A 45510-nucleotide genomic window follows, 5' to 3' on the forward strand; every position below is an offset into this window, starting at 1 on the left:
GTCTACCTGGGGTTGATGCTGGGGGCGCAGTCGCAGGTGGCGGTTGCAGTGGGGCCGTTTGTCGAGGCCTTCCTGCTGCTGATCGTTGCCCCCATGATTCTGGCGGTGCTGACCACTTCCCTGTCCCGGCGCTCACCGGTCGTCAGTGCCTGGAACGATGCCTGGGCCTGGCTGCCCGTGCCGGCCATGGCGCTGGTGCTGATGGTGGTGATCGGTTCGCAGATCACCGCCGTGGTCCGCGATATCGGCCTGCTGGCGCCGGTGATCCCGGTGTATATCGGCTTCCTGTTGCTGGCCCCGCTGATGGGGGCGCTGGCTTCGCGCCTGTTCAAGCTATCGGCGCCCACGGCGCGGGCGGTCACCTTCAGCGCCTCCACGCGTAATTCCCTGGTGGTGCTGCCGCTGGCGCTGGCGTTACCCGAAGAGATCCGTGGGCTCGCTGCTGCCGCAGTGATCACGCAAACCCTGGTGGAATTGGTAGGGGAGCTACTCTATATCCGCCTGCTGCCGCTGCTGATCTGGCCCGCTCGTCGTTAGGCGGATGAATGTTTGATTCCGTTCAGGGCTTATTCAGGGTGGCGTTCGGCAACATGAGCCGGTTTACCCCACCTGACAGGCTGAATAATGGATCAACACAATCGCTTTCGAATGGAATCGCTGGGTATTTTCCTCATCGCCCTGCTGCTGTTCACCCTGGGCATCTGGGACCAGCAGCCACAGGGCTTCGACGGCCGCTGGGCCGTGTTCATGCAAGAGATGTTTCGCCACGGCGCGAGCCTGTTTCCTACCACCTACGGTGAGCCTTACCCGGACTATCCGGGCACCGCGACCTACCTCAGCTACCTCTTTGCCCGTTTATTCGGCGCGCCCAACGACCTGGCTAACGTGATGCCCACCGCCCTGGCGTCTGCCGGGGTCATGGCGCTGATCTACCGCTTGCTGGTGCCGTCGGGCCGGGCGTGGGCGCTGCTGACGGTGCTGCTCACCGCATTGACTGCCCAGTTGCTGGAGAAGTCGCGCTCGGTGTGCCTGGACCAGATGATCTCGTTGTTGTGCCTGGGGTGTTTCTACCTGCTGCATACCGGTGAGCGCCTGGGCTCGCGGCTGCGCCAATATGCGATCTTTCCGTTGTTCGTGGTGGCGTTTGCCATTCGCGGGCCGCTGGGGTTGATCGAGGTGTGCGGGGTGGCCTGTGTCTACTGGGCGCTGGGCACCGCTCGTACGCGGCAAGAGCGGATTGCGCTGCTGAAAAAGGTGATTGCCCACGGCGTGGTCGGTTTGATCCTGCTGGCCGGCTGTTGGTGGGCGCTGTTGAAACTGGCGCGGATCAGCGGGGGCGATGCTTTCGTCGATGATGTGCTGCGGATGCAATTCACCGGGCGCCTTGATGAAGCCGGTGAGGCGTTCTACTTCTATTTCAAGCTGAGCCTGTACCGCTATTTCCCGGTGGTGCCGCTGGCCCTGGCGACGATGATTGCCCTGCGCCACAAATGGTCGGCCCGCCACGACGATGCCGATGTGCAGTTGATGCTGCGCTTGGCCGCCTGCGGCCTGATGATTTTGCTGGGCTTGTCGGTGCCGCACTTCAAGCGCGCCTACTACATCGTGCCCATGGTCCCGATGTTTGCCGCGGTGGCCGCCTATGGCTTGCTCCAGGCCCAGGGCTGGTTGCTGGGCGTGCGGCGTGGCTATGAGTGGCTGGTGGCGGTCCTGCCGGTGCTGGGCATTGTCGTGGTGTTTGTCTGTCGGCATCTGTGGCACAAGCACGGCTACTGGCCGGACGTTTCAGTGCCGGCGCTGGTGGGTGTGCTGATCGTGCTGCAACTCGCAGCCGTGATTGCCTGGCGCCGTTTGCAGGGCAATCTCGGCCAGCGCCTGGTGGTGCTCAGCCTGATTGCGCTGGCCACCCAATGGCTGGTGCTGGTGAAGGTTGTGGAGCCGGCCAAGGATCTGCAATTCGACACCAGGAACTTCGTAAGCGCGGTGGAAAAGCTGCGTGCCGATAACCCCGGGACCCTGGTGTTCGTCGATCTGGCCAAGGACACCTGGGCGATTCGCTACATCATGAACCTGGATCACGACGAGCAGCCGCTGTTCATCGGGCGCAACCAACCCTTGCTGGTGGATACACTGCCGCGCCCCGCCTGGGTGATTGTGGAGCGCAAGCAAACCGCATTGCTCAGCGGCACGCCGCTGGAACACATGGCGCCGGTGTTCAATGGGCGGTTGAATGACAACCCGCTGCTGGTGTTCCTGGTGAAGTGACTCAGTCGCCTTGACATCCTTGTCGGTGGTGACGCCGACGAGAGTGGCGATCACTGGGGAATTAAGGATGGATCAATGGGGTCGGAATGAGGTGTTGATAACCGGCGCTTTGGATCGTCTTACTGTATGGTCGCCGCCTGGATGACCGGTTGGTCTGATTGGAGCGCTTTGCAGCCTGCCGCAAAACAGGCGCCTGCTAGGCTTGGGTACTTTCGTGGTGATGAGTTTGGGTGCGACATGGAAGCAGTAAAAATGGATTTTGAGTATGCCGGTGCCGAGAGCGTCGGTAGTGCCCACGTGATCGGCCGTTCCTGGCTTGGCGGCCTCAGCATCTGTTTTGACGGAGGCTGCAGCTACCCCTCGATGATCAGCGTGCTGGAGGCTGTGTTCAGGCGCTACGGACGCCTGGTGCGTTTTGGCGAGTCGCTCTCGGCGCAGGATTGGATTGCGCGCGTGGAGGAGAGTGGTTTTCACATCTCCGAGCAGGAGCGGGTTGCGGTGTTGACGTTGATGCGGGGCGGGGGCTGAAGGAGTCAAAAACGCCAGGCAACAAAAAACCCGCACCAGGCGGGTTTTTTGTGTGTTTCAGATGACGTTTGCACCACCTGAAACTAATTAGTGGTGCCCAGAGACGGAATCGAACCGCCGACACGGGGATTTTCAATCCCCTGCTCTACCGACTGAGCTATCTGGGCAACGGGGCGCATTAAACGGGTTTTTCAGGGGGTCGTCAAGCAAGTTTTCAAAAAATATTTAATTATTACCGTCGCTTACGGGCCAACCCCCAAATTTGATCAATTATTCAGCAGGTGGCACGTAGCCGTCGGCCTTGGCGTAATCCTCGCCGGAAAAGTACTTGTCCATCTCGCCCTGCAGGTATTTGCGGTCTTCGGCGTTCATCATGTTCAGGCGCTTTTCGTTGATCAACAGGGTCTGGTGCTTTTGCCAGTCAGCCCAGGCCTTGGCGGAGACGTTGTCGAAAATGTCCTGGCCCTTGGCGCCAGGGAACGGGGCGCGCTCCAGGGCGGGCAGTTCTTCGTGGTACTTGCGGCAGATGATGGTGCGGGTCATGACGGAACTCCTGCGTTCAATACTTCAGCCGCGCGCTTCAGCAGTTTTTTCACCGGGGCGGCAAGGCCCAGGCGCGGCGGGGTGGCGAGGTTATACCAGAGCCAGTCAGCCTCGGCCACGTGATGGGCAGACTCCTGGACCTGGACCAGCCAGGGTTCGATAGCCAGTTGGAAGTGGCTGAAGGTGTGGATCAGGCTCGGCAGCTCCTGGTGTTTGCCCAGCGTCAGCGAGTGCTGGTTGGCCAGGTGTTCCAGGTCGGCCAGGTCATCCAGCTCCGGCAGGCTCCACAAACCGCCCCACAGGCCCGTGGAGGGGCGACGGTAAAGCAGGATCGCGCCCTCGTCATTGGCCAGCAACGGCATCAGCGTGCGCTTCTGGGGCACGGTCTTGCGTGGCTTGGGGATCGGGTAGCGGGTTTCCAGGCCGAGCAGGTGCGCTTCGCAGCCCTTTTCCAGCGGGCACAGCAGGCAGCTGGGCTTGCTGCGGGTGCAGAGGGTGGCGCCCATGTCCATCATGGCCTGGGTGTAGGCGTTGACGCGGTCATGGGGCGTAAAGCGCTCTGCGGTGGCCCACAGCTGTTTGGCGACCTTCGGCTCGCCCGGGTAACCCTCTTGCGCGGTAAAGCGCGCCAGCACGCGTTTGACGTTGCCATCGAGGATCGGCGCTCGCAGGCCCATGCTCAGGCTGGCAATCGCTCCCGCGGTGGACAGGCCAATGCCGGGCAGTTCGGTGAGTTTTTCGACGTCACGGGGAAACTCGCCGCCATATTCGGCAACGACGATCTTCGCGGTCTTTTGCAGGTTGCGCGCCCGGGTGTAGTAACCCAGCCCGGTCCACAGGTGCAGCACTTCGTCTTCCGGCGCGGCAGCCAGGGCTTCGACCGTTGGCAAGGACGCCATGAACCGGTCGAAGTAGTTCAGCACGGTGCTGACCTGAGTCTGCTGCAACATGATCTCCGAGACCCACACCCGGTAAGGCGTGATGCCCTGTTGCCAGGGCAGGTCATGGCGACCGTGGCGGTCGTACCAGTCGAGCACCGCCGTTGAAAACTGCTCGTTTCTCATCGTTTGAACAGGCCTTTAAGCGCGTCTTTCAGCTGTGGATTGACCTTGTCGAGCTTCTGTTCAAGCTTCTCGCCGAGCTTGTTGCCTGCCGCCTTGATGGCGACCTGGCTCAAACCGTCCTTGTCCAGGCGGCAGGCCTTGGCGCCCAGTTCCAGCGGGCCACGGCAGCGCAGCGGGACTTCGATGTTCTGGAAGTTGGAGCCCACCTGGCAAGCCGGGTCCGGCACGTCGCGCTGGTCGCCTTCGACGATGATGCCGACGCGGTAGTCCATGCCCAGCACGCGCAGGTCGACGTCACCGTCGCCGTTGACGGTCAGGCCCGGGATGCGCACTTTCAGGTCGGGGTTGCTGGCCACGCCATTGCGGAAGGTCAGGTTGCCCTTGAGTTCCTGGAACGGGGTGTCCTTGCCGCGCTGGTCGCCGCTGAGGGTCTTGCGGTTGAGCAGGGCGATGCCGGTGCACAGCTGTTGCTCGATGTTGGCGTTGAGCAGCACGCCGTTGTTGATCGCGAAGCTGGCGGTACCGTTGAGGCTGTCGATCAGGGCTTTCTGGCTATTGCCGCGGCCGTTGAGGTTGCTGTCGAGGGTGAGCTGGCCCTTCACCGGCGGGTTCTGCCCCTGGGCTTGCAGGATGCGTTCGACCGGTACCTGCTTGATGCGGGTTTGCAGCGCCAGCAGCGGGATGTCCTGGCGCACGTCAAGGTTGCCGTTGGCCTGGAAGGTGCCGTTGTAGAGGCCGCCGCTCAAGGTATCGAGCTTGAGCTGGCCATCGAGGCCGGAGGCTTTCAGGGCGGCATTCTGGATCGGCAGCTTGCTCAGGGTCAGTTGGCCAAAGGACAGGTCGGCGTTTACGTCCAGGGTGCGCAGGCGGGTCAGCGGCAGCAGCTTGTCGGTACTCCACGCGGCTTTGGTCGGGGCGTCCGGCAACGGTGTGGTGCCACCGGCCGCCATGGCGCCGGCTTCGCTGTTCTGCACTTCAGCCTGGCGCGCGGCCGCAGCGCCCTTGGCGGCTTCGGACTTGGCCGGCAGGTAGTTGTCGGCGTTGAACGTATCGGCCTTGAGCTGCACCCGCAGGGATTGCCTGGCGAAATCATCCACGGCCACGCGACCGGTGAAGGTGCTGTCGTCGAGTTTCAGGTTGAGGTCTTCAAGCGCCAGGCTGGTCGGCGTGCCCTTGAGGCGGCTGACCAGTTCGACCTTGCTCAGGCTGCCGGCGGCCATCGGTGGCAGCGGGTTGCCGACGCTGTCGAGGAACTTGGCCAGGTCAAACTGGGCAATCGACAGGGCGCCGCTGAACTGTGGAGTCTTGTCCAGGTCGTTGACCTTCAGCTCGCCCAGGGCGCGCAGTTGGTTCAGCGACAGCTTCATGCCGGTCCATTCGGCGATATTCGCAGACTGGTCCACCAGCAATTGGCCCTGGGTCGAAAAGGTCACGGTCTTGCCTTGCAGCGGCTCGCCGGTGGCTTCACCAGTGACCTTCATGTCTTCGAACTGGTAGCGCTTGAGGGCGCGCTGAATGCGCAGGTTGCCATTGACCTCGGTCTTGACGCGCATCAGCGGCTGGTTGGTGCCGAAGAACGCGGTGAGTTTGACCGGGATGCTTGCACCTTCGTGCACGGCGCCGGCACTCAGCTGGATGCTTTCGGCGCTGAACTGCTTGCCGGTCTGCTCGTCGTTGTATTCGACGCGGGCGTTGTTGATGGTCAGGCTGTCGATGTCCAGGCGGATCGGCTGCGGCGGCTTTTCAGGCTTGGGCGGTGTGGCCGCTTCAGCCACGGCAGGCGTGGTGGCGACGGTAGCCGGGTCCGGCACATTCTTGCCGATGTCTTCCCAGTTGCCGTGGCCATGCACGTCTTTGTTCAGGCGCAGGTTCAGGCCTTCGACACGTACATCGCTCATCTGCACTTCACGGCGCAGCAGCGGCAGCACGCGCACCGACAGGCCGAGCATCTGCAGATCGGCAAACGGTTGGCTCGGATTGGTCAGGGTCGCAACGCTGGCCTCGTGCAATTCAAGACCGAGCCAGGGGAACAGGCTCCAGCCGATGTCGCCATTGAGCGTCAGCTCGATGTGGGCCTTGTCGCGGGCAATCTGGCGAATCTCGTCTTTGTAGTCGTTGGGATCGAAGAGATGGGTCAGGGCAAAGCCTAGAGCCACAATGATCAGCAACAGCCCGAGAAGTACCAGACCCAGGATTTTGCCGAACGCTTTCATGGGCGAGTCCTTGTATGTCGATTTTAAAATTTAGCCGAAGAGTATAACGCTCGTAGCCCTATGGCTGTTTAGGGATCGTTACATGGCGTCAAACAAATCAGATAACTCCAGAAAGGTGATATCAGTTTGGTTTTTCTGTCATCCACAGATGCTAATCTGCGCATGTTCGTCTGCCGTCTGCGACTAAACGTCGCGTTTAAAAGGAGCTTTACTCAACAAAACGGCCACGCCTTGCGTGTAAGGCCGAGGGAGAGAGCGCCCGACGGACACATACTAATAACTGGGGGAAACACCAATGAGCACTAGCACTGCGGCGGGTAATACTGCTGCACAGCCTGCGTTCCTGTCCAAGGAACGCATTATCGCCAAGCCCGGGTTCAACCGTTGGCTGGTACCACCGGCCGCCCTGGCGATCCACCTGTGTATCGGCATGGCCTACGGTTTTTCGGTGTTCTGGCTGCCGTTGTCCAAGGCGCTGGGGATCACCGCACCGGTCGCCTGCGCGCCGGACATGAGCTTCATCAGCCAGGTCTTCTCGTCACAATGCGACTGGCCCATCTCCATGCTGGGCTGGATCTACACCCTGTTCTTCATCTTCCTCGGCTGCTCTGCGGCGATCTGGGGCGGCTGGCTGGAACACGCCGGGCCACGCAAGGCTGGTGTCGTTTCGGCCCTGTGCTGGTGTGGCGGCCTGCTGATCTCCGCGCTGGGGATCTATACCCACCAGATCTGGCTGATGTGGATCGGCTCCGGGGTCATTGGTGGTATCGGCCTGGGCCTGGGCTATATCTCGCCGGTCTCGACCCTGATCAAGTGGTTCCCGGACAAGCGCGGCATGGCCACCGGCATGGCGATCATGGGCTTCGGCGGCGGCGCGATGGTGGGTGCCCCGCTGGCAGCCGCCTTGATGGGCCACTTTGCCTCGCCGACCAGCGTTGGCGTGTGGCAGAGCTTCGTGGTCATGGCCGTGATCTACTTCGTGTTCATGATCGGCGGCGCCTTGTCCTACCGTGTTCCGCCTACCGGCTGGAAGCCTGAGGGCTGGACTGCCCCGGCGAAAAAAGCCAGCAACGCGATGATCACCCACCGTCACGTGCACGTGAACGTGGCCTGGAAAACCCCGCAATTCCGCCTGGTGTGGCTGGTGCTGTGCCTGAACGTGTCTGCCGGCATCGGCATCCTCGGCATGGCTTCGCCGCTGCTGCAGGAAGTGTTCGGCGGCAAGTTGCTGGGTAACGGCCTGGCATTTGGCCAACTGGATGCCGGCCAACTGGCTTCCATCGCGGCCATCGCAGCCGGCTTTACCGGTCTGTTGAGCCTGTTCAACATCGGTGGCCGGTTCTTCTGGGCATCGTTCTCCGACTACCTGGGCCGTAAAAATACCTACTTCGTGTTCTTCGCCCTGGGCTTTGCCCTGTACGCGCTGATCCCGAACCTGGGTCACCTGGGTAACGTCGCGCTGTTCGTGGCGGCGTTCTGCATCATCCTGTCGATGTACGGCGGTGGTTTTGCGACGGTGCCGGCTTACCTGGCGGACCTGTTCGGTACGCAAATGGTGGGTGCGATCCACGGTCGCCTGCTGACCGCTTGGGCAGCGGCGGGCGTACTGGGCCCGGTGCTGGTGAACTACCTGCGTGAGTATCAGTTGAGCATCGGCGTTGAACGCGCTGCCGCCTACGACATCACCTTGTACATCCTCGCCGGCCTGCTGGTGCTGGGCTTTATCTGCAACCTGCTGGTACGGCCGGTGGCAGACAAGTACTTCATGACCGACGCCGAACTGGCTGCCGAGCAGGCGCTGGGCCATGACAAGGGCGCCGATTCCAGCACCGTGCTGGAGTGGAAAGCCTCCTCCGGCAGCGTGCCATTGGCGGTGGCTGCCTGGCTGGTGGTGGGCATTCCGTTGGCGTGGGGCGTGTGGGTCACCCTGCAGAAAACCGCAGTACTGTTCCACTAACACCGCGTAACCCTTGTGGGAGCGGGCTTGTGTGGGAGCGGGCTTGCTCGCGAATGCGATGGATCAGTCAGCACATGTATTGGCTGACCCACCGCCTTCGCGAGCAAGCCCGCTCACACACAAAGCTGCTCCCACACTTGTACTGACATGTCTATCCCCGACACTCCATCAGTCTTATCCCCTCCGATGTTTCTGTTTAGCGCCCGCGCCCCTATAATGGCTGCCTTTTTCGCCCAATGATTTTGCGGAGCTGGTGATGGCCGAACGTAAGGCGTCCGTCGAGCGCGACACTCTGGAAACCCAGATTAAAGCCTCGATCAACCTGGATGGCACCGGAAAGGCCCGATTTGATATCGGTGTACCTTTTCTTGAGCACATGCTGGACCAGATCGCCCGTCACGGGCTGATCGACCTGGATATCGTCAGCAAGGGCGACCTGCATATCGACGACCACCACACGGTGGAAGACGTCGGTATCACGTTGGGCCAGGCATTTGCCAAAGCCATCGGCGACAAGAAAGGCATCCGTCGCTACGGCCACGCCTATGTCCCGCTGGATGAAGCGCTGTCGCGTGTGGTCATCGACTTCTCCGGCCGCCCGGGCCTGCAGATGCACGTGCCGTACACCCGCGCCACCGTGGGCGGCTTCGACGTCGACCTGTTCCAGGAATTCTTCCAGGGTTTCGTCAACCACGCCCTGGTCAGCCTGCACATCGACAACCTGCGTGGCACCAACACCCACCACCAGATCGAGACCGTGTTCAAGGCTTTCGGCCGTGCCCTGCGCATGGCCGTGGAGCTGGATGACCGCATGGCCGGGCAAATGCCGTCGACCAAGGGCGTCCTGTAATGCAGACGGTCGCGGTTATCGACTACGGCATGGGTAACCTGCACTCGGTGGCCAAGGCCCTCGAGCACGTAGGTGCCGGCAAGGTGCTGATCACCAGCGATGCCGACGTGATTCGCGAAGCCGACCGGGTAGTGTTCCCGGGGGTTGGCGCGATTCGCGACTGCATGGCCGAGATTCGCCGCCTGGGCTTCGACAGCCTGGTGCGTGAAGTCAGCCAGGACCGGCCGTTCCTCGGCATCTGCGTGGGCATGCAAGCCTTGCTCGACAGCAGTGAAGAGAACGACGGCGTCGACTGCATCGGTCTGTTTCCGGGCCAGGTGAAGTTTTTCGGCAAGGACCTGCACGAAGACGGCGAGCACTTGAAGGTGCCACACATGGGCTGGAACGAAGTGCGCCAGACCGTGGATCACCCGCTGTGGCACGAAGTGCCGGACCTGGCGCGTTTCTATTTCGTGCACAGCTATTACATCGCCGCCGGTAACCCGCGCCAGGTGGTGGGTGGCGGGCACTATGGCGTCGACTTCGCCGCGGCCCTGGCCGACGGTTCGCGCTTTGCCGTGCAATTCCACCCGGAGAAGAGCCATACCCATGGCCTGCAATTGCTGCAGAACTTCGCCGCGTGGGACGGGCGCTGGTAATGGCCAAGAAGGTCAAGCCGCCGATCTTGAACCTCACTCCCCAGCAGGAGAGTGAGGCCACCGACAAGATCAAGCGTTTCATGGAAGACCGCTTCGAGCTCAAGCTCGGCTCGTTCGAGGTCGCAGAAATCCTCGAACTGTTCACCACTGAAATTGCTCCGCACTATTACAACAGGGCGATTTTCGATGTGCAGACGCACCTTAAAGAAAGGTTCGAAAGCATCGAAAGCGACTTGTGGGCGCTCGAGAAACCCTGATTTCCCGAGCAACGCTGAATATCGAATAAGGTTTGCCAGATGCTGATTATTCCCGCTATCGATCTCAAGGACGGCGCCTGCGTACGTCTGCGCCAGGGCCGCATGGAAGATTCCACGGTGTTCTCCGATGACCCGGTGAGCATGGCTGCCAAGTGGGTGGAAGGCGGTTGCCGTCGTCTGCATCTGGTGGACTTGAACGGTGCGTTCGAAGGCCAGCCGGTCAACGGTGAAGTCGTCACGGCGATCGCCAAGCGCTATCCGAACCTGCCGATCCAGATCGGCGGCGGTATCCGCTCCCTGGAAACCATCGAGCACTACGTGAAAGCGGGCGTGAGCTACGTGATCATCGGCACCAAGGCCGTGAAAGACCCGGCCTTCGTCGCCGAAGCCTGCCGTGCGTTCCCCGGCAAAGTGATCGTGGGCCTGGACGCCAAGGACGGTTTCGTCGCCACCGACGGCTGGGCCGAGATCAGCACCGTCCAGGTGATCGACCTCGCCAAGCAGTTTGAAGCCGACGGCGTCTCCGCCATCGTTTATACCGACATCGCCAAAGACGGCATGATGCAGGGCTGCAACGTACCGTTCACCGCTGCGCTGGCCGCCGCCACCAAGATCCCGGTGATCGCTTCCGGCGGTATCCACAACCTGGGCGACATCAAGTCGCTGCTGGACGCGAAGGCGCCGGGGATCATCGGCGCCATCACCGGCCGGGCGATCTATGAAGGCACCCTGGACGTCGCTGAAGCCCAGGCTTACTGTGACGCCTACAACGGCTGAGGACTGACCATGGCGCTGGCCAAACGCATCATCCCTTGCCTGGACGTCGACAACGGTCGCGTGGTCAAGGGCGTCAAGTTCGAGAACATCCGTGACGCCGGCGACCCGGTGGAAATCGCCCGCCGCTACGACGAACAGGGTGCTGACGAGATTACCTTTCTCGACATCACCGCCAGTGTCGATGGTCGCGACACCACGCTGCATACCGTGGAGCGCATGGCCAGCCAGGTGTTTATCCCGCTGACCGTGGGTGGTGGCGTGCGTACCGTGCAGGACATTCGCAACCTGCTGAATGCCGGCGCGGACAAGGTTTCGATCAACACTGCGGCGGTGTTCAACCCGGAATTTGTCGGCGAAGCCGCACAACACTTCGGTTCGCAATGCATCGTGGTTGCCATCGACGCCAAGAAAGTCTCCGGCCCGGGCGAAACTCCGCGCTGGGAGATCTTCACCCACGGCGGGCGCAAGCCGACCGGGCTGGATGCCGTGCAGTGGGCGATGAAGATGGAAGCCCTGGGTGCCGGTGAAATCCTGCTGACCAGCATGGACCAGGACGGCATGAAAAACGGCTTCGACCTGGGCGTGACCCGCGCCATCAGCGACGCACTGGGCATCCCGGTGATTGCTTCCGGCGGCGTCGGCAACCTGCAGCACCTGGCCGACGGCGTGATCGAAGGCCACGCCAGCGCAGTGCTGGCGGCGAGTATTTTCCACTTTGGCGAATACACCGTGCCTGAGGCCAAGGCCTACATGGCGGCGCGCGGTATCGTCGTACGCTAAACGTCACTGGACACCATGGCAGGCTCGCGGCACTCTCTGGGCTTGCCATGGATTCCGGTAACTTTCATGTTCAAAGACCTGCTGCTCGCCCTCGCCAGTACCACCGTTCTGCTGACGGGTTCGGCTTACGCTGATGAACCGTCCGACGGCGCTTCCCTGGTGTTGCTGACGGAAAACTTCCCGCCGTACAACATGGCGAAAAACGGCAAGAACTTCGCCAAGGAAGAGAACATCGAAGGCATTGCCGTGGACATCGTCCGCGAGACGTTCCAGCGTGCCGGTATTTCCTACAACCTGACCCTGCGGTTCCCTTGGGACCGGATCTACAAACTCGCCCTGGAAAAACCCGGTTACGGCGTGTTCGTGATGGCGCGCTTGCCGGACCGTGAGGCGCTGTTCAAATGGGTCGGCCCCATCGGCCCGGACGATTGGGTGCTGCTGGCCAAGGCTGACAGCAAGATCCAGCTGAGCGACCTTGAGCAGGCGCGGCGCTACAAGATCGGCGCCTACAAGGGCGACGCCATCGCCGAGAGCCTGGAGAAGCAGGGGCTCAAGCCGGTGATCGTGTTGCGGGATCAGGACAACGCGAAAAAGCTGGTGGATGGCCAGATCGACCTGTGGGCCACCGGGGACCCGGCGGGCCGTTATCTGGCACGCCAGGTCGGGGTGACCGGGCTCAAGACTGTGTTGCGTTTCAACAGCGCGGAGCTGTACCTGGCGCTGAACAAAAACGTGCCGGATGACGTAGTGGCGAAACTCCAGGCGGCCCTCGATCAGTTACGGCAGGAGGGTGTCGTCGATGAAATCATGGGGCGTTATCTCTAGGTTGTTTTCTGTGGGCTCGGGCACCGCTGCTGGTACTTCCTCTGGCTCCTCAACAGCAGTAACCGCCGCTTCAGGTTGCAGCAGCTCGCTGAAGTAGACGTTATCTCCGCTGGCATAGGTCAGGGTTGGCCCGAGCTGGCTGCCGTCAGCCCGCAATAGCTCGTATCGGCTTTTGACCAGGTAGGCAGCGATGGATTTATTCGCCGGGATGTAAGCCATCACATCCGCCACGCCCTCCCGTTCCCAGCCTTGTGCGGTCAAGCCCGTATGCGTGAAGTCGCGATTGAGGTTGGCACTGATACTCAACGGATGCCGGGGTGCCCAGGCAGCCTTTATATCGACGCCGGTCAAGGAGCGCAGGCCCAAGGAGAAATCACTGATCTCTCCTTTTGCGAATACCCAACTGAAGGTTTGGCTTGCTGGCGTGGTGTTTTGACCGCTGGCTACCAAGCTGTACTGGTCGATTCTTTTCAACCGATATACCGGGCACGTTTGCAGTTTTTCCAGGGGCGTCAGGGTCGGGTCGTTCACGGTAAACCAGGGCAGTTCGCACACATGAATGCCCTCTGTTACCTGCTCCGGCATCGTGCGTCCTGGTGCCATTTCGGGTGAAAGTGGCGGCAAATCTTCGGAATGAAGCGCAAGGTCCAGCCGCAGGGCGTGCACCGGGCGTTGCCTGGTTGGCTTGGCATAGCCCTCGGCGCCGGTAAAGGTGCCCGGTGCCAGGTAGGCTTGACCAGGAGCTGCTTGCGACGGGGAGACACCCCAGGCGCTGAAGTCCCGGTGGGCGCCGCTGCCTTGGTCGCTCCAGATCAACTGGTCGACATAGGCCTGAGTCACCAGGTCTTCTCTGACACAGCGGATGGTATTGCGTGGTGGTTTGTCGTTACCGAGGCCACAGACCAGCCCCATCGCCACATAACCTTCTGGAGCGGTGGGCCGCCAGATTGAGAAATTGGCGCGTGCCCTTGGTCCCGAGTGTTCCCAGACTCTCTCGAAGTCGACGGGGGGACGCAAGGCGGTGCCATTCTCCCGGTCAACTTCGCTGACAACAGCGACGATGTTCAGTTGATTGATGTTGTGGTAGCCCGCTACCGCCACATCACCCAGCGGGACGAAGTTGCCCAGCGCGTCGGAGGATGTGCTCGGGCGCCAGAAGGTCACGGGTTTCTCGGCGCGAGTGCCTTTGTCGTTCCATACAGGCACGAACTCGGTGGTGAAGTTGATCAGCAGGTCTTTGTATTGCAGTGAGTTCATCTACAGACTCTCCAGTGGATACGAAGATCCACTATCGAAGAGTCCGCTCGGTCAGGCGCGGTAGCTATATAGCACTAGCGGTAAGTGCCGTTTTTTCCGTGCCCGGCCATGGCCTGGTTGCTGCGCAGGCTGATCATCAACTTGATATCGATCCACTCGACGCCCTGGGCCTTGAGCTTGGGCAGCTCACGTTCGAGTACCGCCAGGGTCTGTGGATAAGGGTGGCCGATCATCACCGCCGACCCCTGTTTGTGGGCCAGCTTGATCGCGGTCTGCAGCTGGGTGGTGATGGCCGCTTCGGTGCGTTCGTCGTCGAGGAACACATCCCGCGAGACGCTGGCCAGGCCAATCTTTTGCGCCTCGGCGGCGGCGACGGTTTTAGCGCTGGTGCGGCTGTCGACGAAGAACTTGTGGCGTCGTTGCAGCTCACCCATCAACCAGGCCATGGCCTCCGGCTGGGCGGTCATGCGGCTGCCCATGTGGTTGTTGATGCCGGCGGTGTAGGGCACGGCCTTGAAGGCCGCGTCCAGGCGTTTGCCCAGCTCTTCGATGGGCAGGTCGGGGTGCCAGGCGAACGGGCCGGTGGCCGGGTCCATGGGCATGTGCAGGATGACGATCTTGCCGGCCTTGTGGGCTTCGCGGGCGAATTCGGCGGCGTGGGGTGTGTCGGGCATGATCGCCGTGGTCACCGGGCCGGGCAGGGCGAGCACACGACGATCCCGGGGCAGGTTTTGCCCGAGGTCGTCGATGATCAGGGTCAGGTAGGCTTTGTGTTCAGCGGGGGCTGCACTGGCGGGGTTGCCTTGGGCGACACCCGCCAGACAGCACAGCAAAGCGATGATCAGTCCACGGCGCATATCAACGGCTGCGCGTAATGCTCAGGCCCTTGAGCAGGCTCAGCGCCTGGGCCAACTGATAATCGTCGTCCTGCGGCATCGGCTTGGCTTTCGAGCCGCTGCCGGTCGGCTGGTCGGCGCCGCCGTTGCCATTGCCCAGGTGGCCTTGCAGGTCCGCTTCCTTGTAGAACTCGCTGTCGGCTTCGTTGGTGATCTTGGCCTTGCGCACTTCGATGTCCGGCACGATGCCCTGGGCCTGGATCGAGCGACCGTTCGGCGTGTAGTACAGCGCCGTGGTGATCTTCAAGGCACGCTCGTTGTTCAGCGGCAGCACGGTTTGCACCGAGCCTTTGCCGAAGCTGGTGGTGCCCATCAGCACGCCGCGTTTCTGGTCTTGCAGGGCGCCGGCGACGATTTCCGAAGCCGAGGCGCTGCCGCCGTTGATCAGCACAACCATCGGCACGCCTTCGCTGAGGTCGTTGCCGGTGGCCGAGAAGCGCAGCTCGGAGTTGGCGATACGGCCCTTGGTGTAGACGATCAGGCCCTTGGTGATGAAGTGGTCGACCACTTCCACAGCGGCCTGCAACACGCCGCCCGGGTTGTTGCGCAGGTCGAGCACGATGCCGCTGAGTTTCTTGCCGTTGTCTTTGCGCAGCTTGGCGAGGGCCTTGGCCACTTCGTCGCCGGTCTTGACCTGGAACTGGGTGATACGGATGTAGCCGTAGCCCGACTCCAGCAGCTGGCTCTTCACGCTCTTGACCGTGATGGTGGCGCGGGTCAGGGTCACGTCGAACGGCGTGCCGCCGTCGCGCACCAGGGTCAGGGTGATTTTCTGGCCGATCTTGCCGCGCATCTTGTCGACGGCTTCGGTCATGGTCTGGCCGCGGGTCGGCTGGCCGTTGATCTTGACGATAAAGTCACCGGCCTGGATGCCGGCCTTGGACGCAGGGGTGTCATCGATCGGCGAAACGACCTTGATGTTGCCGTCGTCGGCGCCGACTTCAATGCCCAGGCCACCGAATTCACCACTGGTGCTCTCCTGCAGCTCGGCGAAATCTTCCGGGCCCAGGTAGGCGGAGTGCGGGTCAAGGTTGCTGAGCATGCCCTTGATGGCATTTTCCAGCAGGGTCTTGTCGTCCACAGGTTCGACATAAGCGGCCTTGATCCGGTCCATGACCTCGGCAAAGGTGCGCAACTCGTCCAGCGGCAGCGGGGCCTTGGTGGTCGCGGCCGTGGCCGACTGGGCGGTCTGGTCGGCGAATGCCAAAGGCGCGCCGATCACCAGAGCGATCGTCAGGGCCAGCGATGTGAGGCGGGACAAATGCAGCATGTCGAACGAACTCCTAATGTAGATGCGACCCTTATCCTTGGGTACGGCACCATTGTGCCGGGTCGCTCGGGCGGCCCTGCTGACGAATAGCGAAGTACAGCGCCGGGGTGTCCTGGCCACCACTGTTACCGACAGTGGAGATGGATTCACCGGCTTTTACAACATCACCTGCCGCTTTAAGCAAAGTTTGATTGTGGCCGTAAAGGCTCAAATAGCCATTACCGTGGTCAAGAATCACCAGCAAGCCTGCGCCACGCAGCCAATCGGCGAATACCACGCGGCCGCCGTGGATAGCGTGGACCTGGGTGCCGGCACCGGCACTGATCATCACACCGTCCCACTTGGCGCGGGTGTCATCGCCACGGGTTTCACCAAAGCGTGCCAGTAATCGACCATCAACTGGCCATGGAAGTTTGCCCCGAGCTGAAGCAAAAGGTCCGCCGAAGGATTCGCCGGCGCTGGAAACCAGCGGGCCAGGCGCTGCACGCGCCGGTTTACGCGGGGCCGGGGCGTCGGTAGTGGCGCTGGCGACTGCCTCGGCGGCTTCACGCTCGCGCTTTTTTTCGGCTTCCTGCTGGGCCTGCAGCGCTTTTTGCCGCGCCTGCTCTGCCTCACGGGCCTGGCGCGCCAGGGTTTCCTCGATGGTTTTCAGGACTTTGCCCAGGTCGGCCTGGTCTTGCTCGCGGGCCTGGAGCTTGGCGTCACGGGCCTTCACGTCGTCATTCAGCTTGGCCAGCGCCTGCTGGCGCTCCTTGCGGACCTTGTCCAGTTCGTCGCGCTGGCTGTCGAGGGCGGTTTTCTGGTCGAGCAGCTGCGACTGCTGGTTGGCGATTTCCTGCTCGACGTTGGCCAACTGGCGCAGGGTCTCGTTGAAGCTTTTCAGTTGCTCCAGGCGGGCCTTGCTCAGGTAGTCGTAATAGGTAAGGGTGCGGGCGAACTTTTCCGGGTTCTGCTGGTTGAGCAGCAGCTTGAGGTATTCCTGGCGGCCGTTCTGGTAAGCGGCGCGGGCCTGGATCGCGATCAGGCGTTGCTGTTCAACGCGGGCGCTCTGGAGTTTTTTTTTCTCAGCGTCGAGTCGCTCCAGTTCCGACTCGCTCTTCTTTAGTTCTTTTTGCAGCTCCTGGACCTGCTTCTCCAGCTTGCCCATCTCGGTTTCCGTGCCGCGCAGGTCTTTCTGCACGCCGGACTTCTCTTCCTGGAGCTTGCCGAGCAGCTTCTTCAGCTCGGTAATGTCCTGACGCGTAGCGTCCAACTGTTGTTGGGTTTGTGCGCGCTCATCGGCAAACGCCGGTTGGAGCAGGCAGACAAGAGCAAGGGTAATCAAGGCGCGAAGCATAGAGGCGGGCGACACCAGGGAAAGGGACGGCCTAGTATGCCCGCCAAGCGCTGCAAAAAAAACGCCCAATTCGGCTTGGCAGGCAAGTTAGGTGCCCAGTGGCCGCATTCTGCAAGCAATTGTGGGCAAGTCCCATAGCCCTTTGAAGGCGACGAGCGGTTGAGAGCGTCGTGTCGTGATTCTGCAGTTGTTTTGTGTGCTTCGCGAAATGCCTTGAAATGCTCCACCCTGACGGTGCATTTGCGCTCGGAATAGACTCTTCGGCCCTGTTAATCCGACGGTCGGCATAGTCAGTAATGCCTTGTATTCACGAGTCAAAAGGCCAGCATACGTGGCTTGATTATGGGCTTCCCGATCTTCGTAGTCTGGATCGGGCCTTGCGAGCGCGTCCACTTGAGGAAGTGGCCGCCGGCAATGACGTCGAAGCGGCCATCGATATAGTCGCAATGCATTTTGGCATTGCCCATTCGAGCTGTTCGGAAGTGGAAGTTGCCTCGCCTTTGGGGCAAATAGCGATCAGGCGTAGCTGTCTGCAGCACATTGTTGAAAAGCGGCAGGACGCCAGAGAGCGTTATGTCAGGTTCGCCTTGGACACATTGACGGGGCCTCTGGAAATATGGCGTGTTGCTTATAGCGATTGCTCCGCCCGTTTAGCATTCATTGGGGCTTATGAATCCAGGAGGCAGATGCTGGTGGTGGTCAATATTCAGGCTGGCAATGTGCTGTGGAACTTCATGCAGACAGACGCCAAGGCCTTGAACAAGCATCGTCATGGTGAGTTGCTCTACAAGCGTTACGAGCTTTTGTGACGCCCAAAGAAAAGGGCAGCTCTTTCGAACTGCCCTAAGTAGTGCTTGCTTGATATTCATATACACACCCTCAAGCAGGGGTGTGGAGGTCTCACCCTACGCGGATATCCAGCCATCTGCGGGGTTCCTACGCCAGTTATCGCCGCTGGAGGCAACTGGTTTCGCGCTCAAGTCCATTATTGACGGGCTGCCTGTTTTGAGCAACCCCTGAACTGTGTCAGACCAGAATCGAAGTGCCAGTCATCTCTTTCGGCTTCTCCAGCCCCATCAGCATCAACATGGTCGGTGCCACGTCGGCCAGTACGCCGCCATCACGTACTTTAAAGTCACGTTTGCCGACGTAGATGAACGGCACCGGCTCGGTGGTGTGGGCGGTGTGGGCCTGGCCGGTGGATTCGTCGGACATTTGCTCGCAGTTGCCGTGGTCAGCGGTGATCAGCGCTTCGCCGCCCACCTTTTCCAGCGCGTCGACGATGCGGCCGACGCACAGGTCCAGGCATTCCACGGCTTTTACCGCCGCTTCCAGGTTGCCGCTGTGGCCCACCATGTCACCGTTGGCGTAGTTGACCACGATCACGTCGTAGCGCTGGTGTTCGATAGCGTCGACGATCTTGTCCGTGACTTCCGGGGCACTCATCTCCGGCTGCAGGTCGTAGGTGGCGACTTTCGGCGACGGGATCAGGATGCGTTCTTCACCCGGGAACGGTTCTTCACGACCGCCGGAGAAGAAGAAGGTCACGTGGGCGTATTTCTCGGTTTCGGCAATGCGCAGTTGGGTCTTGCCGTTTTTCGCCAGGTAATCCCCCAGCACGTTTTCCAGGCTGCCCGGGGCGAATGCCGACGGGGCCGGGATGTTGGCGGCGTATTGGGTCAGCATCACGAATTCGACTTTCGGCTGGCGGGCGCGCTCGAAGTCCTTGAAGCCGGCATCGACGAATACGTGGCTCAGCTCGCGGGCACGGTCGGCGCGGAAGTTCATGAACACCACGGCGTCGCCATCTTCGACCTTGACCGGTTCGCCGATGGTGGTGGCCTTGACGAATTCGTCACTCTCGCCACGGGCGTAGGCGGCCTCCAGGCCTTCCTGGGCGGTGGCGGCGTTGAATTCGGCCTGGCCGTCGACGATCAGGTTGTAGGCCTGTGCCACGCGGTCCCAGCGGTTGTCGCGGTCCATGGCGAAGTAGCGGCCAACCAGACTGGCGATGCGGCCTTTGCCGAGGGTCTTGAAGGTTTCATCCAGCAGTTCGATGGAGGACTGGGCACTTTTCGGCGGGGTGTCGCGGCCGTCGAGGAACGCGTGCAGGTAGATCTTCTCGGCGCCGCGCTTGAAGGCCAGTTCGGCCATGGCGATCAGGTGGTCCTGGTGGCTGTGGACGCCGCCGTCCGACAGCAGGCCCATGAAGTGCACGGCCTTGCCGGCCTTGACCGCTTTATCCACTGCCGCGCAGATGTTTGGGTTCTCGAAAAACTCACCGTCGCGGATCGCTTTGGTCACGCGGGTGAAGTCTTGATAGACCACTCGTCCGGCACCGAGATTCATATGGCCGACTTCCGAGTTGCCCATTTGGCCGTCCGGCAGGCCAACATCCATGCCCGAGCCCGAGATCAGGCCGTTCGGAACGGTAGCGCTCAGACGGTCCAGTACTGGCTTGCTGGCCGAGTACACGGCGTTGTCGTGGTTGCTTTCACTGTGTCCGAAGCCATCGAGAATTATCAGGACCAAAGGTTTAGGCGTAGTAGTCATAGATCCTCTCGCGGCGGTAATGAATGAAGGGAATAGAAAAGGGAGTGGCAGTTTAAAGCGAAGTTCCGACCACGTCACCGCTTTACGGGGGTTGGCCGACCATGACGGCTGTGTATACTTACCGCCATTTTAACGCCCTGGAACCTCCTTGATGGTTGATCACCTGATTGCATTTGCCACTACCCACTATTTGCTCGCTGGTGCGTTCGTCGTACTGCTGGCGCTGCTGATCGCTCACGAATTGAGCCGCGGTGGCCGCAGCCTCAGCACGTCCGAGCTGACCGCGCTGGTCAACAAGGATGAGGCCGTAGTGGTGGACATTCGTCCCGCCAAGGATTTCGCCGCCGGTCACATTGTCGGCGCGCTGAACATTCCCCAGGACAAACTGATTTCGCGCCTGGCCGAGCTGGAAAAGCACAAGGCCAAGACCATTATCCTGGTCGACGCCCAGGGCCAGCACTCCGGCACCCACGCCCGCGAGATGCTGAAAACCGGCTTCAACGCCGCCAAACTGTCGGGTGGTATTTCCAGCTGGCGTGGCGATAACCTGCCGCTGGTGAAGTGATATGAGCCAGGTTGTCGTTTATTCCAGCGATTATTGCCCTTATTGCTCGCATGCCAAGGCCCTGCTCAGGAAGAAGGGCGTCGCCTTCGAAGAGATCAAGGTTGATGGCAAGCCCCAGTTGCGCGCCGAGATGACCAGGAAGGCAGGGCGTTCATCCGTGCCACAGATCTGGATTGGTGATGAGCATATCGGTGGATGCGATGACCTGGTCGCCCTGGACAGCGCCGGTAAACTGGATGCGCTGCTTCACGTCTGACTCCTAACCCCTAAAAGACCCCAAGATCACGAAGGATCTGCGATGACTGACCAACAGAACACCGAAGCGGCAGCAGAAGAAGCTCAAGGCCCACAATTTTCCCTGCAGCGTATTTACGTACGTGACTTGTCATTCGAAGCGCCGAAAAGCCCGGCCATCTTCCGTCAGGAATGGACCCCGAGCGTTGCGCTGGACCTGAACACCCGTCAGAAGGCACTGGAAGGTGACTTCCACGAGGTCGTGCTGACCCTGTCGGTCACCGTCAAGAACGGCGAAGAAGTGGCCTTCATTGCTGAAGTGCAACAGGCCGGTATCTTCCTGATCCAGGGCCTGGACGAAGCGTCCATGAGCCACACCCTGGGCGCGTTCTGCCCGAACATCCTGTTCCCGTATGCCCGTGAGACCCTGGACAGCCTGGTCACCCGTGGCTCGTTCCCGGCGCTGATGCTGGCTCCGGTGAACTTCGATGCCCTGTATGCGCAAGAGCTGCAGCGCATGCAACAGGAAGGCTCGCCAACGGTTCAGTAAGCTGTTCTGAGCAACGACGCCGATCCAATGTGGGAGCGGGCTTGCTCGCGAAAGCGGTACTTCAGTCGATATCTTCGTTGACTGGCACTCCGCGTTCGCGAGCAAGCCCGCTCCCACATTCGTTATGCAGTGTTACTTGAACCCCAGTTGCCGCCAACCTTCGTAAACCGCGACGGCCACGGTATTGGATAGGTTCAGGCTGCGGCAGCCTTCGCGCATCGGCAGGCGCAGGCGGTGGCCGTCTGGCAGGGCGTCCAGCACGTCTGCCGGCAGGCCGCGGCTTTCCGGACCGAACAGGAAGGCGTCGCCTTCGGCAAAGCTGGCATCATGAAACGGCCGCGAACCCTTGGTGGTAAACGCGAACAACCGTGGGTGGTTCAGGCTTTCCAGGCAACTGGCAAGGTCGGCGTGGCGTTGCAGGGTGGCGTACTCGTGGTAGTCCAGCCCGGCGCGGCGCAGGCGCTTGTCGTCCATGTCGAAACCCAAGGGCTCGATCAAATGCAGGTGGCAGCCACTGTTGGCGCACAGCCTGATAACGTTGCCGGTATTCGGCGGAATTTCTGGTTGAAAAAGGATGACGTGAAACATGCACGGCTCCGAAGGCAAAGATGCGCTGCATTCTACCCCTGAAGAAGACCCCAGGCCGAAGCTATTGCCACGGGTTTTAGGCTCGTTGGCGATTGTCGGCTTGATGGTAGGCCTGATGATCGGCCGGCTGACCACGCCAGACCCGGTTGAGCTGCAGCAGGTAGAGCCCGCCGCCGATGGCCTGGTGGTGTGGTTCAACAGCGAACCCAAGCTGCACGGCGAGCAAATCGACGGCACCGTGGCGCTGCTGTTCGACGCGCTTGGCAAGGCCCAGGGCGGCCAATTGAAGGTCAATGACAAGGATGTGAACTGGCGCGTACGCAAGACCGATGGCGGCTTGCTGCTGAACCTGGTGGCGGCTCGGCCGTTGCGCGGGGAGTGGTCGGGAGAGAAGGCCGATGGACGCTGGCGGGTGGAGATCCATCTCCAGGAGCAATAAAAGAGGGAATCCCCGGCCTGCCTGTACCAAGGTTCCCAAAACGGGCTGGGGCTATGGGCGCGTTGCCTCATAAGCCCCGGGTGTAAAGAAGGGAGTTCCCGGCCTGCCTGTACCAGGGCTCCCAAAACGGGGTGAAGCCAAAGGCTTCGGTGTTAAAGAGGGAATCCCCGGCCTGCCTGTACCGAGGTTCCCGAAACGGGTGTGGGGCGCGACGCGATCCGCATCAAGCACCCCGGGTGTTAAAGAGGGGATTCTCGGCCTGCCTGTACCAAGGTCCCCGAAACTGGGTAGTAACAGGGTTATTGCAGGGCGCGTGCCAGAATTGCGAAGTGGCGCCAAAAAATTTCTTCAGAAAGCGCAAAGCCCCGGAATACGGGGCTTTGGCTTTTTTGGGTTTTAATATTTTCTTAACAAGGCATGGGTTTCAGGCGTTGGATAAGTGCGCGATGCCGGTTCGTGGTGCATTGAAGCGGTGCACGGTCGTTAGTCTGGTACAAAACAAATGTGGGAGCTGGCTTGCCTGCGATGGCGCTGTGTCAGTCGATACATCCAGTGACTGACACAGCGCCATCGCGGGCAAGCCCGGCTCCCACATTAGATCTTCAGTGGATCAGGGATTAGTGATCAGGCCTCATCACCTTCGTCATCATCCCCACCGTCAACCTTCATCCCCAGCTCCTTGATCTTGCGTGTCAGCGTATTGCGGCCCCAGCCCAGCAGCACGGCGGCGTCGCGACGACGTCCAGCGGTATGCTTGAGGGCGGTTTCGATCATGATCCGCTCGAAAGCCGGCACAGCGCTGTCCAGCAGGTTCGACTGGCCACGTGCCAGGGCCTGGTCGGCCCATTGGCGCAGCGCCTGCTCCCAGTTGGTCACCGGTGCCGAATCCTGCGGCAGGCTCAGCAGCTCAGGCGGCAGGTCGCTGATATGCACTTCGCGCCCCGAAGCCATCACCGTGATCCAGCGGCAGGTGTTCTCCAGCTGACGCACGTTGCCCGGCCATGGCAGGTTCTTCAGGTATTCCTCGGTCTCGCTTTTCAGCAGCTTCGGCTCGACGGCCAGCTCCTGGGCGGCGCGGCTGAGGAAGTGACGGGCCAGGGTCGGGATGTCCTCGCGGCGGTCCGACATCCGTGGGATGTGGATGCGGATCACGTTCAGGCGGTGGAACAAGTCTTCACGGAATTTCCCGGCGTGCACCAGGGTTTCCAGGTTCTGGTGCGTCGCCGCGATGATACGTACGTCGACCTTGACTGGTGTGTGCCCGCCTACCCGATAAAACTCGCCGTCGGCCAGGACCCGCAGCAAGCGCGTCTGGGTGTCGGCCGGCATGTCGCCGATTTCATCGAGGAACAGCGTGCCGCCGTCGGCCTGTTCAAAACGGCCACGGCGCAGGTTGGCCGCACCGGTGAACGCGCCTTTTTCATGGCCGAACAGTTCCGACTCCATCAAGTCTTTCGGGATCGCCGCCATGTTCAGCGCAATGAACGGCGACGCCGCCCGTGGGCTGTGACGGTGCAGGGCGTGGGCCACCAGCTCTTTACCGGTACCCGACTCGCCATTGATCAGCACGGTGATGTTGGAGTGGCTCAAGCGCCCGATGGCGCGAAACACTTCCTGCATCGCCGGCGCTTCGCCGATGATTTCCGGGGTACGGGTCAGGGCCGGCGGGGCTTCCTGGTTCTGCTGTTCCTGGGCGTGCTGGTTGGCGCGTTTTACCAGCGCCACCGCTTCGTCCACGTCGAACGGTTTTGGCAGGTATTCAAAGGCGCCGCCCTGATAGGACGCGACAGCGCTGTCCAGGTCCGAGTGCGCGGTCATGATAATCACCGGCAGGCGCGGGTGCTGCTCGCGAATCCGCGCCAGCAAGTCCAGGCCGCTGGCGCCGGGCATGCGGATGTCGGAGATGATCACATCGGGCTGCTGGCGAGCCAGGCGGCTCATCACCCCGTCGGCGCTGTCGAAGCTCTGGGTGGTCATGCCTTCCTGTTGCAAGGCTTTCTCCAGGACCCAGCGGATAGAACGGTCGTCATCGACGATCCAGACAGTTTCACTACGGCTCATGTCGATGGGGCTCCTTGTTCCAGTGGCAGAAAGATCGAGAAGGTGGTGTGACCGGGATGGCTCTCACATTCGATCAAACCCTGGTGCTGGCTGATGATGTTCTGGGTAATGGCCAGGCCGAGCCCGGTACCGTCCGGGCGGCCGCTGACCATTGGGAAAAAGATGGTTTCCTGCAGTTCTGCAGGGATGCCGGGGCCGTTGTCGATGATCTCGACCTTGGTCACCAGGCGATGGCGCACGTGGCCAATGGTGAACTGGCGCAGGGCACGGGTGCGCAGGCTGATGCGGCCCAGGCGCAGCTCGTTCTGGCTGCTGATGGCCTGCATGGCGTTGCGCACGATATTGAGCACCGCCTGGATCATCTGCTCGCGGTCGATCAATACGTCGGGAATGCTTGGGTCGTAGTCGCGCACCAAGGTGATGCAGCCCTGGCTTTCGGCTTCCACCAACTGGCAAACCCGCTCCAGCACTTCGTGCACGTTGGTCATTGCCAGCGACGGCAGCTTGTTGGAGCCGAGCATGCGGTCTACCAGGTTACGCAGGCGGTCGGCTTCCTCGATGATGACGTTGGTGTAGTCCTTGAGGTTTTCGTCCGGCAGCTCGCGGGCCAGCAGCTGTGCGGCACCGCGAATCCCGCCCAGGGGGTTCTTGATCTCATGGGCCAGGCCGCGTACCAGCATTTTGCTGGTTTCCTGCTTGGACAGTTGCGCCTCTTCCTTGGTGATGCGCAGCAGGCGATCGCGAGGATGCACCTCCAGCAGCAACAAGGTGGCGCCGTGGCTGAGGATCGGTGTAACCGCGTAGTCGACGGTGAGGGTCTGGCCGGTGAGGGCGGTGAGCATCGCTTCGCGCTTGGTGAACGGGTGCGCCTGCTCCACGGCCTGGCGCAACGAGCTCAAGGCCTCGGCCGACTCAGTGAACAGCTCACTGATGAATTGCCCATGGCTGCGCTGCCCGCTGATGGCCAGCAGCATCTCCGCCGCCGGGTTCATGTACTCAAGGCGCAGTTCGTCATTGAGCAGAATGGTCGCGGTGGTCAGGTTGTCGAGTAACAGGCGGTGCAGTGCGTCGCTGATGGTCATTAGGACCTCTTTTGGAGCAAGGCGCGGGCTTGAGGCACACGCTGATACAAGGAAAATGCAAAAACCAAACCAAAGCTCCGAAAAGAAGCGTTAAAGCCCTGAAATGGGGGATTAAGGCGCGAAACTGTGGCGTTCTGCCAGCTTGGACGGGAAGTTTCGAACCAAAATGGGTTGCGTAAGTGGGAAGGGTGCAGCGTATCGCACCAATATAGTGCGGTTTTGAAAAGTCTGTTCAGGAAGCTGGTGGCAGCGACTGATTGGCTGAATGGGTCGGATCTAAATTGTGGGAGCGGGCTTGCTCGCGAAGGCGGCGTGTCAGTCATGCATATATCAACTGACACACCGCCTTCGCGAGCAAGCCCGCTCCCACATTTGATGGCGTTCGCAATTTTAGATTTTATAGAGGCACAGCTCGGCGGTGGCGCGGATCATCGCCAGTTGGCGCAGCGGGTCATGTGCAGCCGCGTGATTGGCCTGGGCCAGCCATTGCGGACACTGGGGGTTGGTGCGTTCTGGGGTGAAGTCCGCCAGCTGTTGCAGCAGGCGTTTTTGCAGCAGGTCCAGTTTAGGGCGGATCTGGCCGACCAGATCCGGGCGTGGGTCATTCGGCGCCTTGCCTTGCAGCTGCCAGTCGGAAAGGTGGGCGTACTGCACCAGTTTGTTCGCCTCGATCTGGGCCGAGAAAAACTGCTCGGCCTGTGCCGGTGCCAGTTTGTAGCTCGGCGCCTGGGCGACGACGCTGGCGATCACGTCCTGCTCCCGTGGGCGGTCTTCGACGGGCTTGTGGCTGTCCCATTTGCTCAGGGCCACCTGGTCGGCAATCGCCAGGCGTTCGGCAATGCTGTCGAGCAGCGGGGCGAGGGTGGGTGGTGCTGCGAATACATTGGCGCTGATGGCCAGCAAGATGAACCCAATTTTGAGTTTCAAGGCAGATCCCTCTTCTGTAGGGGCGAGCTTGCTCGCGAAGGTCGTTAACGATAACGCGTAAGTATTGAAGAAATGCGGTGCCTTTGAATTTTTCGCGGGCAAGCCGGCTCCCACAGGGTTTTGCGGGCAAAAAAAAGACCTCCCGAAGGAGGCCTTTTTCATCACGCCACGTTACGCAGCGCTACCGGATCAGCAGCTGTAGTACAGCTCGTATTCCAGTGGGTGTACGAAGGTGCGGACCTTGATTTCTTCTTCGCTTTTCAGGGCGATGTAGGCATCGATAAAGTCGTCGCTGAACACGCCGCCTTTGGTCAGGAACGCACGGCCCTTGTCCAGCTCTTCCAGGGCTTCTTTCAGGCTGCCGCATACTTGTGGGATCTCTTTGGCCTCTTCAGGCGGCAGGTCGTACAAGTTTTTGTCGGCGGCATCGCCAGGGTGGATCTTGTTCTGGATACCGTCCAGGCCGGCCATGACCAGAGCAGCGAAGGCCAGGTACGGGTTGGCTGCCGGATCCGGGAAACGGGCTTCGATACGGCGAGCGCGAGGGCTGGAAACGTAAGGAATACGGATCGAAGCGGAACGGTTGCGAGCCGAGTAGGCGAGCATTACCGGAGCTTCGAAACCTGGGACCAGACGCTTGTAGGAGTTGGTCGATGGGTTGGTGAAGCCGTTCAGGGCCTTACCGTGCTTGATGATACCGCCGATGAAGTACAGGGCAGTGTCGGACAGGCCGGCATAACCTTCGCCAGCGAAGGTGTTCTTGCCTTCTTTGGCGATGGACAGGTGAACGTGCATACCCGAACCGTTATCGCCGTACAGAGGCTTAGGCATGAAGGTAGCGGTACGGCCGTAGGCATCAGCCACGTTGTGTACGCAGTACTTCAGGGTCTGAACTTCGTCAGCCTTGGCAACCAGGGTGTTGAACTTCACGCCGATTTCGTTCTGGCCGGCAGTCGCCACTTCGTGGTGGTGAACTTCGATGACCAGGCCCATCTCTTCCATGGCGTTGCACATGGAGGTACGGATTTCGTGGTCGTGGTCGAACGGAGGAACCGGGAAGTAGCCGCCTTTGATACCTGGACGGTGGCCTTTGTTGCCGCCTTCCACGTCCTGGTCGGACATCCACGAACCTTGTTCGGAGAAGATTTTGAACATGGAACCAGAGATGTCGGACTTGAACTTGACCGAATCAAAGATGAAGAATTCTGGTTCCGGACCTACGAATACGGTGTCACCGATACCGGTCGACTTCAGGTATTCCTCGGCACGCTTGGCGATCGCACGTGGGTCACGGTCGTAGCCCTGCATGGTCGAAGGCTCGATCACGTCGCAGACGATGATCAAGGTTGGGTCTTCGGTGAACGGGTCGAGTACGGCAGTGCTGTCGTCCGGCATCAGGATCATGTCGGACGCTTCGATGCCTTTCCAGCCGGCAATGGAGGAACCGTCGAACATTTTGCCTTCTTCGAAGAAGGCGTCATCCAGCGCGTCGCGAGCCGGCATGGTCACGTGGTGCTGAGTGCCTTTGGTGTCCGTGAAGCGCAGATCAATCCATTTGACGTCATGATCTTTGATGAGTTGAACCGACTTCGACATAGTGTCCTCCGGGTGGCTTCGGGCTGGGGTAGTGGAGTAGCCCTTAGAATGTGGGTGATGCCGGCGCGAATACTCGACCAAGGCAACCTGCCTCACAAGAGAGCAAATTGCATGCCAGTGCCCCGACATGGGTTTTTTGCCACAAAAACGCCCCTATAAAGGTGCAATCCGCTGAAACGGAAGAAATTGCGCACCGCAATGTAGCGCTTATTTTGGTTTATGACCCGTTTTGGTGCGCGAAAGGTCAGTTGCATATTAACTGGTTAAACCTTGAGCGATTTCCGCTATAATCCGCGCCCCCCTTTTTCGGCTGGGCCTGCGCGCGCTGTTTTCATGAAATTAATCGTTAAAGTCTTCCCCGAGATCACCATCAAGAGCCGACCGGTACGGATGCGTTTCATCCGTCAATTGGCCAAGAACATCCGTGCCGTGCTCCGCGATCTGGACCCGGCTGTGGTGGTGAATGGTGTGTGGGACAATCTCGAGCTGGAAACCCGCCTCACAGACCCCAAGGCCCTGAAGGACATGACCGAGCGCCTGAGCTGCGTGCCGGGCATCGCGCATTTCCTGCAGGTCGACGAGTACCCGCTGGGCGACTTCGACGACATCACCGAAAAGTGCAAGCAGCACTACGGCGATGTGCTGGCAGGCAAGGTGTTTTCAGTGCGTTGCAAACGCGCCGGCAAGCACCCGTTCAGCTCCATGGATGTCGAGAAATATGTGGGCAGCAAGCTGCGTCGCGAGTGCGGCGCTGCCGGAATTTCCCTGAAAGAGCCGCAAATTGAAGTGCGGATGGAAATTCGCGACCAACGGTTGTTTGTGATCCACAGCCAGCACGACAGCATCGGCGGCTACCCGCTGGGTGCCCTGGAACAGACCCTGGTATTGATGTCCGGCGGTTTCGATTCCACTGTCGCGGCCTACCAGATCATGCGCCGCGGGCTGATGAGCCACTTCTGCTTCTTCAACCTGGGCGGGCGTGCACACGAATTGGGCGTGATGGAAGTTGCGCATTACATCTGGAAGAAGTACGGCAGCTCGCAACGGGTGCTGTTTGTCAGCGTACCGTTCGAGGAAGTCCTGGGAGAAATTCTCGGGAAAGTCGATAACAGTCATATGGGCGTAGTATTGAAGCGTATGATGTTACGCGCTGCGTCCCGAATCGCGGATCGGCTGGAAATCGACGCACTGGTTACCGGTGAAGCGATTTCCCAGGTGTCCAGCCAGACCCTGCCGAACCTGTCGTTGATCGACTCTGTGACCGAGAAGCTGGTACTGCGCCCGCTGATCGCCAGTCACAAGCAAGACATCATCGACCTGGCGACCCAGATCGGCACGGCGGATTTCGCCAAGCACATGCCGGAATATTGCGGGGTCATCTCGGTGAACCCCAAGACCCACGCCAAGCGCAACCGCGTGGAGTACGAAGAACAACAGTTCGATATGGCGGTGCTCGAGCGTGCGCTTGAGAACGCCAAGCTGGTGCCGATCGATCGGGTTATCGACGAATTGGGCCAGGATTTGCAGATCGAAGAAGTCAGCGAGGCTCTGGCCGGTCAGATCATCATCGACATCCGTCACCCGGATGCCGCTGAAGACGAGCCGCTGGAAATTGCTGGCATCGACGTACAAACGCTGCCGTTCTATGCATTGAATGCGCGTTTCAAGGAACTGGATGACAGCCGTCAGTACCTGTTGTATTGCGACAAAGGCGTGATGAGTCGCCTGCATGCCCACCATTTGCTCAGTGAGGGGCATGCCAATGTGCGCGTTTATCGACCGAGCTAAGAGCCCGGGGCTGTTTGCCTGTGGCCTGCGTCACCGGCCCCCCGACTCTGCCGTCAAGCTGTAACGGCAAGGCCTGACTCTACTGTTAATCGCTGCCACGACCTGTCAGCACACCGAATCCTCTGATCGAGATACACAAGTGATCGAAAATCTACGCAACATCGCCATCATTGCTCACGTTGACCATGGTAAGACCACCCTGGTAGACAAACTCTTGCGTCAATCCGGCACCCTGGAGCGCAACGAGCTCAACGACGAGCGCGTGATGGACTCCAACGACCAGGAGAAAGAGCGCGGTATTACCATTCTGGCGAAAAACACCGCCATCAACTGGAACGGCTACCACATCAACATCGTGGATACCCCGGGCCACGCCGACTTCGGCGGCGAAGTTGAACGCGTAATGTCGATGGTTGACTCCGTTCTGCTGCTGGTTGACGCTCAAGACGGCCCTATGCCGCAAACCCGTTTCGTGACCAAGAAGGCTTTCGAAGCCGGCCTGCGTCCGATCGTGTGCATCAACAAGGTTGACCGTCCAGGCGCGCGTCCGGACTGGGTTCTGGACCAGATCTTCGACCTGTTCGACAACCTGGGTGCCACCGAAGAACAGCTGGACTTCAAAGTCGTCTACGCCTCGGCCCTGAACGGCATTGCCGGTCTGGAACACACCGACATGGCTGAAGACATGACCCCGCTGTACCAGTCGATCGTCGACAACGTACCGGCTCCGAAAGTTGACCGTGAAGGCCCGTTCCAGATGCAAATCTCGGCACTGGACTACAACAGCTTCCTGGGTGTTATCGGTGTTGGCCGTATCGCTCGTGGTAGCGTCAAGCCGAACACTCCGGTGGTCGCCATCGGCGCCGACGGCAAGAAGCGCAACGGTCGTATCCTGAAGCTGATGGGTCACCACGGCCTGCACCGCATCGACGTTGAAGAAGCGTTTGCCGGTGACATCGTATGTGTGAGCGGTATGGACTCGCTGTTCATCTCCGACACCCTGTGCCAGCCGGACAACGTCGAGGCGATGAAGCCTCTGACCGTTGACGAGCCAACCGTTTCCATGACCTTCCAGGTAAACGACTCGCCTTTCTGCGGTAAAGAAGGCAAGTTCGTGACTTCCCGTAACATCAAGGAACGTCTGGACAAAGAGCTGCTGTATAACGTTGCTCTGCGCGTTGAAGAAGGCGACTCGGCTGACAAGTTCAAGGTTTCCGGCCGTGGTGAGCTGCACCTCTCGGTACTGATCGAAACCATGCGTCGCGAAGGCTTTGAAATGGGCGTTGGTCGTCCTGAAGTGATCATCCGTCAGGTTGACGGCGTGAAGCAGGAACCGTTTGAAAACGTCACCATCGACACCCCTGAAGAATCCCAGGGCAAGGTCATGGAAGAGATGGGCCTGCGTAAGGGCGACCTGACCAACATGGTGCCGGATGGCAAAGGCCGTGTGCGTCTGGAATACAACATCCCTGCTCGTGGTCTGATCGGTTTCCGTAACCAGTTCCTGACCCTGACCAACGGTGCTGGCATCCTGACCTCGATCTTCGATCGCTACGACACCATGAAGTCCGGCGACATGTCCGGCCGTCAGAACGGTGTTCTGGTATCGGTAGAAACCGGCAAGGCGCTGACCTACTCCCTGGAAACCCTCCAGGCGCGTGGCAAGCTGTTCGTTGAACACGGTCAAGAGATCTACAACGGTCAGATCGTTGGCCTGAACAGCCGTGACAACGACATGGGCGTCAACCCAACCAAAGGCAAGAAGCTCGACAACATGCGTGCTTCGGGTAAAGACGAAACCATCGCTCTGGTTCCACCTGTTCGCTTCACCCTGGAACAGGCTCTGGAATTCATCCAGGACGACGAGCTGTGCGAAGTTACGCCTAAGTCGATCCGCCTGCGTAAGAAGATCCTGGACGAAGGCGAGCGTACCCGCGCTGCCAAGAAAGCCAAGAACTGAGTTAACTCAGGCTGAATGAAAAACGCCCCCGGTCGAAAGGCCGGGGGCGTTTTTTTATGCCTGCAATATCTGTAGTGACTGTGCGGGCCCCTTCGCGAGCAAGCCCGCTCCCACATTCGACCGCGTTTTTTCAGGATGAATGAGGTCAAGTGTGGGAGCGGGCTTGCCCGCGAAAGCGGTAGTTCAAGCAATAAAAAATCTGGATCAGAACTTGTCGAGGGTCTTGAACCTGGTCTCGCGCACCACTTCCTTCGGCTTGTACGCGCAATACCCCGGGCGCGGCCCGATTTTCGGGTGATTGCGGCAAGTATCCGGGCGCTTGTCATAAATAGTGCAGAAGCGGCTCTTACGATCCAGGTACAGGCAATCGTTGTTGCTCATGCGCTGCAGGGTGAAGATCTCGGATTTGGCGTTGAAGCGCTCGACGATGCCTTCCTTCTGCAAGCGCTTGGCGATGTTCTTCGGCGGGTCGCCACGCTCGAACTCATCGACGATGCCGATGCGGATCAGGTCCTTGATCTTCACCTCAACCGGCAGGGTGCAGCAGCTCGACACACAGCCGCCACACATATGGCTTGAGTATTTCTGCCAGGTCTCGAGACGGTCGAGTTCCGCGGCGGCGATCAGTTGAGGCTTCATCAGGTTTCCAAGAGGGGTGTTATCCGGCGCGGGATCATACCGGAACTGGTGGTTTTTTGAACAATATCTTCCAGCTTTCAGCTCGAAGGCTGTGCCGGGCCACAAACGGGCACGGCCCCTGCATCAAATTCCCGCAAAGGTGAATGAGTTAAAAAACTGCCGAACCAGAGCGTCTACCGTCTGTCAGACCGTCTAGGCTCTAGCAACTCCTTCTATCTCGCCCGAGGTCGCATCGATGTCTCAGGAACCGCTTGTACGAGAAGCAGAGGTAGCCGCATTTCGCGATGCCGTCTTGACCAAACTTACCTATGCGGTGGGCAAGGACCCCGATCACGCCTTCGACCACGATTGGTTTGAAGCCATCGCACTGGCCGCCCGCGACCACATGGTCGACCACTGGATGGACCACACGCGGCACATCTACCGCAAGGGACAGAAGCGGGTCTATTACCTCTCGCTGGAATTCCTGATCGGCCGTCTGCTCTACGACAGCCTGAGCAACCTTGGCTTGCTGGACGTGGCCCGTGAGGCCATGAGCGAGTTGGGTGTGGACATGGAGCGCATTCGCCTGCTGGAGCCCGACGCGGCCCTGGGCAACGGTGGCCTTGGCCGCCTGGCGGCCTGCTTCATGGAAAGCATGTCGACCCTGGGCATCGCCGGCCATGGCTATGGCATTCGGTATGAGCACGGGCTGTTTCGCCAGGCGATTGTCGATGGCTGGCAGCAGGAGCAAACCGAACGCTGGCTGGATTTCGGCAACCCCTGGGAGTTCGAGCGCGCCGAAGTGATCTACCCGATCGGCTTTGGCGGTGGTGTGGAAACCGTGCTGGACGCGTCCGGCAAGTCGATCCAGGTCTGGTCGCCGAATGAAACCGTACGCGCGGTGGCGTATGACACCCCGGTCGTCGGCTGGCGCGGCGCAAGCGTCAACACCTTGCGCCTGTGGCGTGCCCGTGCGGTGGAAGACCTGCACCTGGAACGTTTCAACGCCGGTGACCACTTGGGCGCCGTCGCCGAGGTGGCCCGCGCCGAAAGCATCTCCCGAGTGCTTTACCCGGCCGATAGCACCGAAGCAGGGCAGGAGCTGCGCCTGCGCCAGGAGTACTTCTTCGTCTCCGCCTCGTTGCAGGATCTGCTGCGTCGCCACAAGAACATGCACGGCTCGGTATTGAGCCTGGGCGAGCACGCGGCCATCCAGCTCAACGACACTCACCCCTCGATCGCGGTGGCCGAGTTGATGCGTCAGTTGGTGGACCTGCACGACATCCCGTGGGATGCCGCCTGGGACGTCACCGTCGAAACCCTTTCGTACACCAACCACACCTTGCTCCCCGAGGCGTTGGAAACCTGGCCGGTCGGCCTGATGGAGCGCATGCTGCCGCGGCACATGCAGATCATCTACCTGATCAACGCCCAGCATATCGACTCGCTGCGGGCCAAGGGCATCCATGACTTCGACGTGCTGCGTGCCGTCTCGCTGATCGAAGAAGACAACGGTCGCCGCGTACGCATGGGCAACCTGGCGTTCCTCGGTTCCCACAGTGTCAACGGCGTATCCGGCCTGCACACGCAACTGATGCGCAGCACGGTGTTCTCCGAACTGCACAAGCTCTACCCGGACCGCATCAACAACAAAACCAACGGCATTACCTTCCGCCGCTGGCTGTACCAGGCCAACCCCAAGCTCACGGCGATGCTGGTGGAAGCACTGGGCCCGGACGTGCTGGATAACCCCGAACAGCGCCTGGCAGACCTGGAACCGTTTGCCGAGAAGCAAGCCTTTCGCAAGGCCTTCGCCGAACAGCGCCTGCACAGTAAGCGGGCACTGGCCGACATCATTCACGAGCGCCTGGGGATTTCGGTCAACCCGGCGGCGATGTTCGATGTGCAGGTCAAGCGGATCCACGAGTACAAGCGCCAGCTGCTGAACCTGATGCACACCGTCGCGCTGTACCAGGCGATCCGGGCCGAGCCGGGCACCGACTGGGTGCCGCGGGTGAAGATCTTCGCCGGCAAGGCCGCGGCCAGCTATCACCAGGCCAAGCTGATCATCAAGCTGACCAACGACATCGCCCGTACCGTCAACAACGACCCTACCGTGCGCGGGTTGCTCAAGGTGGTATTCCTGCCCAACTACAACGTCAGCCTGGCGGAAAGCATCATTCCGGCGGCCGACTTGTCGGAGCAGATTTCCACCGCTGGCTTTGAAGCCTCGGGCACCAGCAACATGAAATTCGGCCTCAACGGCGCGCTGACGATCGGCACCATGGACGGCGCCAACGTCGAGATGCACGAGCGCGTGGGTGCCGACCACATGTTCATCTTTGGCCTCAGCGCCCAGCAGGTGGAAGCGCGCAAACACGCGGGCGAGTTCAACGCCGGGCCAGAGATCGCCGCGTCCCATCGCTTGAATGATGTGCTGCAAGCGATTCGTGGCGGGGTGTTCTCACCGGATGATCCGGGCCGTTATGCCGGGTTGGTGGATTCGCTGATCGACTACGACCGCTTCCTGGTCTGTGCCGACTTCGATTCCTACTGGGATGCCCAGGCGCGGGTCGAGGCCCATTGGCACGACTCCAAGGAATGGTGGCGTTCGGCGGTGCTCAATACCGCGCGCATGGGCTGGTTCTCGTCGGACCGGACCATCCGCGAATACGCGACGGAAATCTGGAAAGCGTTGGATTAGACACTGCAATAAAAAATGTGGGAGCGGGCTTGCTCGCGAAAGCGCAGCGTCAGTCGACAAATTTGTGACTGATCCACCGCCTTCGCGAGCAAGCCCGCTCCCACATGGGGTCCGTGTCGATATACTGAGCATCGCCTTTGCCCGCTTCGGGCTGCTTAGGGATATCGACCATGCAATGGATTTTCATGCTGATTGGCCTGGTGCTCGGCTGGACGCTCGATGAGTCGTTCAGTGATGCGGGCATTGGAGCGCTGCTCGGTTTGGGCATTGGCCAGGCGATTCGCCTGTCGATGCTCGCCTCGCGTACGGAGGAACAAGGCCGTCAGCTGGAGTCTGCCCGCAACGCCCTGAAAGTGGTCGAGCAACGCCTGGCCTTGCTGGAAAGGCCTGCCGCCGTTGAAACCCCCGGACCTGTGTTTGTCGAAGAGCCGCTGCCGGTAGCGGCGCCGCCTGAACTCGTCTGGGAATTACCCGCCGAACTGGAACCCGCCTACGCAAGCGTGGTGGCCGAACCCAGCCAGCCATTGCCGGCTGATGTGTGGCGGGCCGAACCGAGCGCGAAAATCCCTGAACAGCCTGCCGCGCCTGCGGTGCCTCGCGGCCCCAACTTTATCGAGCGCGCAATCAGCGGTGCCCGCAACTGGCTGTTCGGTGGCAACACCGTGCTGCGGGTCGGCGTGGTGTTGTTGTTCCTCGGCCTGGCTTTCCTGCTGCGCTATGCCACTGAAGGCATGGTGGTGCCAATCGAGTTGCGTTACGCAGGTGTCGCCGGTTGCGCATTGGCACTGCTGGGCCTGGGTTGGTGGCTGCGGCTGCGCAACCGTAATTACGGGTTGATGCTGCAGGGCACCGGCATTGCGGTGTTGTACCTCACGGTGTTCGCCGCGATGCGCCTGCACCCGCTGCTCGACCCCGGCGCGGCACTCGGCTTGCTGGTGGCGGTCACCGTTTTCTCGGCGATCCTGGCGATTACCCAGGACGCCCTCGGCCTGGCCTGCGCCGCTGCACTCGGCGGTTTTGCGGCACCGATCCTCACGTCCACCGGCGCCGGCAACCATGTAGCGCTGTTCAGCTATTTCGCCCTGCTAAACACAGGCATTCTCGCCATCGCCTGGTTCAAGGCCTGGCGCCTGCTCAATTTGATCGGTTTTGTCGGCACCTTCGGCATCGGCTTCGCCTGGGGCATGCGCTCCTATACACCGGAGCTGCTGTGGAGCACCGAGCCGTTCCTGATTCTATTTTTCCTGATGTACCTGGGCATCGGCCTGTTGTTCGCCCGACGCAAGTTGCTGGAGATGCGCGACGCGCCGGACGATGACAGCCGTGGCGCGTTGCTGCGCTGGTCGGCGGCCAAGAGCGATTATGTCGACGGCAGCATGCTGTTCGGTCCGCCGCTGGTGGGCTTCGGTTTGCAGTTTGCGCTGGTGCAGCACCTGGAATTTGCCGCTGCGTTCAGCGCGCTGGCCCTGGGCATTATCTATATGGGCCTGGCTCGTCTGCTGAGTGGCGGGCGCGCCTTGCTGCTGGCGGAAACCTGCCTGGCGCTGGGTGTGATCTTCGCCAGCCTGGCGATTCCGTTGGGCCTCGACGCACGCTGGACCGCGGCGGCCTGGGCCGTGGAAGGCGCCGGGATTTTCTGGCTCGGCCTGCTTCAGCAGCGGCCTTTGGCACGGGCGTTTGGCTTGCTGTTGCAAGTCGGTTCGGCGCTGGCGTTCCTCAGCGAATTGCGGATTGGCGAGACCAGCCTGCTGGACGGTGCACCCTTGGGTGCGTTGTTGCTGGGGGCGGCCTTGCTGTTCAGTTTCGACCAGTTGCGCAAGGCGCCGGTGGAGCACGCGGCGCAGTGGGAGCGTCGAGGCTTGCCGGTATTGGCCTGCGTCGGCCTGGGCTTCTTGTACCTGATCGCACCGTTGCTGCTGTGGACCCAAGGCACGGCCATCAGTTGGGCGCTTGCCGGTCTTGCGACCTTGCTGGTGGGCCTGCGCATCGGCTCGCGTACGTTCCTCTTCACCGCGTTTGCCGTGCAACTGCTGGGTGGTGCGCTGTTCCTGCTGCGCCTGCAAGCGGGTGCTGATTCAGGCGCGGTGTTCAGTGCGGGCTGGAGCGGCTTGCTCACCGCATCGCTGATTGGCCTGGCATTGATCGGCGGCATGCTGCTGGCCGCGCGGGACACCATGGTGCGCAGCGATGTGCGGTTGTTGCGTGGCCTGTCGGTGGTGTTGCTCGCCGGGTTGGTGCTGATCAACCTGGCGGTGCTGTTTGTGCTGCCGTGGGAGACCGCCAGCGGCGTGTGGGCGGCCAGTGGTTTGTTGATCATCTGGCTGAGCCTGTACCTGCAACAGCGCGTCAGTTTTGTCTTCGGGTTGTTGCTGCAAGTGATCGGCGGCGCTTCGTTCCTGATCGCGGTGCCGGACCTGCTCGGGCCGCTGACCAGCGAAGGCTTGCGTCCTTTGGGTCATAGCGGCTTCTGGACGCCAATGGTGCTCGGGCTGGCAGCGCTGGTCGGGGCCTGGCGCTTGCAGCGTCGACCTCACGCGCCGGTGTTCGAGGCGTTGAGTTTGCAGCGGCTGTCCGACGTGCTGCTGGTGTGGGGTGCGGGTTGGTGGACGCTGGCGTTGGTCAGCGAAGTGCTGCGGTTTGCACCATCGATGCTGCAAGGCACCTGGCTGTTGGCGGTAGCGGCGGTGAGTGTGGCGATCTGGGCGGTATTGGCCCTGAGGCTGCAATGGGCGTCGCTGGGCTTGCTGTGCACGCTGTTGATGCCGGCGGCGGGCGTGGTGTTGCTGGGCGCGTGGGGCTCGCGTTATCACCCGGCGGCGAACTTCGCCTGGCTGGCCTGGGCAGCGGTATTTGCGGTGCATTTCGTGTCGCTGCGGCGCCTGGCGTTGGTCATCCCGGAAAAAGCCCTGGGCACCGCGCACGTGCTCGGCTGCTGGCTGTTGATCGGCGTGCTGGCGCTGGAGTTGCGCTACGGCCTGTTGTTGCTGTCCGAGGAATACAACGCCTGGCGCTGGCTGGGCTGGGCGATTCTGCCAAGCCTGTACCTGGTGCTGGCCGCCGCGCCGCGCAGTTGGCCGTGGCCGGTGTCGGCGTACCCGCGCGAGTACCGGTTGTATGCCGCGTTGCCGCTGGCGGTGTTGATGCTCGGCTGGTTCTGGCTGGCGAATATCTTCAGCGACGGCACCGCCGAGCCGCTGCCGTATGTGCCGCTGCTCAACCCGCTGGATATTGGATTGCTATTCGCGCTGCTGGGTGTGTACCTGTGGTCCCGCAGTGCCGCGCCGCAACGCGGGCCGCGCGCCGAACTGGTCGCCCAGGCGGTCGCCGGTGTCTCGTTGTTCGCCTTCTTCACCGCGCTGGTGATGCGCACGGCTCATCACTGGGGTGGCGTGCCGTTCCATCTGGATGCGTTGCTGGAGTCGATGCTGGTGCAGGCCGGGCTGTCGATCGTGTGGACCCTGATTGCCCTGAGCCTGATGATCGGCGGCCATCTGCGTCATCGGCGAGAGGTGTGGCTGATCGGTGCGGCATTGATTGCCGTGGTGGTGGCCAAATTGTTCTTCGTCGAATTGAGCAACCGTGGCGGGCTGGCGCGGATCGTATCGTTTATCGGTGTGGGCGGGCTGTTGCTGGTGGTGGGCTATTTCGCCCCGCTGCCGCCCAAGCGCCCCGAGCCGGTGGTTGAAACTGAAGGAGTGGCCTCTTGATGGGCAAGCTGAGTGTGGCGCTGTTGGGGTTGTGCACGACGTTATCGGCCTGGGCCCAGGAGACGCCCGCCGATTTCACCACGCGTGTGCCGCTGACGGTCAGTGGCGAAGGCCCGTGGTACCGCCTGGAACTGCCGCTGGCGGTGCAATTGAGCGCCCGTCAGGCCGACCTGGGTGATGTGCGGGTGTTCAACGCCGCTGGCGAGCCCCAGGCTTACGCACTGGCGCGGCAGTCGGCGCAAAGCACCGAAAGCCGCAGCCTGTCCAACGTGAAGTGGTTCCCGTTGTACGCTGCGGCTGACTCCTCCGAAGCCGTGCCCAGCGTGCGTGTGCAATCCACGTCCACCGGCACGCTGGTGCAAGTGCAGCCGCCGAGCCAACTGGAGGCCGGCGAAGAAGTGCTGCGCGGCTGGTTGCTCGACGCGAGTGCGATCAAGGCCCCGTTGCAGCAACTGATCCTCGACTGGACGAGCGAGCGCGACGGCTTCCAGCGTTTCAGCATCGAAGCCAGCGACGACTTGCAGCACTGGCGCGCGTGGGGCGAAGGGCAGGTGGCGCGGTTGTCGTTTGCCGATGAGCGCGTCGAGCAGCATGAAGTGAGTTTGCCGGGGCAGTCGGCGCGGTATCTGCGTCTGCTGTGGAAAGGTCAGGCGGCACCGGCGCTGACGTCGGCGCAGTTGGAGAGTGTCAGCGCCCACAACCTGCCGTTGCCGCTGGTGTGGTCGCAGCCGTTGTCGGGCAGCCGGCTCAAGGCCGGGGAATACAGCTGGCAGTTGCCCAACGCACTGAACGTCGAACGCTTGCGAATCGACTTGAGCCAACCCAACAGCCTGGCGCCGGTCACCTTGTCGGGCCGCCGGGAAACTAATCAGGCCTGGCAACCCATGAGCAGCGGTTTGCTCTACCGGTTGACGCAAAATGGCCAGGACGTTTTACAGAACGAACTGCAGTTGCCGGGCCAGGCTGTTGCGCAGCTCAAGCTCGACGTGGACGAACGTGGCGGTGGCCTGGGCGTGGAGGCGCCGACCTTGAGCTTTGCGGTGCGGGCCACGCAGTTGGTGTTCCTGGCGCGGGGCGAGCCACCGTTCACCCTTGTGCTCGGCAATCCGTCGGTGAAAGGCGCGAACTTGCCGCTGTCGACCCTGATTCCGGACTACAGCGCCGAACGTCTCGCGGGGCTTGGGCAGGCCAAGGTGGCGGGCGAGGCGGTGGTGACATCGGCTGCGGTCGCGGCCCCGGTTGATGCCGGGCCGAACTGGAAAAAGCTCGGTCTTTGGGCCGTGCTGCTGCTCGGTGTGGCGGCCCTGGGCGCCATGGCCTACAGTTTGCTGCGCAAGCCACCGGTGGCACGTTAAATAAAGTCCATGAACTCTATTGGGTTTAAATCCTCTGATAGGAGGAAATACGCCCCGACTCGCGTTAAACTGCGCGGGTTTTTAGCCCCCCATTTCCGGAGCCTTCCATGTCCCGCGTTACCCTGAGTCGCTATTTGATCGAGCAGACCCGCAGCAACAACACGCCTGCCGATCTGCGCTTCCTTATCGAAGTGGTGGCGCGTGCTTGCAAGGAAATCAGCCACGCCGTGTCCAAAGGCGCGCTGGGTGGTGTCCTGGGCAGCATGGGCACTGAAAACGTACAAGGCGAAGTGCAGAAGAAGCTTGACGTGATCTCCAACGAAATCCTGCTCGAAGCCAACGAGTGGGGCGGTCACCTGGCCGGCATGGCGTCCGAAGAAATGGACAATGCCTACCAGATCCCGGGCAAATACCCGAAAGGCGCGTACCTGCTGGTATTCGACCCACTGGACGGTTCGTCGAACATCGACATCAACGCGCCAGTCGGCACCATCTTCTCGGTACTGCGTTGCCCGAACGAATACCTGAGCCAGAACGAAGCCCTGAACGAAAAGGCCTTCCTGCAGCCGGGCACCGAGCAGGTAGCTGCCGGTTACGCGATCTACGGCCCACAGACCATGCTGGTGCTGACCCTGGGCGACGGCGTCAAGGGCTTCACCCTGGACCGCGAAATGGGCAGCTTCGTGCTCACCCATGAAGACATCACCATTCCTGCGTCCACCCAGGAATTTGCAATCAACATGTCCAACCAGCGTCACTGGGAAGAGCCGGTTACCCGCTACGTGGGCGAGTTGATGGCCGGCGAAGAAGGCCCGCTGAAGAAGAACTTCAACATGCGCTGGGTGGCTGCGATGGTTGCCGACGTGCACCGCATCCTGACCCGTGGTGGCCTGTTCATGTACCCACGCGACAGCCGCGAGCCGTCCAAGCCAGGCAAGCTGCGCCTGATGTACGAAGCCAACCCGATGTCGTTCCTGGTTGAGCAGGCGGGCGGTGCGTCCACCGACGGCCACCAGCGCATCCTCGACATCCAACCTGAAGGCCTGCACCAGCGCGTAGCGGTGTTCCTGGGTTCGAAGGAAGAAGTTGAGCGTGTGACCGGCTACCACAAGGCGTAAGTCCTTGCGGTAAGCAAAAGCCCCGAAACGTTTCAGCGTTTTCGGGGCTTTTTTGTTTTCGCTCGTCGGGAACCAGACACCTCTTTTCCCTTCTAAGCTTCTGGCAGACCCCCAAGCTGCTTCGTCTCTCCAGGAGTTTTTCCATGTCGTTACGCCGTCTCGCCCTGTTGTCGTTTTGCGTGCTTCTGGCCGCTTGCAGCAAGGTCACTCAAGAAAATTACGCAAAACTGTCGGCCGGCATGCCAAAGGCCGAGGTGGAGTCGTTGTTGGGCAAGCCGACTGATTGTTCTGGCGCGCTGGGTATGTCCAGTTGCACCTGGGGCGATAAAAACAGCTTTATCAGCGTGCAATATGCCGGTGACAAAGTACTGATTTTTTCCGGGCAAGGCCTGAAGTAAACCGGGGCGAAAGCCTGCGGGAGAAAAACAACATGATGCGTTTCGTTCTATACCTCTGCGCCAGCCTGTTTTTGGCGGGCTGCGCCAGCCATTCTGGCGATGATCTGCAACCCAAGACTGTTGGCAGCGTCAACCTCAAGCGTTACCAGGGCACCTGGTATGAGCTGGCCCGTTTGCCGATGTACTTCCAGCGCAATTGTGCGCAGTCCGAAGCCCGCTACACGCTGTTGCCCGATGGCAACATGTCGGTGTTCAACCGCTGCCTGACCCCTGAGTGGAAGTGGCAGGAAGCCAAGGGCACCGCAACGCCGCAGGTCGCCGGCAAGACCGATAAACTGTGGGTCGAATTCAATAACTGGTTCACCTCGCTGTTGCCGGGCGTGGCCAAGGGCGATTACTGGGTGCTGTACGTCAGCGATGACTACAAGACCGCTATTGTCGGCAGCCCGAGCCGGCGCTACATGTGGTTGCTGTCGCGCACGCCGACGGTCAGCGCCGACACCCGCGAAGACCTGCTGAGCAGGGCACGGCAGCAGGGGTATGACACCACGCGTTTGATCTGGCGTACGTCGGACAAGCAGATGGCGAAGACCTCGCAGTAATACGAAACAGCGCCAATCCAATGTGGGAGCGGGCTTGCTCGCGAAGGCGGTGTGACAGTCACCAGATGTATTGACTGATCCACTGCTTTCGCGAGCAAGCCCGCTCCCACATTTGTTATGTGTCGTCTGTCAGCCCAGCAAATCCCGCAAGACCTGGGTAAACGCCCGGCTGCTGGCTTCTTCGGCGGCGTGATGCCCGTCGCGAATCACCCACTGGCCGTTGACCAGCACGTCGCGCACCTGGCGATCACCACCGGCAAACAACCAGCGATTGAGGATCCCGTCTTCGTTCGCTGTCGCCAGGTACGGATCGTTGCCGTCCAGCACCAGCCAGTCCGCACGCTTGCCAACTTCCAGGCGCCCAATCGGCTGCCCCAACGCTTCGGCACCGCCGTCCAGCGCGGCATCGAACAGCGTACGCCCAACCATCGGCTGATCGCTGCGATACAGCCGGTTGCGCCGCTGGTCCCGCAGCCGCTGCCCATATTCCAGCCAGCGCAATTCTTCCACCACGCTCAGTGACACATGGCTGTCGGAACCAATCCCCATGCGCCCGCCCTGGGCCAGGAAGTCCACCGCCGGGAAAATCCCGTCGCCCAGGTTGGCTTCAGTGGTCAGGCACAACCCGGCAATCGCCCGGCTCCTGGCCATCAACGTCACTTCTTCCGGATTGGCGTGGGTGGCGTGCACCAGGCACCAGCGCTGATCCACTTCAACATGGTCATACAACCATTGCAGCGGGCGCTGGCCGCTCCAGGCCAGGCAGTCGTCGACTTCCTTCTGCTGCTCGGCGATGTGGATATGCACCGGGCACGCCTTGTCGCTGGCGGCCAGCACTTCGCTGATCTGTTGCGGTGTGACGGCGCGCAGCGAGTGGAAACACAGGCCCAGCCGTTGTGTCGGTTGCGCGGCCAGAATCGGTTGCAGGCGTGATTGCAGGCTCAGGTAATTTTCGGTGCTGTTGATAAAGCGGCGCTGGCCTTCATTGGGGGCCTGGCCGCCGAAACCGGAGTGGCTGTAGAGCACCGGCAACAACGTCAGGCCGATACCGCTGCTGGCGGCGGCCTGGCTGATTTGCCGCGACAGCTCCGCAGGGTCGGCATAGGGCTGGCCGCTGACGTCGTGGTGCACGTAGTGAAATTCGGCCACCGAGGTGTAGCCGGCCTTGAGCATTTCGATATACAACTGGTGCGCGATGACCTGCAACTGGTCGGGGCGGATCTTGCCGACCATCCGATACATCAGGTCGCGCCAGGTCCAGAAACTGTCATTCGGGTTGCCGGCCACTTCCGCCAGCCCGGCCATCGCGCGCTGGAATGCGTGGGAATGCAGGTTCGGCATGCCCGCCAGCACGGGGCCCCTGAGTCGTTCGGCACCGTCTGCACTGGCGTTGGGCTCAACCTTGGTCAGCAGGCCATCGGCGCTGACTTCAAGACGTACATCGTTGGCCCATCCATTAGGCAGCAGCGCGCGTTCGGCAAAGAAAGCGGACATGATTCAGGCACCCCAGTCGTGTGTTTATTTGTATATACATATACAGACGTTTGCCTGCTCGGTAAACTCCGGCAAGCTATGCTTCTTTTTCACCTACAAGGATTTCCTGTGTCGACTCCGCCCGCCAAGTCTCCACTGGCTGCCCACATGGACGAAAGTCCGGCGCCCTTGTATGCCCGCGTCAAACAGATGATCAGCCAGCAGATTCTCAACGGCAACTGGCCGCCGCATTATCGCGTGCCTTCGGAGAGCGAACTGGTCAACCAGTTGGGCTTCAGCCGCATGACCATCAACCGCGCCCTGCGCGAGTTGACTGCCGAAGGCCTGCTGGTACGCATGCAAGGTGTGGGCACCTTTGTCGCCGAGCCCAAGAGCCAGTCGGCGCTGTTTGAAGTGCACAACATTGCCGATGAGATCGCCTCCCGCGGTCATCGCCATACGTGTAAGGTCATTACCCTCGGTGAAGAAGCCGCCGGCTCCGAGCGCGCCGTCGCGCTGGAAATGCGCGAAGGCGGGCGGGTGTTCCACTCGTTGATCGTGCACTACGAAAACGACATTCCGGTGCAAATCGAAGACCGTTTCGTCAACGCCCTGGTAGCACCGGAATACCTGCAGCAGGATTTCACCCAGCAAACGCCCTATGCCTACCTCAACCAGGTGGCGCCGCTGACCGAAGGCGAGCACGTGGTCGAGGCGATCCTGGCCGACGCCGACGAATGCAAGCTGCTGCAAATCGAAACCAGCGAGCCGTGCCTGCTGATTCGCCGCCGCACCTGGTCTGGCCGCCAGCCGGTCACGGCCGCACGTTTGATCCACCCCGGTTCCCGTCATAGCCTGGAAGGACGTTTCAGTAAATGAGTTCGATGAAAGTCTGGCGCGCTACCGATTACATTCGCATGCCGTGGAAAAACGGCGGCGGCAGCACTGAAGAAATCACCCGTGACGCGGGGGAGGGCCTTGACGGTTTCGGCTGGCGCCTGTCGATTGCCGATATCGCCGAGTCGGGCGGGTTCTCCACCTTTGCCGGGTACCAGCGCATTATCACCGTGCTGCAAGGCTCGGGCATGGTGCTGACGGTGGATGGCGAGGAACAGCTCGGGTTGTTACCGCTGCAGCCATTCCCGTTCAAGGGTGACAGCCAGGTGTCCTGCCGCTTGATCGGCGGGCCGATCCGCGATTTCAACCTCATCTATTCGCCGCAGCGCTATCAAGCGCGGTTGCAATGGATGGACGGCACGCAGCGTTTCTTCAGTGCCGCGCACACCGTGCTGGTGTTCAGCGTGGCCGATGAAGTGAAGGTGCTCGGTGAGCGGCTGAACCGTCACGACTGCCTGCAACTGGACGGTAACACCGGCCTGCTGGACGTCAGCGTGATTGGCCGTTGCTGCGTTATCGAATTGACTGCCGCCGCTTGAACAGGTGGGGGTTTCTTCCCCCACATTTTGTTTCCCTCTTCCCGCACCAACTTGTTACCGAACGCCCCAGCATGGCGCAAAGCCCTGCCTCGATGACAAGTCTCCCGCACTGTAAAAATCCCCCGTAAGAAAATTCATCATGCTGCGAAGCCTTGTTTTCCAAGGCTTCCACCCTCGTCCCGGAAAAATCTTCAAACCTTGCGCGCAAAGTTGGCCGCTTGATTGCATATGCTTGTATGTACAAGTAAAGATGTGTGCGTAAGAGTCCATGAACTTCCTCTTCGCACCCATCAATGT

Annotated in this window: 40 protein-coding genes and 1 tRNA gene (1 of these 41 running past the window's edge); 25 read left to right on the forward strand and 16 right to left on the reverse strand. The window is 60.9% G+C overall.

Annotated features, from left to right (window positions below; genetic code table 11):
- The 3 genes from HX821_RS24100 to HX821_RS24110 all read left to right on the forward strand — a co-directional run.
- Positions 1 to 537, forward strand: partial view of an arsenic resistance protein gene (locus tag HX821_RS24100; protein ID WP_177036563.1) — the 3' portion only. Its footprint begins 429 nt before the window's first position; the window shows 537 of its 966 coding nt (coding positions 430-966); its start codon lies off the left edge, out of view; its stop codon occupies positions 535 to 537.
- An 87-nt stretch (positions 538 to 624) separates the two neighbouring features.
- Positions 625 to 2265 (forward strand): glycosyltransferase family 39 protein, encoded by a 1641-nt coding sequence (locus HX821_RS24105; protein WP_177036565.1) that lies wholly within the window; start codon positions 625 to 627, stop codon positions 2263 to 2265.
- A 252-nt stretch (positions 2266 to 2517) separates the two neighbouring features.
- Complete coding sequence (locus HX821_RS24110; protein ID WP_008435692.1) at positions 2518 to 2793, forward strand: hypothetical protein; 276 nt, start codon at positions 2518 to 2520, stop codon at positions 2791 to 2793.
- Positions 2794 to 2884: 91 nt separating this feature from the next.
- Here the strand turns inward: HX821_RS24110 and HX821_RS24115 are convergent.
- The 4 genes from HX821_RS24115 to HX821_RS24130 all read right to left on the reverse strand — a co-directional run bounded on the left by HX821_RS24115 (position 2885) and on the right by HX821_RS24130 (position 6613).
- Positions 2885 to 2960 (reverse strand) — tRNA-Phe (locus HX821_RS24115).
- A 103-nt stretch (positions 2961 to 3063) separates the two neighbouring features.
- Positions 3064 to 3336 carry an oxidative damage protection protein gene (locus tag HX821_RS24120; protein ID WP_087693327.1) on the reverse strand — a complete coding sequence of 91 codons (273 nt, stop codon included), beginning with the start codon at positions 3334 to 3336 and terminating at the stop codon, positions 3064 to 3066.
- The gene (gene mutY, locus HX821_RS24125) at positions 3333 to 4400 is read right to left on the reverse strand and encodes an A/G-specific adenine glycosylase (RefSeq protein ID WP_177036566.1); all 1068 of its coding nucleotides are present in this window, start codon (positions 4398 to 4400) and stop codon (positions 3333 to 3335) included. Before mutY ends, HX821_RS24120 begins: the two co-directional genes overlap by 4 nt.
- Positions 4397 to 6613, reverse strand: a complete 2217-nt coding sequence (locus HX821_RS24130) for an AsmA family protein (RefSeq protein WP_177036569.1) — start codon at positions 6611 to 6613, stop codon at positions 4397 to 4399. Before HX821_RS24130 ends, mutY begins: the two co-directional genes overlap by 4 nt.
- A gap of 295 nt (positions 6614 to 6908) precedes the next feature.
- On the opposite strand from HX821_RS24130, the gene HX821_RS24135 reads away from it, so the two are divergent.
- The 7 genes from HX821_RS24135 to HX821_RS24165 all read left to right on the forward strand — a co-directional run bounded on the left by HX821_RS24135 (position 6909) and on the right by HX821_RS24165 (position 12697).
- Positions 6909 to 8570: an OFA family MFS transporter gene (locus tag HX821_RS24135; protein WP_102367922.1), complete on the forward strand. Its 1662-nt coding sequence runs from the start codon at positions 6909 to 6911 to the stop codon at positions 8568 to 8570.
- A 256-nt stretch (positions 8571 to 8826) separates the two neighbouring features.
- On the forward strand, positions 8827 to 9420 hold the full coding sequence (hisB, locus tag HX821_RS24140; protein WP_003218037.1) for an imidazoleglycerol-phosphate dehydratase HisB: 594 nt from the start codon (positions 8827 to 8829) through the stop codon (positions 9418 to 9420).
- Complete coding sequence (gene hisH, locus HX821_RS24145) at positions 9420 to 10058, forward strand: imidazole glycerol phosphate synthase subunit HisH (RefSeq protein ID WP_003218034.1); 639 nt, start codon at positions 9420 to 9422, stop codon at positions 10056 to 10058. The genes hisB and hisH overlap by 1 nt, the downstream gene beginning before the upstream one ends.
- Positions 10058 to 10315, forward strand: a complete 258-nt coding sequence (locus tag HX821_RS24150) for a DUF2164 domain-containing protein (RefSeq protein WP_003218033.1) — start codon at positions 10058 to 10060, stop codon at positions 10313 to 10315. Before hisH ends, HX821_RS24150 begins: the two co-directional genes overlap by 1 nt.
- 39 nt (positions 10316 to 10354) lie before the next feature.
- Entirely contained in the window at positions 10355 to 11092 is a 738-nt protein-coding gene (gene hisA, locus HX821_RS24155) for a 1-(5-phosphoribosyl)-5-[(5-phosphoribosylamino)methylideneamino]imidazole-4-carboxamide isomerase (protein WP_003187784.1), read from the forward strand.
- Between the two features lie 9 nt (positions 11093 to 11101).
- Positions 11102 to 11872 carry an imidazole glycerol phosphate synthase subunit HisF gene (gene hisF / locus HX821_RS24160; protein ID WP_003218030.1) on the forward strand — a complete coding sequence of 257 codons (771 nt, stop codon included), beginning with the start codon at positions 11102 to 11104 and terminating at the stop codon, positions 11870 to 11872.
- Between the two features lie 66 nt (positions 11873 to 11938).
- Positions 11939 to 12697, forward strand: a complete 759-nt coding sequence (locus HX821_RS24165) for an ABC transporter substrate-binding protein (RefSeq protein ID WP_003218028.1) — start codon at positions 11939 to 11941, stop codon at positions 12695 to 12697.
- Here HX821_RS24165 and HX821_RS24170 read toward each other — a convergent pair.
- The 4 genes from HX821_RS24170 to HX821_RS24185 form a co-directional block, all read right to left on the reverse strand.
- Positions 12650 to 13954, reverse strand: a complete 1305-nt coding sequence (locus tag HX821_RS24170) for a Vps62-related protein (RefSeq protein ID WP_177009270.1) — start codon at positions 13952 to 13954, stop codon at positions 12650 to 12652. The genes HX821_RS24165 and HX821_RS24170 overlap by 48 nt on opposite strands.
- A 74-nt stretch (positions 13955 to 14028) precedes the next feature.
- Positions 14029 to 14811 carry a divergent polysaccharide deacetylase family protein gene (locus HX821_RS24175; protein WP_008435686.1) on the reverse strand — a complete coding sequence of 261 codons (783 nt, stop codon included), beginning with the start codon at positions 14809 to 14811 and terminating at the stop codon, positions 14029 to 14031.
- Position 14812: 1 nt separating this feature from the next.
- A complete protein-coding gene (locus HX821_RS24180) occupies positions 14813 to 16120 on the reverse strand; it encodes a S41 family peptidase (protein ID WP_003218023.1) in 1308 nt (435 codons plus the stop codon).
- A 31-nt stretch (positions 16121 to 16151) separates the two neighbouring features.
- The gene (locus HX821_RS24185; RefSeq protein ID WP_177036571.1) at positions 16152 to 17456 is read right to left on the reverse strand and encodes a murein hydrolase activator EnvC; all 1305 of its coding nucleotides are present in this window, start codon (positions 17454 to 17456) and stop codon (positions 16152 to 16154) included.
- A gap of 377 nt (positions 17457 to 17833) precedes the next feature.
- Between HX821_RS24185 and HX821_RS24190 the strand changes: the two genes are divergently transcribed.
- Positions 17834 to 18265 carry a PBECR2 nuclease fold domain-containing protein gene (locus HX821_RS24190; protein ID WP_256344182.1) on the forward strand — a complete coding sequence of 144 codons (432 nt, stop codon included), beginning with the start codon at positions 17834 to 17836 and terminating at the stop codon, positions 18263 to 18265.
- Positions 18266 to 18482: 217 nt separating this feature from the next.
- Here the strand turns inward: HX821_RS24190 and gpmI are convergent, their stop codons facing one another.
- Positions 18483 to 20009, reverse strand: coding sequence for a 2,3-bisphosphoglycerate-independent phosphoglycerate mutase (gene gpmI / locus HX821_RS24195; RefSeq protein WP_177036572.1), 1527 nt, complete (start codon positions 20007 to 20009; stop codon positions 18483 to 18485).
- Positions 20010 to 20160: 151 nt separating this feature from the next.
- On the opposite strand from gpmI, the gene HX821_RS24200 reads away from it, so the two are divergent.
- Genes HX821_RS24200 through secB form a run of 3 tightly spaced genes read left to right on the forward strand, consistent with a single transcriptional unit; the run spans position 20161 to position 21358 of the window.
- The gene (locus HX821_RS24200; RefSeq protein WP_003218014.1) at positions 20161 to 20574 is read left to right on the forward strand and encodes a rhodanese-like domain-containing protein; all 414 of its coding nucleotides are present in this window, start codon (positions 20161 to 20163) and stop codon (positions 20572 to 20574) included.
- A gap of 1 nt (position 20575) precedes the next feature.
- On the forward strand, positions 20576 to 20830 hold the full coding sequence (gene grxC, locus HX821_RS24205; RefSeq protein WP_177036574.1) for a glutaredoxin 3: 255 nt from the start codon (positions 20576 to 20578) through the stop codon (positions 20828 to 20830).
- Positions 20831 to 20872: 42 nt separating this feature from the next.
- Positions 20873 to 21358, forward strand: a complete 486-nt coding sequence (secB, locus tag HX821_RS24210) for a protein-export chaperone SecB (RefSeq protein WP_003218009.1) — start codon at positions 20873 to 20875, stop codon at positions 21356 to 21358.
- Between the two features lie 132 nt (positions 21359 to 21490).
- Here the strand turns inward: secB and HX821_RS24215 are convergent, their stop codons facing one another.
- The gene (locus tag HX821_RS24215) at positions 21491 to 21946 is read right to left on the reverse strand and encodes a tRNA (cytidine(34)-2'-O)-methyltransferase (RefSeq protein WP_003218007.1); all 456 of its coding nucleotides are present in this window, start codon (positions 21944 to 21946) and stop codon (positions 21491 to 21493) included.
- Here HX821_RS24215 and HX821_RS24220 point away from each other — a divergent pair.
- Positions 21945 to 22385: a hypothetical protein gene (locus HX821_RS24220; protein ID WP_177036576.1), complete on the forward strand. Its 441-nt coding sequence runs from the start codon at positions 21945 to 21947 to the stop codon at positions 22383 to 22385. The genes HX821_RS24215 and HX821_RS24220 overlap by 2 nt on opposite strands.
- 624 nt (positions 22386 to 23009) lie before the next feature.
- Here the strand turns inward: HX821_RS24220 and ntrC are convergent.
- From ntrC to glnA, 4 genes are all read right to left on the reverse strand, one after another.
- Complete coding sequence (gene ntrC, locus HX821_RS24225; RefSeq protein ID WP_008435682.1) at positions 23010 to 24446, reverse strand: nitrogen regulation protein NR(I); 1437 nt, start codon at positions 24444 to 24446, stop codon at positions 23010 to 23012.
- On the reverse strand, positions 24443 to 25528 hold the full coding sequence (gene glnL, locus HX821_RS24230; RefSeq protein ID WP_003218001.1) for a nitrogen regulation protein NR(II): 1086 nt from the start codon (positions 25526 to 25528) through the stop codon (positions 24443 to 24445). Before glnL ends, ntrC begins: the two co-directional genes overlap by 4 nt.
- 390 nt (positions 25529 to 25918) lie before the next feature.
- Positions 25919 to 26455: a chorismate mutase gene (locus HX821_RS24235; RefSeq protein WP_177036577.1), complete on the reverse strand. Its 537-nt coding sequence runs from the start codon at positions 26453 to 26455 to the stop codon at positions 25919 to 25921.
- Between the two features lie 189 nt (positions 26456 to 26644).
- Positions 26645 to 28051, reverse strand: coding sequence for a glutamate--ammonia ligase (glnA, locus tag HX821_RS24240; RefSeq protein ID WP_003217999.1), 1407 nt, complete (start codon positions 28049 to 28051; stop codon positions 26645 to 26647).
- A gap of 333 nt (positions 28052 to 28384) precedes the next feature.
- Here glnA and thiI point away from each other — a divergent pair, with 333 nt between their 5' ends.
- Positions 28385 to 29839: a tRNA uracil 4-sulfurtransferase ThiI gene (gene thiI, locus HX821_RS24245; RefSeq protein ID WP_023659343.1), complete on the forward strand. Its 1455-nt coding sequence runs from the start codon at positions 28385 to 28387 to the stop codon at positions 29837 to 29839.
- Positions 29840 to 29978: 139 nt separating this feature from the next.
- Positions 29979 to 31799: a translational GTPase TypA gene (gene typA, locus HX821_RS24250; protein WP_003217997.1), complete on the forward strand. Its 1821-nt coding sequence runs from the start codon at positions 29979 to 29981 to the stop codon at positions 31797 to 31799.
- Between the two features lie 204 nt (positions 31800 to 32003).
- On the opposite strand, the gene HX821_RS24255 is transcribed toward typA, so the two are convergent.
- The gene (locus HX821_RS24255; protein ID WP_003217996.1) at positions 32004 to 32438 is read right to left on the reverse strand and encodes a YkgJ family cysteine cluster protein; all 435 of its coding nucleotides are present in this window, start codon (positions 32436 to 32438) and stop codon (positions 32004 to 32006) included.
- Positions 32439 to 32673: 235 nt separating this feature from the next.
- Here HX821_RS24255 and HX821_RS24260 point away from each other — a divergent pair, with 235 nt between their 5' ends.
- The 6 genes from HX821_RS24260 (at position 32674) to HX821_RS24285 (ending at position 42304) form a co-directional block, all read left to right on the forward strand.
- A complete protein-coding gene (locus HX821_RS24260; protein ID WP_003217995.1) occupies positions 32674 to 35124 on the forward strand; it encodes a glycogen/starch/alpha-glucan phosphorylase in 2451 nt (816 codons plus the stop codon).
- Between the two features lie 170 nt (positions 35125 to 35294).
- Positions 35295 to 38831, forward strand: a complete 3537-nt coding sequence (locus HX821_RS24265; RefSeq protein WP_177036579.1) for a DUF2339 domain-containing protein — start codon at positions 35295 to 35297, stop codon at positions 38829 to 38831.
- Positions 38831 to 40186 (forward strand): DUF3999 domain-containing protein, encoded by a 1356-nt coding sequence (locus tag HX821_RS24270; RefSeq protein ID WP_177028523.1) that lies wholly within the window; start codon positions 38831 to 38833, stop codon positions 40184 to 40186. The genes HX821_RS24265 and HX821_RS24270 overlap by 1 nt, the downstream gene beginning before the upstream one ends.
- A 107-nt stretch (positions 40187 to 40293) precedes the next feature.
- The gene (locus tag HX821_RS24275) at positions 40294 to 41304 is read left to right on the forward strand and encodes a class 1 fructose-bisphosphatase (RefSeq protein WP_003217989.1); all 1011 of its coding nucleotides are present in this window, start codon (positions 40294 to 40296) and stop codon (positions 41302 to 41304) included.
- Between the two features lie 143 nt (positions 41305 to 41447).
- Complete coding sequence (locus HX821_RS24280; protein WP_003217986.1) at positions 41448 to 41702, forward strand: hypothetical protein; 255 nt, start codon at positions 41448 to 41450, stop codon at positions 41700 to 41702.
- 32 nt (positions 41703 to 41734) lie between these two features.
- A complete protein-coding gene (locus HX821_RS24285; RefSeq protein WP_003217984.1) occupies positions 41735 to 42304 on the forward strand; it encodes a lipocalin family protein in 570 nt (189 codons plus the stop codon).
- 129 nt (positions 42305 to 42433) lie between these two features.
- Here the strand turns inward: HX821_RS24285 and HX821_RS24290 are convergent, their stop codons facing one another.
- Entirely contained in the window at positions 42434 to 43798 is a 1365-nt protein-coding gene (locus HX821_RS24290; protein WP_177036581.1) for a formimidoylglutamate deiminase, read from the reverse strand.
- A 78-nt stretch (positions 43799 to 43876) separates the two neighbouring features.
- Here HX821_RS24290 and hutC point away from each other — a divergent pair, with 78 nt between their 5' ends.
- Positions 43877 to 44656, forward strand: coding sequence for a histidine utilization repressor (hutC, locus tag HX821_RS24295; protein WP_173406113.1), 780 nt, complete (start codon positions 43877 to 43879; stop codon positions 44654 to 44656).
- Complete coding sequence (locus HX821_RS24300; RefSeq protein WP_102367930.1) at positions 44653 to 45213, forward strand: HutD family protein; 561 nt, start codon at positions 44653 to 44655, stop codon at positions 45211 to 45213. Before hutC ends, HX821_RS24300 begins: the two co-directional genes overlap by 4 nt.
- Positions 45214 to 45510 lie beyond the last annotated feature (297 nt).

It is taken from the genome of Pseudomonas sp. B6001 (assembly GCF_013386015.1).
Lineage (GTDB): Bacteria > Pseudomonadota > Gammaproteobacteria > Pseudomonadales > Pseudomonadaceae > Aquipseudomonas.

Coding starts and splice junctions, on each gene's coding strand:
- HX821_RS24105 (WP_177036565.1), top strand. CDS start 625: ATGGATCAACACAATCGCTTTCGAATGGAATCGCTGGGTATTTTCCTC.
- HX821_RS24110 (WP_008435692.1), top strand. CDS start 2,518: ATGGATTTTGAGTATGCCGGTGCCGAGAGCGTCGGTAGTGCCCACGTG.
- HX821_RS24120 (WP_087693327.1), bottom strand. CDS start 3,336: ATGACCCGCACCATCATCTGCCGCAAGTACCACGAAGAACTGCCCGCC.
- mutY (WP_177036566.1), bottom strand. CDS start 4,400: ATGAGAAACGAGCAGTTTTCAACGGCGGTGCTCGACTGGTACGACCGC.
- HX821_RS24130 (WP_177036569.1), bottom strand. CDS start 6,613: ATGAAAGCGTTCGGCAAAATCCTGGGTCTGGTACTTCTCGGGCTGTTG.
- HX821_RS24135 (WP_102367922.1), top strand. CDS start 6,909: ATGAGCACTAGCACTGCGGCGGGTAATACTGCTGCACAGCCTGCGTTC.
- hisB (WP_003218037.1), top strand. CDS start 8,827: ATGGCCGAACGTAAGGCGTCCGTCGAGCGCGACACTCTGGAAACCCAG.
- hisH (WP_003218034.1), top strand. CDS start 9,420: ATGCAGACGGTCGCGGTTATCGACTACGGCATGGGTAACCTGCACTCG.
- HX821_RS24150 (WP_003218033.1), top strand. CDS start 10,058: ATGGCCAAGAAGGTCAAGCCGCCGATCTTGAACCTCACTCCCCAGCAG.
- hisA (WP_003187784.1), top strand. CDS start 10,355: ATGCTGATTATTCCCGCTATCGATCTCAAGGACGGCGCCTGCGTACGT.
- hisF (WP_003218030.1), top strand. CDS start 11,102: ATGGCGCTGGCCAAACGCATCATCCCTTGCCTGGACGTCGACAACGGT.
- HX821_RS24165 (WP_003218028.1), top strand. CDS start 11,939: ATGTTCAAAGACCTGCTGCTCGCCCTCGCCAGTACCACCGTTCTGCTG.
- HX821_RS24170 (WP_177009270.1), bottom strand. CDS start 13,954: ATGAACTCACTGCAATACAAAGACCTGCTGATCAACTTCACCACCGAG.
- HX821_RS24175 (WP_008435686.1), bottom strand. CDS start 14,811: ATGCGCCGTGGACTGATCATCGCTTTGCTGTGCTGTCTGGCGGGTGTC.
- HX821_RS24180 (WP_003218023.1), bottom strand. CDS start 16,120: ATGCTGCATTTGTCCCGCCTCACATCGCTGGCCCTGACGATCGCTCTG.
- HX821_RS24185 (WP_177036571.1), bottom strand. CDS start 17,456: ATGCTTCGCGCCTTGATTACCCTTGCTCTTGTCTGCCTGCTCCAACCG.
- gpmI (WP_177036572.1), bottom strand. CDS start 20,009: ATGACTACTACGCCTAAACCTTTGGTCCTGATAATTCTCGATGGCTTC.
- HX821_RS24200 (WP_003218014.1), top strand. CDS start 20,161: ATGGTTGATCACCTGATTGCATTTGCCACTACCCACTATTTGCTCGCT.
- grxC (WP_177036574.1), top strand. CDS start 20,576: ATGAGCCAGGTTGTCGTTTATTCCAGCGATTATTGCCCTTATTGCTCG.
- secB (WP_003218009.1), top strand. CDS start 20,873: ATGACTGACCAACAGAACACCGAAGCGGCAGCAGAAGAAGCTCAAGGC.
- HX821_RS24220 (WP_177036576.1), top strand. CDS start 21,945: ATGCACGGCTCCGAAGGCAAAGATGCGCTGCATTCTACCCCTGAAGAA.
- HX821_RS24215 (WP_003218007.1), bottom strand. CDS start 21,946: ATGTTTCACGTCATCCTTTTTCAACCAGAAATTCCGCCGAATACCGGC.
- ntrC (WP_008435682.1), bottom strand. CDS start 24,446: ATGAGCCGTAGTGAAACTGTCTGGATCGTCGATGACGACCGTTCTATC.
- glnL (WP_003218001.1), bottom strand. CDS start 25,528: ATGACCATCAGCGACGCACTGCACCGCCTGTTACTCGACAACCTGACC.
- glnA (WP_003217999.1), bottom strand. CDS start 28,051: ATGTCGAAGTCGGTTCAACTCATCAAAGATCATGACGTCAAATGGATT.
- thiI (WP_023659343.1), top strand. CDS start 28,385: ATGAAATTAATCGTTAAAGTCTTCCCCGAGATCACCATCAAGAGCCGA.
- HX821_RS24255 (WP_003217996.1), bottom strand. CDS start 32,438: ATGAAGCCTCAACTGATCGCCGCCGCGGAACTCGACCGTCTCGAGACC.
- HX821_RS24260 (WP_003217995.1), top strand. CDS start 32,674: ATGTCTCAGGAACCGCTTGTACGAGAAGCAGAGGTAGCCGCATTTCGC.
- HX821_RS24265 (WP_177036579.1), top strand. CDS start 35,295: ATGCAATGGATTTTCATGCTGATTGGCCTGGTGCTCGGCTGGACGCTC.
- HX821_RS24270 (WP_177028523.1), top strand. CDS start 38,831: ATGGGCAAGCTGAGTGTGGCGCTGTTGGGGTTGTGCACGACGTTATCG.
- HX821_RS24275 (WP_003217989.1), top strand. CDS start 40,294: ATGTCCCGCGTTACCCTGAGTCGCTATTTGATCGAGCAGACCCGCAGC.
- HX821_RS24280 (WP_003217986.1), top strand. CDS start 41,448: ATGTCGTTACGCCGTCTCGCCCTGTTGTCGTTTTGCGTGCTTCTGGCC.
- HX821_RS24285 (WP_003217984.1), top strand. CDS start 41,735: ATGATGCGTTTCGTTCTATACCTCTGCGCCAGCCTGTTTTTGGCGGGC.
- HX821_RS24290 (WP_177036581.1), bottom strand. CDS start 43,798: ATGTCCGCTTTCTTTGCCGAACGCGCGCTGCTGCCTAATGGATGGGCC.
- hutC (WP_173406113.1), top strand. CDS start 43,877: ATGCTTCTTTTTCACCTACAAGGATTTCCTGTGTCGACTCCGCCCGCC.
- HX821_RS24300 (WP_102367930.1), top strand. CDS start 44,653: ATGAGTTCGATGAAAGTCTGGCGCGCTACCGATTACATTCGCATGCCG.